Genomic DNA, 57,671 nt, shown 5'->3' with positions numbered 1-57,671 from the left:
TATTGCAGTTCGAAATATCTTTTAAAACAATTTACCCGGTAGCTAGTACGGCAGCATCGAAGACCCGGAGCGCTCGATGGTAGGAAGTCCGTCACGCTCGAAGGGAATTCGTAGTCCTCGGCAAACAATGCCGATTACAAAATGCATTGGGAAGAACTTGAGTGAGCGACTTCCACTAATGGCCGCAGATGTTATTCCGCGCACAAATACCCGGGGAACAGGCGGATTAAATAGCGAAATTTTTGTGTTGCGGAGTAGAGTCTCATTTTTCCCTTGCGGCTCCCCTCACGGTTTTGCGAGCCCGTCTTGGGTCGAAAGTCGAGGGGAACTGAGAGTCCACCAACTGGCGTAAGAAGAGAAAAGGAGACGGTCGCAATGACGTCGTCAAGCGAAGTAACAACCCACAACGACGACCACAAACCGCGTGCGCGTCGTGCGGGAGCGTTTAGCTCGCATCGCCGTCCTGTTCCGGTGCAGGACGACATCTCTGATCTACGCCGAATCTTGGTGATTGTGGCTCTGTCGGTCGGTGCATTCGGCATCGGCGTTACCGAGTTTGTGGCCATGGGCCTGCTGCCTTACATCGCTGATGCCTTCGGACGTGATGAGGATGCCGCAGGGCGCATGATTTCGATGTACGCACTCGGTGTTGTCGTGGGCGCACCCCTAATTACCGTGCTGACCGGCTCGATTCCGCGCAGGCGCATGCTCCTGCTGCTGATGGCGGCATTTACCATCGGCAATGGTGCCACGGTTTGGGCAGGCACACTGGGCTCTTTCGAAGCAGTCATGGTCTCGCGCTTCATTGCCGGTCTGCCGCACGGCGCGTATTTCTCGGTGGCGGCGCTGGTGGCGGCCTCCCTGGCTAAGCCGGGACAGCGCGGCAAGATGGTGGCTCTGTCGGGCGTGGGGTTGTCGGTGGCGACTGTGATTGGTGTGCCGGCCGCGCAGGTGCTGGGACAGATTTACGGTTGGCGCAGCGCCTTCGCGTTTGTCGCGGTCATCGGGCTGATTGCATTTGTTTCGCTGTGGTTCGCCGTGCCGCATATGAACCGCATGCCGAAGACACGTCCGATGGATGAGCTCTCGGCTCTGGTGACACCGCAGGTGCTGCTGACCGTCGCGATTGGCACCGTTGGTTTCGGCGGCATGTTCGCGGTTTACACCTACATCACCTGGACTATGACTCGCGAAGCGGGCATGAGCGAAAACCACATCTGGATTGTGCTGATGGCCTACGGCATCGGCATGGTTGTCGGTACTTACATCGGTGGCTGGCTCTCCGACCGCATCGGGGAGTGGGGCATCATGGTTGCGCTGGTGCTGATGGTAATCATGCTCAGCGTCTTCTACTTCACCTCACAGAATGCTGTGCTGGGCACGATCAACTTCCTCCTTATCGGTCTGCTGGGATCGGTATTGGTGCCTAATCTGCAGACCCGTCTGATGGATGTCGCCGGTCGCGCACAGACGCTGGCGGCAGCTCTCAACCAGGCCGCATTGAACATGGCCAACGCATTCGGAGCGGCGCTCGGTGGTTGGGTCATTGCGTCCGGTTATGGCTACCGCGCACCGGCTTTGGGCGGCGCGACGTTGGCGATGTTGGCTATCTTCATCGCTCTGCCGACCATTGTTCTTTACCGCCGCTCACAGGCGAAGAAGGCCGAGCGCATCGAACTGCGCTAGGGGTCTTCAAGGCGTAGTGCACGCATAGGTAACGTATGAGGGCATGAGCCTTACAATCGCGACAATCAATGTCAACGGCATCCGCGCCGCCGTCAAGGAGCGCAGCGAAACCAATCTGGGATTGCTGGAGTGGCTGAAGCACACCAGTTCCGATGTCGTTTTGCTGCAGGAAGTCCGCGCCACCGACGACCAGGCACGCAAGGCCCTCGCGCCCGCTTTCGATGCCGGATGGCATTGGGTCGGTGCTGAAAACCTGGGTGCCAAGGGGCGCGCCGGCGTGGGCATTCTCTCGCGCTTTCCGCTTAACGACGTCCAGGTGGGCATCGGCTCCGAGGAGTTCGAAGAATCCGGTCGGTTTATCAGTGGTGTTGCCCCGGCAGCGGACACCGGCCTGGATGTGGATGTCCAGATTGCCAGCCTCTACCTGCCCTCTGGTGCCGCCCTGAGCGAGAAGCAGGATGAGAAGTACCGCTTCCTCGATGCCTTCTCCGACTACCTGGCCGAACTGGGTGCCAAGGGGCGCGACGGTCACCACGCAGTCATCGGCGGCGACTGGAACATCTGCCACCGCGAACAGGATTTGAAGAACTGGAAGACCAACCGCCGCAAGAGCGGTTTCCTACCGCAGGAGCGTGCCTGGATGGACTCGGTCTTCGGCTGCTGGCCCGATGAGGTTCCCCAGGATTCGCAGGTACAGGCCAGCGACAAGGAGCTGGAATCCGGTGCCTTCTCCGATGGTTCTGTGTGGGAGGCCCCGAAGCTCAATGCAGATCCGGTGTGGTTTGATGTCACTCGCCGTCTGCACCCAGAGGCCGACGGTCCCTGGTCCTGGTGGACCTACCGCGGTAAGGCGTTCGATACCGATGCCGGCTGGCGGATCGACTACCAGGCGGTAACCGAACCAATGCTCAAGCGTGCTGTCAGCTCGGTAGTGGATAAGCCTGCCGCCTACGACCTTCGCTGGACGGACCACGCGCCGGTGATCGTGGAGTACGCCTAAACCCGGCATACGCCTAACCCCGAGCGGACTAGTGTGCTCCGACGTCAGCGAACTCTGGGATTATCTCAGGCTCGGGAGCAGTTACGAGATGCCGGTTCTGCCGCAACATGGAGGCGATGCCGTCAACGATGGCGTCGGCCCATTTGTCCTGCATAGCGGGGTCGGCCAAATCGCGGGTGAGTTTTTCAGCGCCCACCGCTCCCAGCGATAGCGCAATTGTCGGCGCATGCGGCCGCGAACTCTGGTGCACCGCCACTGCCGGCGCCAGGCCGGTGCGAAACTCGGTTGGCACCCCGTTTGTGCTGTAACTGCTGTGCGGATTGAAACCTCGGTACACCATTCCGTCGCGCACACCCGCCGGCAACTGCCAATCGGCAGGAGCATCGTCCTCAGGTTCGAGAGACTTCACCACAGCGGATACCGAAAAGCCACGATCGCCGATGTTATCCCCAGAAAGAGTCTGGCCCTCTGATGAGCGACCGACGATTACGGTGGCTGCGCTCGCCGTGTCGTCGGCAAGCGAATGTGCGCCAACGATTGCGCCGCGCTGACGGAGCTTGTCGCTGGCGCGTTGCACGATGCTGTCGATGTGAGCGGAAGTATCCCCACTCAAACGCAGCGCGCGAGGCAGGTCGGCGTTGATAGCCTCGATGGCCTCGCGGCGGGAGTCGACGGTGATGTGCGCGCCGGCGAGCGGATCGACAGCCTCGTCGGGGGAGGGGACGATTGGCTGGCGCGGAGGCATCCACAGCGGATTGGGGCGCGCCGGGCGGTGTGGGGAACTGTTGACAACAGCGTGCAACTCTTCCGGTGAAAACATCTTGTTGACCGCGAAAATCATCACCGAACTGTCGTGATACACAGGCGTGAGCCCCGGCGCGTGCCATGCCCAGGAACGCATCGACAGCGCCTCCGTGCCATCCGTGTTCACACCCGGCGGGGAACTAATGATGTAGTGCACTCCCAATTTCTTCGCCATGGCATCGAATTCCGGATGTGAGCCCAGCAGGTCAACGTTTATCGGCAGCTTGTTGCTCGCCTCGGCAGTTTTGTCAGAGAAGGAGAAATGGCGGAACAGGGTCGGCAGTCCGGCGATGGCATACATCCACGCAGAACCGTCACGACGGTCATTGAGAATATGCCCCTCAAACGCATGCGGCTGTGCGGACAGCCAATCAATAGCTTCCATGTCCGCAGCGGTCACAAACGTGCTTCCGAAACTCTGGCGAATTGCCTCGCGCTGAGCAGGCCCACTCGCCCAGGTCGCAGGCACAATCGCCAGTGCCGCTACGAGCCCCATCGCCAGCGCAGGATTCCACGACTTGGTCGGCTGATCTCGCTTTGCGACGATCCACTGCGCCGCAGCCACAATCCCGACAACGGCAGCCGCGACTGCGTAGCCGACCAGCACTGCGCGCAGAATTCCCATAACCGCCTGCATGCGGTACGGCATGTCGTAGAAGAAAGTGCCAATAAACTTCAGATAGGTGCCGAACGGCTCAGACCAACGGGACTGCGCACTATCGGACACCACAAAGAGCAGCCCGAAAACCAGTGCCGGCCACGGAGCCCATGGGCTGTCTGGCAGGCGAGAGACAAGCGCCACCACCAGGCCGATGAGCACAAGAACCAGAACAGTCCGGGAAAAGATGGGCTCGTCAGCATAGCGGGAAAACCCAATCAGAGTTCGCCACAGTGATTCGGAGCGGGAAATCTCAATTTGGCCGGTAAAACCCGCAACGGATTCGCCTTGCCCCCTCGCGGACAAAGCTGCCGGGAGAGTCATCACCAGGGCGAGCGCGCCGATAATTAGCGTGCGAACTAGGCCACTGACGCTCGGTTGGGTAATCAACCACAAGCCAACAAAGAGCACGGCAGCAATTGCGCCGGCCGGGTGGGTGATAAACGTGCCGACCAGGGCAAGCGCAGCGGGGACAATATAGCCCCGCATGGTCAAAGCCGCAGCAATCGGCAAAGCGGCCACCGCGAGCAGATACGGCATGGAGGAGGTGCGCCAAAGGGCCACCCAAATCTCCGGAAGCATCAGCGTCGCGACGGCAGCTGCGGGACCGGCATAGGCCGCCCACTTAGGACCAACTGCGGTGCGGGCTAGCACCGCAGTTGCTGCGGGAACAAGCAGCGCCGGGGCCAAGAACGCAAACACGTTGGAATCGAGGAAGACCGAGCCGGGCAGCAGCCCCGCCATGGCATGCCAGCCGGTGGGGTAGAACATTTCGGCCCCGGTCTCCTGATTCATCAGGTCACCGGCCGCGGTGGGCGAGGCTATTGCATGCTCGTCAATGAACCGGAGGAAGTTGGTATGCCAGAGCATGTCCCAGGCTTCGCGGATAGCGCCGGGGCCGCCAGGGACGTCGTTAAGCACGAGCATGGCGCGCATCGAGCCGACTACCGTAACTCCGACGACAATCATCGCGGTGACAACGCCGGAATCGAAGCCGTCTTCGGGCGTTGCTCGGGGGACGAATCTGCGCACCAGATAGCCAATAGCACAGAACCATGCCCACATGCCGGCCACGAAGAGCCAGGTGTAATCCAGCCCGAGCGCGTGAGACAACCATGCGGAAAAACCGGTCACACCCAGCATTAATGGGCCGGCAGATGCCAACGCGAGCGTGGGACGTAGCCCACTGGCCCAACCGAGAACTGCGCCTGGGACCAGCAGGATGAAGACGGCAACCGCAATGGCAGCGAGCATGGGACTCCTGACGGATAAGAGAATTGAATTAGTCCAATAATACCTGTGGGTTAGTTCGGCACTTGGGACGCGAGCGCCTAAGATTTGAAGAAGGACTGATGGGACTTCAGCCGCTGTAAAACCCAAGCGCGAATCTGCGCGGGACTTGAAGCGAGCTCGGTGCGGACCAGGAAAGGAGAGGACATCCCCAGTGAAAAACGGCGAGAGCGATAACAAGCGGCACCAGATGGCCGATTTGGAAGCCATCGCACGGAGTCTGCAGAACGACCCTGGCACTGCTGTCAATGTCCCAGTGGTCGTGACTTCCGGTGTCATTGTTGCGTTTATCGTGCTGTCTTTTGCCTACGCGTGGCCACTGTGGATTTCCCTCGGACTCATTGTTCTGCTGGGAGCCGTGATGGTCGTGTCCTACACCCGTAGGCCACCCGTAGCCCCGCTCGAGTTGACCCAGGGGGAGCGTGAGCGTGTTCGCCGTGTTCTCTCTGAACACGGCATTCGCCCAGCGATCACGTTGGTGCGCGCACTGTACCCCGAGGAATCGCCAGCCGCTGCGGCGCGCACCGTCAAATTGCTATCCGATCGAATGCTTGTGGAGCAGGGGGACGAGGGGCGTCGGGGCTAGCTTTTGGCAGTCGGTTTCCTGCAAAAGCCCGTGGTGTTGTCGAAACGGGTACGTCGTCGACTCTCAACTGCGGGCCTCGCGCTAGACTTATTGGCTATGAGTGAAAGCAAGGGTCCTGAGGCAACTAATCCTGCACCGAGTGCTCGTAAGCAGCGCGTTCTGTCCGGCATTCAGCCGACCGCAGATTCCTACCACCTGGGCAACTACCTGGGTGCATTGAAGAACTGGATTAATCTGCAGGATGACTTCGACGCTTACTACTTCATTCCAGACCTGCACGCCATCACTGTCGAGCAGAATCCGAAGGAGCTGCGTCAGCGCACTATCGCAGGTGCCGCACAGCTGATTGCACTCGGTATTGATCCGGAGAAGTCGGTGCTCTTCGTGCAGTCGCATGTGCCCGAGCACGCGGAGCTCGGATGGGTGTTGACCTGCTTGACTGGCTTTGGTGAAGCCAGCCGTATGACGCAGTTCAAGGACAAGTCCTCTCGTCAGGGCGCGGAACATACCTCCGCTGGTTTGTTCGCGTACCCCATGTTGATGGCTGCCGACATCTTGCTCTACCGCCCACAGCTGGTGCCGGTGGGGGAGGATCAGCGCCAGCACCTCGAACTGACGCGTAACCTGGCGCAGCGCTTCAACTCCCGCTACAAGAAGACCTTCGTGGTGCCGGATCCACACATCATGGAAGGCTCCGCGAAAATTTACGACTTGCAGGATCCGACCTCGAAGATGAGCAAGTCGGGTGCAAATCCGAAGGGCATTATTAACCTCTTGGACGACCCGAAGGTCTCCGCCAAGCGCATTCGCTCGGCCGTTACCGACAATGACGGAGAGATCCGCTTCGACCGTGAGAACAAGCCGGGCGTTTCCAACCTGCTGGTCATTCAGTCGGCGTTGACCGACAAGCCTGTCGACGAGCTCGTTGCCGGCTACGAAGGCGCTGGCTACGGCCAGCTGAAGGCTGATACCGCAGATGCGCTGGAGGCATTCACCACGCCACTGCGTGCACGCTATGAGGAGCTCATGGCCGATCGTGGTGAGTTGGAACGGATCCTGGCCGAAGGCGCTGACCGTGCCCGTGAAGTTGCCGCCAAGACACTTGCAGATGTGTACGAGCGAGTCGGGTTCCTGAAGGCCGCCAACCGTTAATTCAGCTGTAGACTCTGCGCTTCAGTCTCCGTACCGAAAGCTGGCACGTTAAGGTAGGGGACATGGCAACCTCTACTCAAAAAGATCCGAAGAGAACGGACCGCTATGGCATCGAGCGTGTACACGCCGATGAACCGAGCGCAATCGACCGCCTCCGCGAAAAGTGGGCGTGGTTCGATCACGTTATGCGGATGCAGGAGCGCTACTCCGAGCAGGGCGGTAACTTTTTTGCCGCCGCTGTCACGTACTTCTCCGTGCTGTCGATTTTCCCCCTAATCATGACGGCATTTGCCATCCTCGCGCTTGTGCTGCGTGGCAATGAGCAGCTGCTTGAGCAAATCCAGTCCGCTATCACCGACTCCATCGATGGGTCGATGGGCGACACCATCAACGCAATTATCGAAGGCGCGATCGATCAGGCAGGTGGCGTCTTCACCGTCGGTTTCATTGCCACCCTGTGGTCGGGTCTTGGTTGGATGGGCAACCTCTCCAACGCAGTGACACAGCTGTGGAAGCGCCCGCTGGGCGCTAGCAACTTCGTGGTGGGAAAGGTTCGCGACCTGCTGCGTCTGCTGGGCATGCTGGTTATGATCCTGCTGACCTTCGCTGTCACCGCAGCCGGCTCTTCCGGACTGACCCAGTCCCTGCTGGACAAGATTGGTCTGGCTCATGTCCCGGGAATCACAATTATTGCGGGATTGATTGCCATCGCCATTGGTCTCGTTGCCAACTGGCTGCTGTTCTTCTGGATGCTCGCTTTCCTGCCGCGCGGGGGCGCCCCGTTCCGCTCTGCGGCAAAGGGTGCGATTATCGGTGCGATTGGCCTTGAGGTTGTCAAGCAGCTCGGTAGCGTTTTCTTCTCCAACGCCCTGTCGAACCCGGCCGGTGCAGTTTTCGGTCCGGTCATCGGTTTGATGGTCGTTTTCTACCTCATCTGGCGCATAACTATGTATGCCACTGCCTGGACCGCGACGACCGAAGAAGCGCTTGCCGACGAGGAGCTGGATGCACCTGCTCCTGCTGTCATTAACGTCCGTGCGGAAGCGGCCAACCCGTCCGGATTGAACCGCCTGCTCGGTTCGAAATAATTAGCCGCGATCGCGTCTGCCGAAGCGGTAGGTGACCATCGCAATCAATGCGATGACACCTACGATGGCAGCGCTGACAGTAATTTTTAGCCCGGTTCCTGTTGACTCGTTGTCCAGGATATCGGGCAATTTTTCTACCAACTTATCCTCAGTCGCTTCCGCTTCGAGGACACCGACAGAGCTGTCCTGCGGTGCCGCGAAGCCGGCGTCGAGAAGCGATGCCGCCTGCTCCCAGGGGCGCGGTGAATCCTCCACAGTGACGTCGAGAACGATGACGCCGAGACGACGGCCATCGCGCTCAGCCACCCCAGCGAAGGTATGACGGGCATCGTCGGTAAAACCGGTCTTGCCTCCAAGGGCGCCGGGGTAGTCCTGGGCAATCAGCTGATTGTCGTTGGCGATTTCGAAGTCATCGACCTCGAGAGCCTTGTCTCCGGGGATGGTGGCCAGGCGGGTGGCCGAGAGCTTGCGATAAATCTCATTGTTGAATGCGTGCTGGAAGAACAGTGACATGTCGTATGCCGACGTCATCTGTCCCGGAGCATCGAGACCAGTCGGGTTGACCACTCGCGTATCCGTCGCCCCCAACTTCTTTGCCAGGGCATTGACCTTCTCTGTGGTCTTATCCATGCCACCAAGTTCGCGAGCCAAGGCGTGGCCGGTGTCGTTGCCGGAGTTAAGCAACAGACCAGTCAGGAGCGTTTCTACCGAGTAGTTCACGTCCTCGACGATGCCGACACGAGAGCCCTCCATGTTCGCGTCCTCGAAGGTCGCCTTGACTGGGGTGTCGAGCTTCAAATTCTCGATTGCCTCCATCGCCAGCAGCACCTTAATAATTGATGCCGGACGGTAGCGGCCGTGCGGGTCCTTCGCCGCAAGGACATCGCCGGATTTCAAATCGAACACCGTCCATGCAGAGGCGGAGAGGTCCTTCGGAACGTCAAACCCCTCACCGCTGACAATGCCGCAGGCGGACATCTTGCTACCTCCAGCCGGCTTTTGAGGAACCGGAAGTGGAGCGGGAGATGTTTCGCCGGGAGCCGGAACCTCAGAGGAATCCACTGGTGCTGGTGGAAAGGTCTTGTAGGGGCAGCCCTCCGTGTCACGGATATCAGGTGTGGGACCGACAATCGGGGCGTCGTCGGTAAGCGAGGTGCTCTGCGCCATGGCTGCGGGGGCGGTGCTCGGCAGAAGCAGAGCGCTGGTAGCTAGCAGCGTAACGGCAGATGAGAAGCGGCGAGAGGGAAACATGATGAGATAAGGGTAGTAAAACGTCACCCGAAATGACGTATTCGTCGTGTGTGGATGGGGGAAAACGGGGGAGCGGAAGCCTTTGTACAAAGCAGAATTACGATTCACCGGCAGTGAAGTAGAAGCGGAGGGCACAGTACCGATAGTCTGGCCATTATGACTAATTCTTTGCACAGTGATGCTCAGTCTCTGGACACACAGTCTTCGGCATCGAATCTCGATGAGATGCGCAAGGTTGTCGCCAGCCTGCCCAAGGTACTGCTTCACGATCACCTCGATGGCGGCCTGCGCCCGCAGACCGTTATCGACCTGGCCGCGGACTGCGGTTACACCGATCAGTTGCCCACCACCGACGTGGATGAACTGGAGAAGTGGTTCATTGATACCGGCAACTCTGGCTCGTTGCCGAGCTACCTGACCGCCTTCGCGCACACCTGCGCCGTCATGCAGACCGCTGAGTCGCTGACGCGCGTGGCGCGTGAGGCCGTCGAGGATCTGGCCGCCGACAACGTCGTCTACGCTGAGCTGCGCCTGGCTCCGGAAAACCATTTGGAAAAGGGCCTGGATATGCAGGCTGTCATCGACGCGCTGGTCGAAGGCCTGGCGCAGGGTGAAGCCCATGCCGCCGCTGAGGGAAAGCACATCACCGCACGTCTGCTGGTCTGTGCGATGCGCCAGAATGACAATTCCAAGGAAGTCGCACAGCTGGTCATCGACAACTACGGGAAGAACTCCGACGGGTACGTTGTCGGTTTTGACATCGCTGGACCGGAAAACGGCTTCCCACCGGCTAACCATGCCGAAGCATTCACCATGCTGCGGGAAAACCTCATTCCGGTCACCATTCACGCAGGTGAAGACGCCGGTGTGGATTCGTTGCAGGACGCTGTCGTGCAAGGTGCTCGCCGCCTGGGTCACGGCGTGCGCATCTACGAGGACTTCGGTGCTTCCCTCGAGGGCATCGAATGCCAGGAGGTTGCCTCCGCTATTCGTGACCGCCAGATTCCGCTGGAAATCTGCCCGACCTCCAACGTTCAGACTGGTGTCTGTGACAGTGTTGCGGATCACCCGTTCTCGCTTCTCGACGATATGAGTTTCGCCTGCACGGTCAACACGGATAACCGTCTGATTGGTGCGACTTCCATGACCCGGGAGTGCATGGAGTTGGTGGAGAACTTCGGTTACGGCTACAGCGAGCTGTTCGAACTGACCTCGAATGCGCTAAACAATGCATTCGTGGATCTGCCGACCCGCGAGCACATCATGGACACCATTATTTACCCCGCTTACCTGCAGCTTATCGACAACAGCGACGAGGACATCGAAACTGATGTCAACGGTGCGGGTTTCGGTGCCGAAGATGAGCTGAACCTGACGCTGGACTAGCCAGCGCCGGCCAGCTTTGCTGGGAGGAGCTAGATCTTGGTCGTGAACCGAGCGGCCAAGTCCTTCTCCAGCTGCCTCCAGCCCTCGGCCTCATCGTCGTAAGGCGGAACTGGCTCGGACATTTCTCCGGTGTCCAGCAGGAAGTTCAGCAGCCACTGCAGCTGCTGGTTGCCCGCCAGTACCTCGTTCACGGCATCATCTCCAGCCCAGTCAGCGGCGTCTGCGAGTAGCTCGTACGCGCGGGCGAGCTGGGCGGTGTCCACGGCGTTCGGGCCCTTTTCAATGTCCTCGGCCAGACCGGTAAACGAGTACTCATTGTCCTCGTGCACTACGGCCTCCAGTTCACCTGCGTTGGCCGCGGTGATGATTTCATCCCACGTCGTCAGCGCCGACATGTCGTGATGCTTGTGCTCCAGCAGCCAACGCACCATCGTGCGGGGCTGTGAGAACGTGTGAATCTCACCGGCGCTGCCCAGGAATAGCGGGCGACGCCCCATGTAACAACGCAAGGTGTAGAGCGTGCGGCCAGCGATGGAGATCTTGATCGGGTCGATGCCAGCGTTGGCCCACACCGTCTGGTCGTACGGATCGCCGGCGGTCTCCTCTGCGGACTTCTTTTCCTCTTCGCGCTTCTTCTCCGCTGCTTCACGACGCTCACGCTCCGCGGCCTCCGCTTCCTTTAATGCGGCTGCAGCAGCGGTTTCAGACTCTTCATCGATGCTCGGAGTATTTGCGCCGATGGCGTCGATAGCGTCAATGCAATTGTCCCAGTTGGTCAAGATGACATTGCCGATAGCCGACCACTGAGCGGCGCCACTGCCCTGGAAGTGATCAGCACCATTTTGTGTGGCAGCCAGGACAGAGTGAGAGGCGAACATCTGGTTGATTGGAGTGAGATCCGCGATTGCACCAATCGAGCGAGTGATGGCAAGAATGCGATCTGCGCGCGAAACATGGTCGTAGTCGGCCCGGCCGGCCAGAATCTCTGGCAGCCCAATCAGGTCATAGCGGTGGCGTGGCGCCGCGATGGCAGCTCCCGGTAGCTGCTGGTTGAAGTTGCGCCAGCTGGGGTGCTGCGTGAAGTCGTGAGGAGCATCCGACTGTAGGAAAGCCAGGAGCTTTGCCGCCGATGAGAACAAATAGATGTCATCACCGCGGCCGAGCAGAGCCTGCCACTCGGAGCCACCCTCACGCCAGCTTGGAGCCCACAACGTGTAAAAGGTGCCCGAGGTCAGCTCGAGTTCGATAGGAACGATGCCTTTCCTGGCCATAGTTTTCGTCGCAGCCCTTCTGCTTGTCGGTGATTATTAAAACTCAAAAATTGTCATACCTGCAGCGCCCCCACGGGTGGCAAGTTTGCGTATTCCTATCTTAGAAGTTTTACGACGCAGATACCCACCGCACTATCCGGTCGGACGGTAGAACCCCTTAAACGGCATGCCGATGTTGGTCGTACGCACGGGGTTTACCTGCACCGGATCGCCCGCTTCGACCATCTTTCCGTCACCGATAACCATGGCGACATGGCCGTCCCACACTGCAAGATCGCCAGGTAGCAGTTCATCCTGGCTCACCTGTCTGCCGACGGCCTGTGCTTCTGCCGTGCGGGGAATATCAACACCAGCTTGCCCGTAGGCCCAGTGCGTTAAGCCTGAACAATCGAGCGCCTGCCCCGGAGTATTTCCGCCCCAACCATAGGGCGTTCCGACGGCACTGAGTGCAGCCTTCACCGCAGCTTGGGCCTCTGGTGTGGGCGCGCCAGCTCCAGCATCCGCAGGTACCGGCGCGCTGCCCGAATCGGACGACGCCTCCGAACCATCTGCAGCGTCGGTAGCGCTAGCCGATCCTGGGGTGTTCGTAGACGTAGAAGCGAGGGCGGCTTGAGTGATACCTGGGGCCTCCAACTGTGCCGAGTGAGGTGGGGTAGGGGTGTCCACCGCGGTACTCGCTTGCTGTATCAGCGACTGCACCAGAGGTCGCAGTTCTTGCTCTAGTTTCATGAGCCGCGCAATGGCCTGGGAGATCGCGGAACTGGCCGCTGAGGCTAGGCTGGCGCCGGTCGCGGCGAGACCAGCGGGCCCCGCAGCCGTCGCAGTCAACGAGCCCATGGCGGAAGTGACAAAATCCATGGCAATCCGGGCCAAATCAGTGGCCGCTGACATTACTGCGGCCAGCCCCTTGGCAATGTCACTGTCAATGGTTCCGGCGCGAGTTTCCAAGTCGGCTGCCGCATTTGCAGCCCGTTTGAGACTTGTTCCCGCGGCCCCTGCTCCGGAACCAGCACCATCGCCCCAGTTGCGGTCAACGGAATCTGCCACTGAGCGCCAGGCGGTACTCGCGGCGGGTATTGCGGCCCCAGCAAGTCCTGCCAGTGCGGGTGCGATGGCAGGACTTAGCTGTTGTGCAATCGCGGTGGGGACCTCCGTAAGTAGATTGGTGGGAAGCATCACGCACCGCCCATTCCGCGAGTTGCAACGGCTCCCATTTTCGGTGAGATGGACTGCAGCGCATATGCGCCGGCATCTTCAGCAGTGGACACCGCAGAGACAAGAGCGTTCAGTGCACGAGCAGCGCTGGTGCCGTACTCATTCAGCTCAGCTACATGCTCATGCTGGCGCTGTAGAGCAGTGGCTGCAGCGTGACAGAAGGGCCCAGCAAACGGGACGTCGCCAAGCGAGAGCAGTGCGCTGATGCCCAAGTCAGCGCCGCTGACCTGCTGCGACAACGCGTCAAGGCGCGTGGCATCGGCAGAAATAAGCTCTGGCGCCAGCGTAAAGACTGAGTCATTCCCGCTAGTGGTCGGAGAGAGAAACGATTGGCTGTGGGAACTGTGTGGTGATGGACGGGACAATGTTGACGGCCTCTCTAGGAAATTCGCGTGTGGTTCAACACTCAGTGCTGTGGCTGAACGGCTAGCGGGGTTCGGACGGCGGCTGAGCGGCAAGTGGTTTGGTAGTAAGCGGGCTTACGCAAATGGGGCGCAGTAAAAAGCCCTCGTATTGTTAGGCGCGAAAAAGGCCGATTCGGTTCCATCTTTTTTGGGAACGCGTTTTCAGAAACTTGCGATGCCGGCACCAGAGCGGCAAAAGCAAAGCAATGTATTTTGGAAGGCATGGAGATTACCGTTGTCAACCATCCCTTGGCACAGTCACGTTTGACCATTCTGCGCGACGCGCGCACTGATAACGCGGGCTTCCGTGCGGCACTCGCCGATCTGGGCGCAATGCTGATTTACGAGGCAAGCCGGGAGCTGCCCGTCGATAACTTCGATGTTCAGACCCCAATCACTACCGCGCCGGGTTACCGTCTGCAGGATCCGCCGATTATTGTTCCCGTCATTCGTGCGGGGCTTGGCATGATCGATCCGTCGCTGTCGATGATTCCGGATGCGCAGGTGGGCTTTATTGGCTTGGCTCGTAATGAGGAAACTCATGAGCCGGTGCCGTACCTCGAGGCGCTGCCGGAGGATCTGTCCGGGCGCACTGTCTTCCTGGTCGACCCGATGCTGGCAACCGGCGGTTCACTGCTGCATGCCCTGAAGCTGTTGGCGGATCGCGGAGCGGACAACATCACGGCCGTGTGCATCATTTCTGCACAGCAGGGTGTCGACGCCTTGAAGGAATCCGGTTTCCCGGTGCGTCTTGTCACCACTGTGGTGGACCCGGATCTTAACGAGGATGCCTACATTGTGCCGGGGTTGGGAGATGCGGGCGACCGTCTCTACGGTCCCCGCAACATTGATCTTTAAATTAATCTCTTAGGCAGTTCCCCAGGCTTCTGCCGCGTACTTCTTGACGACCTCGTTGTCCTTGGTCACAAGAACTCCGTCGGGGGACATCTGGTACTTGTACGAGCCGTTTTGTGCAACAACGCGGTCGCCCTCATCGACGATGATGTCCATCGATCCGGAACCCTGTGGTGTATCCGAGCGGTAGTACTTCTCGCCGGAGCGCGTCTCACAAGCAGCAGCCTTAATTCCCTGTTCAGCGGCGATAACAGCAAAGGCGCGGTCACCGTTGTCGCAGCGTGCGGAGCTGCCCACGAAGCCCAGGCCGTCCAAGTCGGAGCGGCCAGTGCCGAAGTCCTGTCCCTCCGGAGCTGTTGTCGGCTCAGAGCTCGTCGTCGTGGATGGCGAAGACGTGGTGCTCGGCGTCGACGACGAGGACGATGTCGAAGTGCTCGGCGTGCTTGACGACGTCTCGGAGGACTTCGACGTAGTTGTGGTCGTGGTGGTCGTCTTGCTCGTAGAAGTCGAACTCGTCGAGGACGGCGGTGTCGAACTGGGCGACGTCGGCTGCGAGGAGGAGGGGACCTCCGGACGCTGGGGCTCATCACTATTGTTCAGCGACAGGCCGATGGCGATGCCGATGACGACCACGAGTGCGGTGGCCACGATGATGATGGGGATGCTGAGAGACTTAGGTGTGCCATTGCCGGACATGCCTATTATCATCGCAGACTTCCTCAAAATGTGAAACATCTGATAATTGAAGAGGTCAAAGTTAAAGAAGTGACTCCTGGTCATGCGTACGTCTGGCGCCGACATTCAAGCGCTTGCCGGCCACTGCTGTCGCTGGCGCAGTCGTCGGTAGGCCTCTTGTTACGGCCTGCCGGTGGAGCGCTTACACTGGAGAGTTGTGATTGAGGAGTTTATTAAGCACTGGTGGGCCGAGCACGCGAACGAGATTCTCGAGTGGCGGCGGCATCTTCATGCGCACCCAGAGCTATCTCACATGGAGCACGCCACCACGGCTTTTGTGGAGGAGAAGCTGCGTGCTGCAGGGCTGAAACCAGTGCTGTTTCCCAACACCGGCCTGATGGTCGACATTGGTGAAGACGAACTCGCCGGTAGCGAAGCCGGAGGTGAACTCCCGGGACGTCTCGCTTTCCGCGGTGATATCGACGCGCTTCCAATTACAGAGAGCACGGGGCTGGAGTTTGCCAGCACCAATGACGGCGTCATGCATGCCTGCGGGCATGATTTCCACACCGCGATCACGCTCGCGACGGCACTGGCTATGGCTGAGTACCACGAAAAGCACACGTTGCCGACGCCGCTGCGTTTCATTTTCCAACCCGCCGAGGAGGTCATGGTTGGCGGTGCACCCGAGGTTATCGCTGCCGGTGCGCTCAATGGCGTTGAGCGTATTTTTGCCGTCCATTGTGAGCCGAAGCTGCGCGTAGGTCACGTCGGCGTTCGAACAGGTGCCATCACCTCTGCGGCCGACACGCTGGAGATTCAGGTGCATGGCCCGGGCGGGCATACCTCCCGTCCGCAGATGACAGCCGATGTTGTCTATGCACTGGGCAAATTGATTGTCGATTTGCCCGGATTACTGTCGCGACGCGTCGACCCGCGCACCGGCACCGTGCTCACGTTCGGTTCCGTGCACTCCGGGTATGCGCACAACGCGATTCCGTCGGAAGGCAGCGTCAGCGGCACCCTGCGCACCGCGGACATCAAGACCTGGCGCGACATCGATCCACTGGTCCGCGAACTCATTGAACAAGTCCTCGCTCCGACCGGCGCCGAGTGCACCATCAATTACGAGCGTGGCGTGCCGCCTGTGCTTAACGACGAATACTGCACCGCCCTGATTGCGGAAGCAGTGCGACGAGTGGACGAGAATGCTGTCATTCAGGCCCCACAGTCGTCCGGTGGCGAGGACTTCGGTTGGTATCTCGAGCACGTCCCGGGCGCGATGGCCCGCTTGGGCTGCTGGTCCGGCCGCGGCGACAAGCACGATTTGCACCGAGATGACCTAATCGTGGACGAGCGTTGCCTGGGCGTTGGTGTGAAACTCTTCGCTGGCATTGTTGCTCGCTATGAGGACGGCGCGCAGTCAACCATGACTGTCCGTTAGACTATGGGGGCAAAGCGGGGAAAATGCCTCCCGCGGTAGTTACATTGTGATATCCACGGCAACTTTGGAGGATTTGTGGCACAGAGGATCGTAATCATTGGCGGCGGCCCAGCCGGCTACGAAGCAGCGCTGGTTGGCGCCAAGTACGGTGCTGAAGTCACTGTGGTTGAGGATGCCGGGATGGGCGGTTCTTCCGTCCTGTGGGATTGCGTTCCCTCTAAGGCCTTCATCGCGGCGACGGGCGTTCGTACCGATATGCGTCGTGCGGACGAGATGGGTCTGCGTCCGGACTTTTCCCAGCGCAAAATCGACTTCACTGCGGTCAACGAGCGCGTTAAGCGCCTGGCTCAGCAGCAGTCCGACGATGTTCGCGCGCAGATGGAGCGTGAGGGCATCAAGATGCTGCAGGGCCGCGGTCGCCTCGATGACCACGACCCGGGCCGTGTAACTCACTACGTCACCGTCGACTTGCTCGAGGGCGGCGAGGTCACTCTTGAAGCCGACCTGGTGCTGGTCAGCACCGGTGCGTCCCCGCGCATTCTGCCGGGTGCGATTCCTGATGGTGACCGTATTCTGACCTGGCGTCAGGTCTACGAACTGGAGGAGCTGCCGGAGCACCTCATTGTGGTCGGTTCCGGTGTGACTGGTGCTGAGTTCGTATCCTCGTTCACCGAGCTGGGTGTGAAGGTCACCATGGTCGCCTCGCGTGATCGCATCCTGCCGCACGAGGATGCCGACGCTGCAGATGCCCTGGAGGAAGTCCTACTGGAGCGCGGTGTGGACGTTGTTAAGAACGCCCGCTGTGATCTTGTCGAACGCACGGAGGACGGCGGCGTTCGCGTCGTCACTTCCGACGGCCGTGAGGTCTTCGGTTCCCACGCGTTGATGACCGTCGGTTCGATTCCTAACACCGCGGATATGGGACTGGAAGCCAGCGGCGTAAAACTGACTCCGTCTGGCCATATTCACGTTGACCGTGTTTCCCGTACCAACGTGCCGGGTATCTACGCTGCCGGTGACTGCACTGACTTGTTCCCGCTGGCTTCGGTTGCAGCTATGCAGGGCCGTATTGCGATGTACCACGCCCTCGGTGAAGGCGTATCTCCGATTCGCCTGCGCACTGTTTCATCGGCAGTGTTCACCCGCCCGGAGATTGCGACTGTCGGTGTTTCCCAGGCTCAGATTGAGTCCGGTGAGGTCTCCGCTCGCGTTGAGGTTTTCCCACTGGCAGGTAACCCGCGTGCGAAGATGCGCTCGCTGCGCCACGGTTTTGTCAAGCTGTTCTGCCGTAAGAACTCCGGCATGATTATCGGTGGTGTGGTGGTCGCTCCGACCGCCTCGGAGCTGATTCTGCCAATTGCGGTATGTGTTTCCAACCAGCTCACCGTCGATGACCTGGCAAGCTCCTTCTCTGTCTACCCGTCACTGTCTGGCTCGATTACTGAGGCTGCTCGTCAGCTGATGGCACACGACGATCTGGACTAATGCTGGTATCGCGACTGGCAACATGACCGGTCGTATTCATACATAAAAAGCCGAACCCCGGAAGTGGGGCTCGGCTTTTTAATTACTTAGCTTTTTAATTACTTGCTGGAGAGTTCAGCGTACTTAGCGGTGACTTCCTCAACCGACGGATTCGTGGCGTGCACGCCATCGGAGTACAGCACGGTCGGAACAACGCGGTTGCCATCATTGACGGACTCAACCCACTTCGAAATGTCGTCGTGCTTTTCGACATCCCAGGCCTCAAACGGAGTGCCGTTTTCCTTCAGGCCAGCAATAAGGTTCTGGCAGAAAGGACACCAGGCTGCAGCGTAAATGGTCACGTGTTCGGTGGTCTGTGGAGTCTTCACATCAGTCATACTTAGGTCAACGCGCGGACCAAGGCCGATATTCCATTGCGCAATACGTTCGCCGGGCAGTAGTCCCGCCTCAGAGCCTTGCGAGACAGGCTTCCAAGCGCTAATCCTCTAGTCGCCGCCACGTGCAGAAGCGGTAGCGTAGGCCGGTTGTTGACGTCTGCCACGGGCCATCCTCGACGCGAACCCAGTCGTAGAGGTCGGGAGCCATGACCGGTACTGGGACGTTGACATCAGTATCAATGTCAGTGACCACGCATTCGTCGGCAAGCGAAAGTGCATCGCGATAGACACGCCCGCCTCCGATAATCCAAGCCGCGGGCGCGTCGGCGACGGCGGCGAGCGCGGCTTCGAGGCTGGTTGCGGACTCGGCGCCGGGGAAATCGGACACGGAGCGTGAAAGGACGATGTTTCGACGACCGGGGAGTGGTCGGAACTTGGGATTCAGCGAGTCCCACGTGCGACGCCCCATGATGACCGGTGCGCCCATCGTTGTTGTTTTGAAATGCTGAAGATCTTCAGGCAGATGCCAGGGCATAGTCGCACCGTCGCCGATAATGCCGGCCCGAGACTGCGCCCAAATCATCCCTACAAATGGGGGCCTTGCGCTGGTGGAAGCGGTGGACTCGTTCATGTCGACACTCACCTTTCGCTGACTTAGACAGCCACCTGACCGCGAATCAGAGGATGCGGGTCGTAGCCGATGACCTCAATGTCCTCGTAAGCGTAGTCGAAAATGCTGTCGGCCTTCTGAAGCTTCAGCGTGGGGTAGGGGCGTGGCTCACGGGAGACCTGCAGTTCGCACTGTTCAATGTGGTTGTCGTAGATGTGGCAATCGCCACCGGTCCAGATGAACTCACCAACATCCAAGCCCGCCTGCTGCGCCATCATGTGCGTCAACAGTGCATAGGAAGCGATGTTAAACGGCACGCCTAGGAACATGTCCGCGCTGCGCTGGTAGAGCTGGCAGCTGAGCTTGCCATCTGCGACGTAGAACTGGAACAGCAGATGGCACGGCGGCAGCGCCATATTGGAAATCTCGGAGACATTCCAGGCGCTGACAATGTTGCGGCGGCTATCCGGGTTGGACTTCAGAGTCTCCAGCGCTTGTGCGATCTGATCGATGTGGTGCCCATCTGGAGTGGGCCAAGAGCGCCACTGCACGCCATAGACCGGACCGAGGTCGCCGTTGTCGTCTGCCCACTCGTCCCAAATAGTCACCCCATGATCCTGGAGCCACCGGACGTTTGAATCGCCGCGGAGGAACCACAACAGCTCGTACACGATGGACTTCAGGTGCACCTTCTTAGTGGTGATCAGTGGGAAGCCCTCGCTCAGATCAAAGCGCAGCTGGCGGCCGAACACTGAGCGAGTGCCCGTGCCAGTGCGGTCTGATTTAGCTGCTCCGTCAGCGAGAATTTCGCGTAGCAAATCCTCGTACGGAGTCTTAATGCCCTGATGAGCCTGTGTCGTGATGTCAGTGGAGTCGGTCATAGCCGCCCTAGCTTACCTACTTCTGCTCTTGATCCTTGAATTCCTTCACCAGTGCCAGAATCTCCTCCGACAGGTCCGGTCGGCAGAACAGCATATCCGGCAGGAAAGTATCGACATTATTGTAGGTCGGCGCGGAGCCGTCTAGGCGGCTGACAAAAAGCCCTGCGGACTTAGCGACACCAACCGGCGCTGCCGAGTCCCACTCGTACTGACCACCGTCGTGGATGTAGGCGTCGTAGTCACCGAGCAGCACGTGCATTGCCTTCGCACCAGCGGAGCCCATCTCCACCAGCTCCATGCCTAGCTTGTCAGCGACGTACTTCGCCACAGCCGGTGGGCGAGTACGCGATACGACAATCTTGCCCGCACGCGGCCCCTGCACAGCCTTGGCCTCACCCGTGTGGAAAACCTGGCCGTGATCCGGCAGACCAACAGCAGCGTGGGTCGGCTGACCGTCCTCTACTAGAGCGACATGAACTGCCCAGTCCTGGCGCCCCGAAGCGAACTCACGCGTGCCATCGAGTGGGTCAATAATCCACACCCGCTTTGAGTCCAGGCGCTCACGGTTATCCGCGGCTTCCTCCGACAGCAGTCCGTCGTCCGGACGGTGCTGCTCTAGTACGCGGGCAATCCACTCCTGTGCCAGTGCGTCGCCGGCATCTCCCAGAATGCGGCCACGCAGCAGGCCTACGTTGCGGACACCCTTGAGAATTTCACTGGCGCCCACGGCAAGTCGATAGGCAAGAACATCATCTTCAATGTAGGCAGACATGACTTAGATACTATTCGCTTTTTCCCGACCCCGCTTTACGACGGGATGCCGCGCCCCATCCTCACCGCAACCGAGTGGCCATATAAATAACAAAAGTCCGCCCGCAGCGAGAATCAGTTCAAGCCGAAGGCGGACTCTTAGCTATCTAGGCCAATTGGCTAAAAGACGTTAGCGCTTGTCGCGGTACCACGTCAGCAGCGCATCGGTAGAAGCGTCGCCAGAATTAGGCGCCACTTCACCGGTAACTGCAGGCAACAGGTCGCCAGCCTGCTGCTTGCCCAGCTCGACGCCCCACTGGTCGAAGGAGTTCAGGCCCCAAACAATGCCCTCGACGAAGGTGATGTGCTCGTAGAGTGCAATCAGCGCACCGACAGCGTCCGGGGTCAGTTCCTCGGCCATGATGGTCGTGGTCGGACGGTTACCTGGCATGACCTTGTGCTCTACGAGTTCCTCGGCAACGCCCTCTGCGCGAATTTCTTCTGCGGTCTTACCGAAGGCCAGCACCTTGGTCTGTGCGAAGAAGTTACTCATCAGTAGGTCGTGCATAGAACCTTCGCCGGAAGCCGTCGGCAGATCCTGGCGTGGACGGGCAAAGCCGATGAAGTCAGCCGGAACTAGGCGAGTTCCCTGGTGAAGGAGCTGGAAGAAAGCGTGCTGGCCGTTCGTTCCCGGCTCACCCCAGAAGATTTCTCCGGTGTTGTAGTCCACCCTCTTGCCGTCGGTACGCACGGACTTACCGTTCGATTCCATGGTGAGCTGCTGAAGGTACGCCGGGAAGCGAGAGAGATCTTCAGAGTAGGGCAGCACGGCATGCGACTGAGCGTCGAGGAAGTTTGAGTACCAGACATTCAGCATGCCCATCAGTACCGGCACGTTCTGCTCCAGCGGAGCGTTGAGGAAGTGCTCATCCATTGCGCGGAAGCCCTGCAGGAAGCGCATGAAGTCCATCGGACCAACGACGGCCATGATGGACAGGCCGATGGCGGAGTCGACGGAGTAGCGGCCGCCGACCCAGTCCCAGAAGCCAAACATGTTCTCAGTGTCGATGCCGAATTCGGCGACCTTTTCGGCATTCGTGGAAACGGCGACGAAGTGCTTGGCGACGGCATCTTCGCTACCCAGCTGCTGGATAAGCCAGCGGCGAGCTGCGTGAGCGTTGGAGAGCGTCTCCTGCGTGGTGAAGGTCTTGGAAGCGACGATAAACAGCGTGGACTCCGGATCGACCTCATCCAGAACCGCATGTAGATCAGATGGGTCAACGTTAGAGACAAAGCGGGCATCAATGCCGGCAGTGGCGTAGGTGCGCAGCGCCTTGGTCACCATTGCCGGGCCCAAGTCGGAGCCACCGATGCCGATGTTGACCACAGTCTTAATAGTGTGACCCGTGTATCCCAGCCAGTCTCCACTGCGGAGGCTGCGAGCAAAGTCGCGCATGCGGCCGAGCACCTCATGCACGTCGGCAGCAACATCCTGGTCGCCGACGGTCAGATTTTCCTCTGCTGGCAGGCGCAGCGCTGTGTGCAGCACGGAGCGGTTTTCAGTGGTGTTGATCTTGTCACCGCGGAACATCTTCTCGCGTGCTTCTTCGATGCCAGCGGCGCGAGCGAGCTCAACCAGCTCGGCAAAACCGTCGAGGCACATCAAGTTCTTGGAAAGGTCAACGTGGAGAGTGCCCGCATCGAAAGTCAGCTTCTCAGTGCGGCCATCTTCATTGGCGAAAAGCTCACGCAGCGAGGTGGCGCGAACATTGTCCACGCGCTTAGCCAGCTGAGCCCACTGTTCGGTTGCGGTGATATCTACAGTCATTCCTGCTCCCAGGTGAGTTTTGACGAAATGCACTTTATACCTCCCCAGACTAGTTGCGTTTTGGCGCTCTCGCCGGGCGACAGTATTCGATCAGGCGTGACCACAATCTGCTGGCAGCTCGATTCCGCGGTGCCTATGCTCCGCCTATGCGCCGACCATCCGTCGACTATCCGCCACCTACGAGTCCCTAGCCCGCTTCAGCAAAGGCACCTACCCTGGAAAATATGACTGATTTCACCCCTGATTACGACAACATCCTCAAAGATGTCCCCACAGGCCTTCTCCTCGGCGGCGAGTTCCGTCCCGCGTCGAATGGTGAGACCTTCGATGTCGTTAACCCCGCGACAGATAAGCCGCTGGTCCAGGTCGCCTCCGCCACAGAGGAGGACGCCAGGCAGGCGCTTGACGACGCCGTCGCAGCCCAGAAGGAGTGGAAGGTAACCCCGCCCCGCAAGCGCAGCGAGATTCTTTACCGCGCTTTTGAACTCATCCGTCGGGATGCAGACAAGTTGGCCCAGCTGCAGTCCCTGGAGATGGGCCGTGCGTTGCCGGATTCCAAGGCTGAGGTCGGCTACGGTGGCGAGTTTTTTCGTTGGTTCGCTGAGGAGGCCGTGCGTATCTCCGGCGATTACCGAATTTCTCCGAGCGGAACCTCGCGCGTCGCGGTGATTAAGCAGCCGGTCGGCCCGGCTTTGGCTATTACGCCGTGGAATTTCCCGCTGGCTATGGGTACCCGCAAGATCGCCCCGGCACTCGCCGCCGGCTGCCCGGTCATTATTAAGCCGGCGTCCAAAACTCCGCTGACCATGCTCTACCTGGGCAAACTGCTTATCGAAGCCGGTGTCCCCGCAGGCGTAATCTCCGTGCTGCCAACAGGACACTCAGCCAACGTTTCGGCCCTGCTTTCCGATGACCGCCTGCGCAAGTTCACCTTCACCGGTTCCACCGAAGTTGGCCAGATGCTCGCTGCGAAGGCCGCGGAAACTTCGATGAAAGTTTCCCTTGAGCTCGGCGGGAATGCTCCGTTTGTCATTCTCTCTGATGGTGATGTTGATAAGGCTGTGCAGGCAGTCAGTGACGCCAAGCTCCGCAATGGCGGCCAGGTGTGTATCGCCCCGAATCGCTTTATTGTTCATGAATCCAAGAAGGATGCGTTCGTAGAAGGCGTCGTCAAGCGTTTTGCGGAGCTGAAGTTGGGCGAGGGTACCGATCCGGCGACGGACCTTGGGCCACTCGCGCTGCGTGATCAACAGGAAAAGGTTCGTGATCTGGTTGACGATGCGGTCAAGCGCGGTGCGAAAGTAGAGTGCGGCGGCAAGATCCCAGATCTCGGCGGCGCGCTTTCCGACGGCTACTTCTTCGAGCCCACAGTTCTGACCGATGTGCCCGAGGATGCGGATATTGTCCGCGAAGAGATTTTCGGTCCGGTGGTTGCAGTGACAACCTTCACGGACGATGAGCACGCGATTGAGCAGGCAAATGACACGATCTTTGGTCTGGCGGCGTATGTGTTCAGTGAGAACCTGACCAAGGCACTTGGTGCGGCAGAGGCATTGGAGTCCGGCATGGTTGCGGTCAATAAGGGCTCGCTGTCGGACCCGTCGGCGCCGTTCGGTGGTGTCAAGCAGTCCGGTCTTGGCCGTGAGGGCGGCTTCACCGGTATCAATGAGTTCCTAGAGGAAAAGCTGATTTCCCTGGAAGGCTAGCAGGACAGGTAGCTGGCGAGGGTTAGCCCAGGCGACCGCGTCCCATGCGCAGCAGCGCCGACGCGATTGCCGGGCCCTCTGGGCCAAGTGCGTCGCGGAACTCGTTGATGATCTGCACCTCTCGGCCGTGCACGAGACGCGTGCCGCCAGATCCCAGGCGGGTTTTGCCGACGGCCTTACTGATTGCGGTGCGGCGTTGAATGGCATCGATAATCAGCCCGTCAAGGCGGTTGATTTCCTTGCGGTACTGTTCGATCTCCGCGGAGCTCAACGGGTCATCGGTACCGGTGGGGGTGCGGACTTCAAAAGGGGATACTGCCGCCGCCTGCTGGCTGTGCTCGGCGCCGTCGGTGTTGTCGGTGTGTGCGGCGCGAGTGTCCGCAGGGTTTTCGCTCATAGTTCTTATTGTGCCAAAGGATTCGAACAGTCCAATCCGGGGGCTCGGCTACTGTAGTAGCCATCATGGGAAATGAAACTGGAATGCTGTTCGGGTCCTTCAATGCTGACGATGGACGTAGTGGCGATAGCCATGCTGGTTCGAACCACGGTGAGGCGGGCGGTGCTACGCCTGGCCGTGGTGGGTTCGGCCACTTCGCCAGCGCTGGTAGCAATAGCGCACCGAGTGACGCTGCCAGCTTTGGCGGCGGTTTTGGCGGTGGCTTCGAGCCCAGTTTTGATTCAGAGTCGCTGCTAGAGGGGCTTAATCCGCAGCAGCGCCAAGCAGTGGAGCACATTGGTTCACCACTGTTGATTGTGGCTGGAGCGGGTTCAGGAAAGACATCTGTGCTGACGCGCAGGATTGCATACCTGATCGGTGCGCGTGGGGTCCTGCCAAGCCAAATTTTGGCTATTACCTTTACCAATAAGGCCGCAGCCGAGATGCGCGAGCGTGTGGCGGGACTGGTCGGTGACCAGGCGCGGCGTATGTGGGTGTCCACGTTCCACTCCATGTGTGTGCGCATACTGCGCATGCAGCATGCGCTAGTACCGGGGCTTAATTCCAATTTCTCTATTTATGATTCGGACGACTCCCGGCGTTTGCTGTCCATTATCGCTAAGGACATGGACCTAGATGCCAAGAAGTTCACCGGCCGCGTGCTCTCGTCGCGTATCTCCAATCTCAAGAATGAGTTGATTGACCCGGAGAAGGCCCTCGCGGACGCGTCGACGACGCGCAATCCTTTTGATGACGTCGTTGCACGGGTTTACCTGGAGTACCAGACCAGGCTACGGGCGGCTAATGCCGTGGACTTTGACGATCTAATCGGTGAGGTCGTTCGGATTTTCACCAATCACCCGCAGGTTGCAGAGTATTACCGTCGCCGTTTCCGGCATGTGTTGGTGGACGAATACCAGGACACCAACCATGCGCAGTATGTTTTGGTCTCGACGCTCGTCGGCAAGCCCGGTGGAGATGTGCCTCCGAGTGAGCTGTGTGTGGTGGGCGATTCGGACCAGTCCATTTATGCCTTCCGTGGTGCGACTATTCGCAATATTGAGGAGTTTGAGAAGGACTATCCGGAGGCCACGTCGATTCTGCTGGAGCAAAACTATCGCTCGACGCAGACGATTCTGTCGGCGGCCAATGCGTTGATCGCGCGCAATGAGAATCGCCGGGAGAAGAAGCTGTGGACCGATCTCGGTGAGGGCGGCAAGATCAAGGGCTACGTAGCGGACAATGAGCACGATGAGGCCCGGTTTATTGCTAACGAGATTGAGCAATTGGTCGATTACGGGCCGCACTCGTACTCGGATGTGGCGATTTTCTACCGCACCAATAATTCCTCCCGTGCTCTAGAGGATGTCTTCATTCGTATGGGCGTGCCGTACACGGTGGTTGGTGGCACCAGGTTTTATGAGCGTAAGGAAGTACGCGATATTGTCGCCTACCTGCGCGTTATTGAGAACTTCGACGATGATGTTTCGCTGCGTCGCATTATCAATACGCCGCGGCGTGGAATCGGTGACCGTGCGGTGGCGCATGTGTCGCTCTATGCCGAAGACGAGCGGTGCTCGTTTGGCACGGCGCTGCGTGCCGTAGCTGAGGGCAAGGTTCCGGCGGTGGCGGCGCGGAGTCGAAACGCGATGGCGGCGTTCGTCGAGATGATTGATGCTCTGGCGGCGGATATGGCATCCGGTGAACTGGCCGATATCGGTGACTTGGTCAACGCGATTATTGACCGCAGTGGATACAAGTCGGAGCTCGAGCGCTCCAATGATCCGCAAGATGCCACGCGCCTGGACAACCTCAATGAGCTCGTCAGCGTTGCGCGGGAGTTCTCTGCAGAGGCGCGGATGATGTCGTCGGTGGATATTAGCGCTGATGTAAATGAAGGCTCTGGCGCTGCAGCTGATGCTGAAAGCGGTGCTGATACCAGTGGCGAGTCCGAGGTGGAATCTGAGATCGCGAATGACCTCGCGCGTGATTTCGCGGCCGACTTCGACAACGATGGGGAAGCGGAACCGGGAAGTCTGCAGGCATTCCTCGAGCGAGTTTCTCTGGTGGCCGATGCGGATCAGATTCCGGATGATGACACCGGTGTAGTGACGTTGATGACGCTACATACGGCTAAGGGCCTGGAGTTTCCGGTGGTATTTCTCATTGGCTGGGAAGACGGACTGTTCCCGCACCTGCGCGCCCTGGGCGATCCGAAGGAGCTGGCTGAAGAGCGACGTCTGGCCTATGTGGGTATTACCCGAGCTCGCAAGCAGCTGTATCTCACGCGCGCTGTGACTCGGTCCTCGTGGGGTTCGCCGCAGAATAATCCGCCTTCACGTTTCCTGGGGGAAGTCCCAAGCGACCTGATCGATTGGCTGCGCGAGGCTCCGGCTCGCAGCTGGGGCGCCGGTTCTGGTGGTTTTGGTTCTGGTGGCTACGGCGCGGGCAGCGCGTTTGGTCGTGGCCATGGTGCCTCGTCGGGCTTCGGTTCCAGCTCGGGCTTCGGCTCTGGTGGATCCTCTAACTCTGGTGCGTCATCCCGAAAGAAGAATCAGGTCTTGCACCTAGAGCCCGGTGACAAGGTTGTTCACGACAAGTACGGCTTAGGCACTGTGCTTGAGGTCCAAGGGGCCGCGCCCCGGGCAACTGCGATGATTGACTTTGGATCCGCAGGTAAGGTCCGCATGATGCTTATCGGCGGCGTGCCCATGGAGAAGTTGTAAAAGAACAACCACCGCCCGACTGGCCGTCCCTACCCGCGGCCGTGCACGTGCCACTATCGCGTGGAGGCTACTTAGGCTTCTTCGCTGTCACCCAGCAGTTGATGGTGGCATCTTGTACTTCGGTGCCGTTGGCATCGGTCAGCACGATGTGGACGGGAAAATCTACCCCACCAGTCTCCGGTGTGATGGTGGAGAAGTCCGGCAACTCAGCCTTGGCCACAGCCGTCAGGCCACCAACGGAGATGCGCTTGTAGTTCGTCGTCATGCCCTTTGGAACCCAGCGATGCGTTGTCGGTACGCTGGCCTCACAGAGCATGCCCATCGCGAATTCAGCGAGGTTACACGCAGCAATCGCATGCACGGACTTAATGTGATTACGCACGCCCCACCAAGCGGGCATGCGCGCTACCGCCAGTCCAGGCTGCATCGTCTCTAGCTTGGGACAGATTGTGCGGAAATATGGCGCCGTCAATGCGGCGGTTAAGGAAAATAGACGCTTGCCGACGACTGGAGTCGCAGCCAACTTCTTCCACATGCGGAATGTTTGAGTCTCTGCCATGTGTCAAGAGTAAAGCCCCAGTACCGGCGGCGATGCCGGTTTCTGAAAAATTTAATCAGGGGAGGCTTGCAGCCGCGGTCAAACAGGGGCCGGTGCACAGGTAGGGCCTTCGCAGAGCGGCCAGGCTTGCTCGTACCTGTGCCGATACCTGATTAGTTCAGGTTCAGACCACGCTGGATGAACCAGGTCACCGGGTCGACCGGAGCGGTGCCATCCGGGTGGATCTCGAAGTGGAGGTGCGTACCGGTGGAGAAGCCGCGGTTGCCCATACCGGCGATGACCTGACCAGCTCGGACAGCTTCTCCGACAGCAACGTAGATGGACTCGATGTGGCCGTAGACGGAAACAGAGCCGTCGTCATGGCGAACGCGAATCCACTGGCCGTAGCCCTGAGCCGGGCCTGCATCGATAACAGTGCCGTCCATGACGGACATGATTGGGGTGTTGGTGACGTTAGCCAGGTCGACACCGTAGTGGAAGGTTCCCCAGCGTGAGCCGAACGGTGAGGTCAGCAGCCCCACGGTCGGGATGGAGAGTTTCGGAGCGCGGGCAGCCTGGTCGCGAGCAACGCGCTCCTGGTTGTACTGCAACGCCGTAGCGAGGTGGTCGCTGAGGTTAGTGCTCGGATTGAAGGAGCTGGAGGCCAGCACCATCGGAGCGTTGTTCTTCGGCTGAGCAGCGCGGGTCTGAGTCGAAGCTGAGTTCTCCGGAGCCTTATTCTCGGTCTCAGCTGCGTGGGCGACCGCGTTGGAGGAAGCGATCGTCGATGCGGACAGTGCGACCAGTGCTGCGCGAGAAGTTGCGGAAACCTCTACCTTGCGGTGCTTTCCGCCTCCGCGACGAGCATTGAAAAACGTCACTTCAATCTCCCTGCCAACGAAACTCTTTGTAACCCAACTGTTATCTAACTTCTGCGATAATAACGGTTCGATATAGGGCAAGCAACTTGTTTTTAGAGAACTTGTTCGCTGATTCGTCAGTTTCAGTTCAATAGGGCCGTGCTGTGGCCGTGGGGCTGTTGTCTTGTATCACGGATCCGGTGAAGCGCAACCGGTGTGTTGCCAGGGGATTTATGGCGGATGCCCCTTAATCGAGGGGCTGGGTAGGGGGATCGGCAAGTAGTTTCCGGGTGAACTAAGGGTGTGGTCGCGGGGGTGGCAAAAAGTAACCCATCGGCGTTGACAAATGGAAACCAAAGGTGAAGCCACTTTGGGGGGGGAGGGGGCAAAAGGAGATCGGACTCAACGGATACCGTCCGTCCTGGGATCCGTACCTTCAAATTAGACTCTGCAATGCCTAAACAAAGAGGCGTTGTATGTATGGCACTATATGGCCATGGCTGTGACGCACCCTTGCGTGGCACCCTATCTATATAGGTGGGCAATCAGCTGTCAATGATTAGACGCGGGAAGGACGATGTCACTGTGAAAGGCGCGGATTCGCGGAGAGGTTCCTCCGGTAGCGATCGAAATCGGCGAAGCCGCACCGGTGCCGGTGGCAGCGGCGGGGGTTCCCGTAGCGTCCGCAGCGAGCGCACTGCCCGCGCATGGCAGAATACGCAGGCCGGTCAGGCTGGCGGTGCGCGCAGCGTCGGTGCCGACAGCAATCGAGCCGCCACGACGAAGATGAAAGCGGGGGGCTCCGGAACGTCGTCACGCAAGGGGCGTCCCTCGGGGTTCCGTCGTTTCATTAACTCGCCTCGTACACGCCGGTTTGGGCTGTCTGTTGCCGGTTCTTACGGCGTCGTATTGCTGTTCATCATCTCGGTAGCTCTGATTGGCGTCATCGTCAGTGGCGCTGGAATGTCTCCGCTTCCAGCGAGTATCGCGTCGATGTGGATGATCTTTAACCTCGCGCCGTTCCGTTTTAACGGCACGACGCTGGGGCTCACACCAGCACTGCCCGCGGTGCTGATGGTGTTGTTCATCGCCTGGCGTGTACGCCGCGAAGTCGCTGACCGCATCAGCATCAAGGATGTCCGCGCGTTGGTCGGCGCGTATCTGGGCACGCCCATTGTTCTCACCATCATCGCGTGGCTCATGCTTTACGACGCGTCGAAGGTGTTTCCCCGCGTTCAGACCCCTAGTTTCGGCCTTGCGATTGCAGCCGCGCTGCTTGTAAATCTCGTGGCCTTGGTGCTGGGAATGGGGCAGCGGTTGCTGCGTGCACTACTGCTGCGCCGGAAGCTGCCGGAGTGGTTGCTCGGGTCGGCCCGTCTGGCGGGCAGCTACGTGGCATGGCTGTGGCTGGCCGGTGTTGTGGTGACACTCGTTTCGCTGATTTGGCATCGAGAGTTGCTGGCAGAGACATTTGCAATCACGGATACCGTCGGTGAAAGTGTTGCGGTCAGCGGCCTCTCGCTGCTGTACCTGCCAAATGTGGCCTTCGGTGCTGTCGGTGTGCTGGTGGGCGGAAAATCGACGTTTGGGCCAGCGGAGGCTGGGCTGTTCGCAGTGCACCCGGCTCAGCTGCCACCGCTGCCGATTTTGGCTGCCATGCCTCAGTCGCTGGTGCACTGGGCTTTCGGAGTGCTGATTGTGCTACCGCCAGCCGTTGCGGCTTGGCGCGTCGTGGCATTCCTGAAGAAATCTGCACCGAAGCAGCCCTACCTGGTCGTCGTTCTCGCTGCCGTGTGGTCGATCATCTTCCTCATGGGGCTGGCTTGGCTGCTCGGCGGTGAGGTTGGCATCTTTGGGTGGGCCGGTGCCTCCTGGTGGCTGACTGGACTGCTCGGCTCGATGTGGCTGGTTGTTCCGGGGGCCATCGTGGTTGTTGCGATGACCGGTGTGCCGTCACTTGGTAGGGACAAGGGAGTCTCGGAAGTGGCCGCCGAGAAGTTCCCGCCGAAGCCTGCGGGAGATGGAAACGGTCATGCTGAGGCTGAGGATGCCGGCGACGCCGATAAGTCCGACAATGACGGGAGCGGTTCGGAGGAGTCGGAGGAGATTGTCGACGGGGAAGTCGTAGCGACCTCCGAAGATGAAGCGACCTCCGAAGACGAAGCCGAGTCCGACACAGAGGAGGAATCAGAGTCCGGTGCTGAGTCTGAAGACACTTCAGAAGACGCTGAGGAATCGGACGACTCTGAAGAGGATTCAGAAAGCGCCGCAGGCGGAGAAGCATCGGGCGAAGTAGATGCGACCGACGAGGACGAATCCGATGAGGACACCGAAGACTCGGAGGAAGGCGGCGACGGGGAACCGTCGTCAAGCCAAAAGAGCTAAGCCAACTTAGGGGGAGCGGAATTTGGGGTCTCTGCCGGGCTGGGTAAGCTAAACGCCGTGACTGAAGCACAGCCCGTCGCAGAAATTTCGCACAATAATTCCTCCAGCAAGCAGCTCCGCATCGTAGTCCTGGCCTCTGGCCTGGGCTCCCTTTTGCAGTCGATGCTGGAACTGCTGGACGCTGAAAAGGTTCAGATTGTCGCGGTTGGTTCGGACAAGGATTGTCCGGCGCTGGAGAGGGCTCAAAACCTCAATATCCCAACTTTTCGGGTGCCTTTCGATGCTGAGGCAAAGAAGGACCGAGAAGGTTGGGATATTCGTGTTTTAGAGGCCGTGAACAGTTTTTCGCCGGATATCGTTGTCTCGGCGGGTTTCATGCGCATTCTGGGGCCATCATTTGTGGAGGCCTACAGCAATCGCATCATTAATACGCACCCAGCGCTGCTGCCGTCCTTCCCAGGGGCGCGTGCGGTACCGGATGCACTTGACTACGGGGTGAAGGTCACCGGCACGACCGTGCATATCGTTGATAATGGAGTGGACACCGGGCCGATTCTGGCGCAACAGCCAGTGGCCGTCGAGGACGACGACACGGTGGAGACCCTGCACGAACGAATCAAGGTTGTCGAACGCCGACTCCTGGTTGATGTATTGCACTCGATTGCCGATCACGGAATTGAGCGTGACGGACGAAAGGCTTATCTGAAATGACCAACGACAACACGCAGCGTAAACCGATCAAGCGCGCTCTGATTAGCGTCTACGACAAGACTGGGCTCGAGGAGCTGGCTCGCGACCTGCACGAGGCTGGCGTGGAAATCGTTTCCACCGGTTCCACGGCTGGCAAGATTGCTGCAGCTGGCGTGCCTGTGACCCCGGTTGAGGATCTCACTGGTTTCCCGGAGTGCCTCGAGGGCCGCGTGAAGACGCTGCACCCGCGTGTTCACGCCGGCATTCTGGCTGATACCCGCAAGGAAGACCACCTGGCTCAGCTGAAGGAGCTCGGTGTGGAGGCTTTCCAGCTCGTTGTCGTTAACCTGTACCCGTTCCGGGAGACCGTTGCCTCGGGCGCTTCCTACGACGAATGCGTGGAGCAGATCGACATTGGAGGCCCGTCGATGGTTCGCGCTGCGGCGAAGAACCACCCGTCGGTTGCCATCGTCGTCGACCCGGCTCGTTACGGCGATGTCGCTACCGCCGTGAAGGAAGGCGGCTTCACCCTCGAGCAGCGCCGTGAGTTCGCTCGCGACGCATTCCTGCACACCGCTGATTACGACGCAGCTGTGTCCAACTGGTTTGTTGAGCAGCTCGGTGGCGCTGAGGGATCCACTCCGACTCCGCTGCGCTACGGCGAGAACTCTCACCAGTCGGCAACTCTGACCCGCATTGGTACCAAGGGGCTGGCAAACGCCAAGCAGCTGAACGGCAAGGAGATGTCGTACAACAACTACCAGGATGCCGACGCCGCATGGCGTGCCGCCTGGGATCACGAGCGCCCGTGTGTGGCAATCATCAAGCACGCTAACCCGTGCGGCATCGCAGTCTCGGATGAGTCCATCGCCGCAGCTCACCGCGCAGCTCACGCATGTGACCCGATGTCCGCATTCGGCGGTGTCATTGCCGTCAACCGCGAGGTCTCCGTTGAGATGGCCGAACAGGTCAAGGACATCTTCACCGAGGTCATCGTCGCTCCGTCCTACGAAGACGGTGCCGTTGAGGTGCTGAAGGCCAAGAAGAATCTGCGTATTCTCGTCGCCGAGTACGAAGCACCGACCACCGAGAACAAGTTTATCTCGGGTGGTCTGCTCACCCAGGATCCGGATACTTACCAGGCAGAGGGTGATAAGCCGGAGAACTGGGAGCTGGCCACCGGCGAGGCATTGAATGCTGAAGAGCTGGCTGAGCTCGAGTTTGCATGGCGCTCCGTCCGCGCTGTGAAGTCCAACGCCATCCTGCTGTCCAAGAACAACGCCACCGTCGGCGTCGGCATGGGCCAGGTCAACCGCGTGGACTCCGCAAAGCTCGCCGTTGAGCGCGCAAATACGCTTGCCGACGGAGAAAACCGTACTCAGGGGGCCTACGCTGCGTCCGATGCCTTCTTCCCGTTCGCTGACGGTCTGCAGGTCCTGATTGATGCCGGTGTGAAGGCAGTTGTCCAGCCAGGTGGTTCCATCCGTGACGAAGAGGTCATAGCTGCTGCCAAGGAAGCTGGCGTCACCATGTACATGACAGGCACTCGTCACTTCTTCCACTAATTCCTTACTGGATTAGGGGCTAACCGCCGCGGTGCTAACTGTCACCTCGGCGGTTTTTCTCTACCCGGACGTGTGGGGACCTGTGGGCGAGGATGTGTGTCTGTTGTCGAGCCGTGGTCTATGTGAACACACGCTGAGGGCAGGCGCTGGTGATAATTATGCAGACGAAATGGCTCCAATGCGTTTAACATAAGGGCTTATGTCACGTAGAACCGAAGCGCGACGGCGTCGAGAAGCAGAGATTCTCTCCGCTGCTGCTGCGATCCTGGCCGACCGAGGGTTTCATCAGACTCGGTTGGAGGATGTTGGCTCCGCTGTCGGCATTTCTGGCCCAGCTCTTTACCGTTACTTCAGCGGCAAGGAAGAGCTGTTGGCGCAGATCCTCATCGATATTTCTATCCGACTTGTCGATGGTGCGCGAGCAGTTCTCGATCGAGCAAAGAGCAATGATTGGGAGCCAGAGGAGACTCTTCGGGGCCTCCTTGCGCATCACGTGCATTTTGCAGTCACGGAGCCCGATCGCATTCGTGTCCAAGAGCGCGAAGGGGGAAATCTGGCGCCAGAGCAGAGCGCAAAAGTGCGTTCCTTGCAGCGTCTTTACATGGTCTTATGGGTGGACGCTCTGCGTGAACTACAGCCCGAACTCACCTCCGACGAGGCGCAGCTTAAAGTCCAGCTCACCGCTGGGTTGATTAACTCTTCCAGGCATGTGCTCAAATGGGCGGGCCCCGAGGCGACAAGGGAAAATGCCTTTGAGATGGCCCTCGCTGCGCTGGGCATTAACAACCAATAATCCGTATTCATTCTTCTGCCGTCTGGCCTCACTGTGCTCAGCAGTGTGGGGGTCAGGCGGTTTTATTGTGTGGCGCGATCGGTCTTATCCGAGTGAATTTACCCCCGAAACAGATTTCTAGGAGAAACTTACATCTCTGTTGGAAACATGCTGTGACCTCGGGGAGGTGTGCGTACTTCAAGCCGCCTAAAAGGCTCTCGGGGGTGGAAGTGTGGTCTAGGAAACAAAATTTGTTGTGAGGTGACTGGAGTCACATTAATCTTTCCGTCAAGAAAGTTAATAGTCATTAACGGAAAGTATTTCGCCCATGACTCACGCCTCAGCATTGACCAACCGACAGCGCCACGAAGAACTCGTTGCAGAGCTCAAAGAGCTGCTCAGCACAACAGCACGCGGTGGTTCCGAACGTGCCCGTGCTCGCCATATTTCCCGCGGTAAGCTGCTGCCACGTCAGCGCATCAACCAACTGCTTGACCCCGGCAGCCCTTTCCTTGAGGTCGCACCTCTAGCGGCTCACGAAATGTATGGCGGCAAGGTTCCGGCTGCTGGCGTCATCGCCGGCATTGGCATCATCGAAGGTCGTCGCTGCCTGGTCGTTGCTAATGACGCAACCGTTTCCGGCGGTACGTACTACCCGTTGACTGTCAAGAAGCATCTGCGCGCACAGGAGATCGCCAGCCTTAACCACCTGCCGTGCATTTACTTGGTCGACTCCGGTGGGGCCATGCTTCTCAACCAGGATGAAGTTTTCCCTGATCGCGACCACTTCGGTCGCATTTTCTACAACCAGGCCAACCTCTCTGCCCGCGGCATTCCGCAGATTGCCGCCGTGATGGGATCCTGTACCGCCGGCGGCGCATACGTGCCGGCAATGAGCGATGAAGCAGTCATTGTGAAAAACCAGGGCACCATCTTCCTGGCAGGTCCGCCACTTGTTAAGGCTGCAACTGGTGAAGATGTCACACCAGAGGAACTCGGTGGCGGCGAACTGCACTCCAAGACCTCCGGAGTTACCGACCACCTTGCGGTTAACGATGCCGATGCACTGCGTCGTGTCCGCGATATCGTCGCAACGCTCCCCAAGGACCCGGAAGTTCCGTGGGACACAGAACCCACCGTCGCGCCGACTCGCAACCAGACCGATCTTTACGATGTCGTCCCCGTCGATGCCAAAGTGCCTTACGACGTCCACGAGGTCATCGAAATCATCGTGGATGGCGGTCAGTACCAGGAGTTCAAGGCCGAATTCGGTACGACCTTGGTCACTGCTTTCGCCCGCATCCACGGTCACCGCGTCGGCATTATCGCCAACAACGGCATTCTCTTCGCGGAATCTGCGCAGAAGGGCGCGCACTTCATCGAGTTGTGTGACCAGCGCGGCATCCCACTGGTATTCCTGCAGAACACCACGGGCTTCATGGTTGGTCGCGAATACGAGGCCGGCGGTATTGCAAAGCACGGCGCCAAGATGGTCAACGCCGTGGCTACCACCCGCGTGCCCAAGTTCACTGTAGTCATCGGTGGCGCCTTCGGCGCCGGCAACTACTCCATGTGCGGTCGCGCATATTCGCCGCGCTTCCTTTGGATGTGGCCGAATGCTCGCATTTCCGTCATGGGCGGTCCACAGGCGGCGATGACGCTTTCGACGGTTCGTCGCAACCAGATTGAACGCTCAGGTGAGAGCTGGTCGCAGGAAGAGCAGGAGGAGTTTGAAACTCCGATTCGCGAGCAGTTTGAGCGTCAGTCGCACTGCTATTACTCATCGGCTCGCCTGTGGGATGACGGTGTCATCGACCCCGCAGATACCCGCCGAATTCTTGGCATGGCCCTCGACGTGGCAAGTGGTGCACCCCTGGATGAACGGGGCTTCGGCGTCTTCCGCATGTAGTAACCAGCTAAAAACTCTCGACACCGCATTTTCTGAAAGGAAACACAGGGCACATGACAGCGCACAACACGCAGCCCCACGCAGCTGGCGGCAGCCTGAGTACCGTATTGGTCGCAAACCGTGGGGAGATTGCCTGCCGCATTATCCGAACCCTTCGTGACAACGGAATTCGCTCCGTCGCGGTCTACTCGGATGCCGATGCCGACGCCCCTCACGTACGCATGGCGGATATGGCCATCCACATTGGCCCATCTCCGGCACGCGAGTCCTACCTAGTTATCGACAAGATCATCGATGCCGCTCGCCGCTGCGACGCGGACGGAATCCACCCCGGTTACGGCTTTCTCTCTGAAAACGCTGACTTCGCGACCGCCTGTGAGGAAGCAGGTATTGAATTCATCGGCCCACCGGCCAGCGCCATCAACACCATGGGTGACAAAATCTCCGCCCGCGCTGCCGTCGAAGCCCGCGATGTTCCCACCGTGCCGGGTCTATCTCGCCCAGGGCTTAGCGACGAGGACCTCATTGAGGCAGCCCCATCGATCGGCTTCCCAGTCCTGATTAAGCCATCGGCAGGCGGTGGCGGTAAGGGTATGCACCGCGTGGAAAACGCTGCTGACCTGCCGGCAGCGCTCGCAACGGCTCGTCGTGAAGCGGCGGGTGCCTTCGGCGATGACTCCCTGTTCATCGAGCACTTCGTCGACACCCCGCGGCATATCGAGGTACAGATCCTCGCAGACAAACACGGCAATGTGATCCACCTGGGCGAGCGTGAGTGCTCGCTGCAACGACGCCATCAGAAGGTCATCGAGGAAGCGCCGAGCCCCCTGCTGGATGAGGAAACGCGCAGCGCAATCGGTGAAGCGGCCTGTGACGCGGCCCGCTCGGTTGGTTATGTCGGTGCGGGCACGGTGGAGTTTATTGTGCCGGCGAAGGACCCGTCGTCGTTCTTCTTCATGGAGATGAATACGCGTCTGCAGGTTGAACACCCGGTAACTGAGCAGGTCACCGGCCTGGATCTGGTGGCACTGCAGGTTGACATTGCCTCGGGACGCCCACTGCCGGTTGCTCAGGAAGATGTAACTCTCACCGGTCACTCGATTGAAGCTCGCGTGTATGCCGAAGACCCAGCGGCGGGATTCCTGCCCACCGGTGGCACGGTCACACGTGTCGTCGAGCCGAGCGGGGCGGGAATCCGGGTGGATTCCGGCATTGTCGACGGTTCCGAGGTCTCATCCCTCTATGACCCGATGTTGATGAAGATCATCTCCCATGGGGAAAACCGTGAGCAGGCGCTCGAGCGGCTGGACCGGGCGCTCGGAGACACCGTTGTCGCAGGTGTCGGTGTCAATATCGACTTTTGTCGCTACCTGCTGAACGTCCCCGAGGTTCGCGTCGGCGATCTTGATACCGGTCTGCTCGACCGTGTGGCGGAAGGCTTCGCCACCTCCGAAACACCGGACGATGTCTACCTCGCCGCTGCGATGGACTGGCTGACTTCTCGCTTTGAAGAGGCCACCGACTCGCCGTGGCTGACCCCGGACGGCTGGCGCGCCAGTACCCCTGCCGCGCAGCGCATCCGCTTCGGAACGGGGGAGGACTCGCGTCTGATCTCGATTGTGGGCACGCCGTCGAGCGCCGACGTCATCGTTGGTGATGTGGTCGCGGGCCTGTCCGCCGAGGCGGAGAACGAAGAGATCGACGTTCCAGAACCGCGAAACTACAAGGTTTCGGTCTACCGCGACGGGGAGCGCTTGCGCATCGTCCGCGACGGTGTCGCACAGCACTTCCTGGTCGAGACCATCGACAATGCGGGGGCAGCGAACCATGAAGAATACGTCGTCACCGGTGCTCACGGCACCTGGGTGCTGCCTCGCACCGAGGTAGTCACCACCGGAGCCGAAGCCGATGCCGGAGGCTCGGGAGTCATCCAAGCTCCGATGCCCGGCGCGATTATCGCGTTGGCGGTGGAGGAGGGAACCCGCGTCGAAGTTGGTGATGCTCTGTTGGTCATGGAGGCCATGAAGATGGAGCACACTCTCACCGCTGAAATTGCGGGTGAGGTCAGCTTCACCGTCGCGCCGGGCGATCAGGTCACCGGTGACCAGCAACTGGCGGTCATCACTGTGGCCGAAGCCGAGGAATAAAAACCCACACGAAACGCACCAACCAGGTCTAACGCCAATCAAGTCCCACACCTACAAAATCTTTTAAGGAGCACTCATCATGTCCGAAAGCACCAAGATTGCAACCGCCATCCTCGACGACGAATACGTGGAACTGCAGAAAGTAGTTCGCGAATTTGCCAACGAAGTTGTCGACCCGGTTTCCGCCGAGCACGACCGCAACCACACTTTCCCGTACGAGGTTGTCTCGCAGATGGGCGAAATGGGCCTGTTCGGTCTGCCATTCCCCGAGGAAGTCGGTGGCATGGGCGGTGACTACCTGTCCTTCGGTATCGCCCTGGAGGAGCTGGCTAAAGTCGATCAGTCGGTCGCTATCACCCTGGAAGCCGGCGTTGGTTTGGGCGCCATGCCAATCTTCCACTTCGGCAATGACAAGCAGAAGGAGACCTACCTGCCCGAGCTGACTGCTGGTAAGAAGCTCGCTGGCTTTGGTCTCACCGAGCCGGATGCAGGTTCCGACGCCGGCGCCACCCGCACCACAGCCCGTGAAGACGGCGATGATTTCGTCATCAACGGCGCCAAGCAGTTCATCACCAACTCCGGCACGGATATTACTTCGCTGGTTACTGTCACCGCAGTCACCGGCCAGAAGGAAGATGGCAAGAAGGAGATTTCTACCATCATCGTGCCGAGTGGCACGGAGGGCTTTGTCGCGGAACCGGCTTACGACAAGGTCGGTTGGAATGCCTCCGACACCCACCCACTGACCTTCACCGATGTTCGCGTCCCGCAGGAGAACCTGCTGGGCACCCGTGGTCGCGGCTTCGCTAACTTCCTGTCCATCTTGGCCGAGGGGCGTGTCGCAATCGCAGCGCTTGCCACCGGTGCTGCGCAGGGTTGTGTTGATGAGTCGGTCCGCCACGCCAAGGAGCGCCACTCCATGGGCCGTGCGATTGGTGAGTACCAGGCCGTTTCCTTCAAGATCGCACGAATGGAAGCGCGTGCGCATGCCGCACGTATGGCGTGGTACGACGCAGCCGCAAAGATGGCCGCGGGCGCAGAGTTCCGTCGTGAAGCGTACATCGCCAAGATGATTGCCTCGGAGGCTGCGATGGACAACGCGCGCGACGCGACGCAGATTTTCGGCGGCTACGGGTTCATGAACGAGTACCGCGTGGCACGCCACTACCGCGACTCCAAGATCCTGGAGATCGGCGAGGGCACCACAGAAGTGCAGCTCATGCTGATCGCGCGCGGATTGGGGCTGTAAAAATGGCTGACAACAACGCAACCGAAGTCACCCACGACGTCGTCCAGCGCGGACTGTGGTTCGAAGAGTACGAGGTTGGCGCGCGTTACCTGCACCGTCCGGGGCGAACCGTCACTGAAACCGATGACGTCCTCTTCACGACGCTGACCATGAACACCCAGCCACTGCATCTGGATGCGCACTGGTCGAGCCAGCAGCCGGGATTCGGAGGCGAGCGCCTGGTCAATTCGATGTGGACGCTGTCGACGGTTGTCGGGCTGTCTGTCGGGCAGCTGACGCTCGGCACCATCGTCGCCAACCTCGGCTTCACCGAAGTGGCGTTTCCCGCACCGATGTTCCACGGCGACACCCTGTACGCAGAGACCGTCTGCCGTAACAAGCGCCTGTCCAAGTCCCGCCCCAACCAGGGCATCGTCGAGCTCGAGCACATCGGACGCAACCAGGACGGCACCGTCGTCTGCCGCGCAGTCCGTTCCACGCTCGTCCAATGCGCACCGACTTCGCTTGACGACGGCTCCGAGAACGCAGCTTCAGCGGGGAAGTGAGTGGCTCATGTCTACGCATAACTCCTGGCAGCCGCTGGGCCCTGCAATTCTGTTTGCGCCGGCCGATCGGCCAGAGCGATTCGGCAAAGCTGCTGACCGCGCCGACATGGTGATTCTGGATCTGGAGGACGGCTGTCGCGCAGAAAACCGTGAGGCTGCCCGCGAGGCTATCGTCTCCTGTGACCTCGATCCGGCCCGCACCATTGTGCGTGTCAATCCACCGGAGGTTGAGGACTACGCAGCGGATATTGACATGCTGCGTGGCACCGCTTTCCGCCAGGTGATGCTGCCCAAGGCCTCCTCGGCGCAGCAAGTGGATCAGTTGGTAGCGGCACTGGGGGAGAAGACCCAGGTCATTGCCCTTATCGAAACTCCGCTTGGGGTCATGCGCGCCGAAGAGCTGGCGCAGGCCGATGGCGTCGTTGCGCTGTTCTGGGGCGCAGAGGACCTGGTGGCGGGCTTGGCGGGAACGTCATCACGCTTTAGCGAAGCAGAGGCTGCACTCGCGCCGGGCCGTATCCATGCGGGCAGCTACCGCAGTGTGGCGGTGCATACCCGCAGCCACGTTCACCTGGCGGCAGCGGCGCACGGTAAGGCCAGTCTGGATTCCATCTACGTCAATATCTCCGACGCGGATGGGCTAGCTGCGGAGGCAGCCGATGCCGCTGCGTTGGGATTCGCTGCCACCGTCTGTATTCACCCAGGTCAGGTCCCGACAATCCGCCAGGCTTATCGCCCTAGCGACGAGGAGATTGACTGGGCGCGTCGGCTCTTGGCGGAAGCGGAAAAGAACACCGGTGCCTTCAGTTTTGACGGCCAGATGGTGGATGCGCCGCTCTTCCGTCAAGCAGAAGCCATTGCTCGGCGAGCCGCTGTAACCGGTTAGTCCCACAGCCGGTAACTACCACTGATTTATCCCCCCTAAAGAACACAATTCCCTCTCACACTCCGCACTATGCGGAGTCACTTAAACCAAGGAGATCTCCCCATGACCGCGACATTGAAGAACCACGCAGAACAGCGCACTGCTGATCCTTCGAAGCTGCCGGAGGGCTTCACCACTGTGCCGGCACCATACGGCAAGGATGTTGTCGATGCTGATGGCAACAAGATGAGCCACGTGTTCGGCGCCGGTGTCGAGCAAGGTGCCGCTCCACTTCGCGATGAGACTCTCGGTGAGAACCTGCGTGCGATTGTGGAGAAATTCCCGTCCCGCGACGCCGTCGTTGACGTCTACGCGGATGTCTCCTTTACCTTTGAGCGTTTCTACAACCGAGTTCTGCGTCTGGCCAGCGCTTTCATCCGTGAGGGCTACCGTCCAGGAGATCGTATCGGCATTTGGTCCACCAACCGCTGGGAGTGGACCGTGGTGCAGTACGCCTGCCACCACATCGGCCTGGTGCTGGTCAACATCAACCCGGCTTACCGCCAGCACGAGCTGAACTACGTGTTGGAAAAGGCAGGTGTGCGTATGGTGTTTGCCGCCCGCCGCTACAAGGACTCCGATTACCGAACCATGCTGATCGAGGCCTCCAAGCAGCGCGGTGTGCGCCTGGACAAGGTCATCTACTTCGGCTCCTCCGAGTGGTACGAGCACATGCACAGCGAAATCGATGACCTGAGCGAGTACACCTCCCAGCTGAAGCCGGATGATCCGATCAACATCCAGTTCACCTCGGGCACGACAGGCTTTCCCAAGGGCGCTACGCTGACGCACCGCAACCTGCTGAACAATGGTTACTTCATCGGTGAGCTGTTGGGCTACACCGAGGCCGACCGCATCTGTGTGCCGGTGCCGTTCTTCCACACCTTCGGCATGGTGATCGGCACCTTCGCCGCCTTCACCCACGGTGCCGCCATTGTCATTCCAGCGCCGTCGTTTAAGGCGCGCGAAACTCTCAAGGCTGTGCACTCGGCTAAGGCCACTAGCCTCTACGGCGTGCCGACGATGTTCATCAATGAGCTTGAAGAAGCCCACGACCAGGAGGAATACGGCTCCCCTTACGACCTGTCGCTGCTGCGCACAGGTGTGATGGCAGGTACCTCGTGCCCGTCGAAGACCATGCGTGATGTGATGGACAAGCTCAATATGCGTGAGATTGCCATCTGTTACGGCATGACCGAGACTTCGCCGGTGTCCTTCCAGACCCGCGCGGATTCCCCGCTGGAAAAGCGCGTCAACACCGTCGGGCAGATCATGCCGCACCTGGAAGCCCGCATCATCTGTGAAGAAACCGGCGAGACCCTACCACGAGGTGAACAGGGCGAGGTCGTCGTCCGTGGATACTCCGTGATGAAGGAGTACTGGGAGCACCCGGAAAAGACTGCCGAGGCCATCGACGCCGACGGCTGGATGCACACCGGCGACTTGGGTGTGCTTGACGACGAGGGCTACCTGTCCATCACCGGACGTATCAAGGACATGCTCATCCGCGGTGGTGAGAACATCTACCCGCGCGAGATTGAAGAGTTCCTGTTCACTCACCCGGCTGTTGTCGATGCACAGGTCATCGGCGTGCCGGATGACAAGTATGGCGAAGAAATCATGGCATGGGTAATTCTGCACGACGATGTGGAAGACCTCACCGCTGAGGACGTGGCGGCCTTTGCCCACGGCAAGCTGTCGCGTCACAAGATTCCGCGCTACGTCCACGTCGTCGAGGAGTTTCCGATGACCGCGTCGGGCAAGGTTCGCAAGGTTGAGATGCGTGAGATGGCTCCGCGAATCCTGGGCTGGGTGTAGAACAATGTCAAAAACAACTGATCAGACCGGTCGCGAGCTTGTCGCAGGCCTCGTCACTGATGGAATGACCCTGGCAGTCGGCGGTTTCGGCCTTTGCGGTGTGCCATATACCCTCATCGAGGGCGTGCGCGACTCCGGGGCAAAAGACCTCACCATCGTGTCCAACAACATGGGCATTGACGGTACTGGGCTCGGCATTCTGCTGGAGAACAAGCAGGTGGCAAAGGTAGTGGCCTCCTACGTCGGCGAGAACAAGGAGTTTGCTCGCCAGTACCTCGAAGGAGAAATCGAGGTGGAGTTCACCCCTCAGGGAACGCTGGCTGAGCGGCTTCGCGCAGGAGGCGCAGGTATTCCGGCGTTCTACACCGCAACCGGCGTCGGCACGCTCGTTGCAGAGGGCAAGCCCCACGCCGACTTCGACGGGCAGACCTACGTGCAGGAGCGTGGCATCGTTGCCGACATTGGCCTGGTGCACGCCTACCACGGCGATATCGACGGCAACCTTGTCTATCGCCGGACCGCGCAGAACTTCAACCCACTGTGTGCAGCATCCGGCAGGGTGACCGTTGCGGAGGTGGAGCACTTGCTTGGCCGCGGTGAGATCGACCCGGATCTGGTGATGACTCCGGGTGTGCATATCCAGCACATCGTCCGCGGTGACGGCCGCGAGAAGCTCATTGAAAAGCGCACAACTCGGCCACGCAATACCGATTCCAGCCACGATGCCGGTGACGCGGCAGCAGGGGAGGAGATTTAAATGGCACCTGCGAAGACAATTATGGACAAGGGCTGGAGCCGTGATGAGATGGCACAGCAGGCCGCCGAAGAGCTGCGCGATGGCGACTATGTGAATCTGGGTATCGGCATTCCGACACTGGTGGCAAACCATATTCCCGAAGGTGTGCGTGTTCTGCTGCAGAGTGAAAACGGAATTTTGGGAATGGGCGCCTTCCCATATGAAGGTGAAGAGGACGCCGACCTTATCAATGCGGGTAAGCAGACCGTGACATTGGTGCCGGGCGCGGCAATCTTCGACTCCGCCACCAGCTTCGGCATGATTCGCGGCGGTGCTGTGAAAATGGCCGTGTTGGGTGCAATGGAGGTTAGCCAGTGCGGTGACCTGGCCAACTGGATGATTCCGGGAAAGATGGTAAAGGGCATGGGCGGCGCGATGGACTTAGTCGCTGGTACCCCTCGAGTGGTGGTTTTGACCGATCACGTTTCCAAAGATGGCAAACCAAAATTGGTAAAAACCTGCGAACTGCCCCTCACAGGTGCAAAAGTAGTGAAAAGGATTATTAGCAACCTGGGAAGCTTCGATGTCGCTGATGATCACCTGGTGCTACGCAGGCTGGCACCTGGGGTGACGCTAGCCGATATCGAGGCCAACACCGAAGCCGCATACGTGGTTGACCTCGAGAATTAAATACGCAGCAATCATGGTCAGTCCACACTCATCAGATTTGACTTAGGAGAATCCATCCATGAGTAACCTTCCAGCTCCCAGCCCGAATGATGTCGTTATCCTCGCCGGTGCCCGCACCCCGCAGGGCAAGCTGCTCGGCCAGCTGGCACCGCTTACTTCCGTCGAACTCGGCGCACATGCTGTCAAGCACGCTGTCCAGCGTTCCGGCGTTGCCCCGGAAGAGGTTCAGCACGTCGTTCTGGGCCAGGTGATTCTCGCAGGTGCTGGCCAGAACCCGGCCCGACAGGTCGCCATTAAGGCAGGTCTGCCATGGAATACGACCGCTGAGATCGTTAACAAAGTCTGCCTCTCGGGCCTAAACGCGGTCATTCACGCCGCTCGCCTGATTCGTCTCGGTGACGCAGACGTCGTTGTTGCAGGTGGTCAGGAGTCCATGACGCACGCTCCGCACGTTGCACGCGGTGTTCGTCAGGGGAAGTCCTTCGGTGCGCTGAAGCTGGAGGACACCTTGGAGCGCGACGGTCTGGTCGACTCCTTCGATGGTGTGTCCATGGGTACGCTTACCGACGGTCCGAACAGCGACCTCGGCATTAGCCGCGAGCAGCAGGACGAGGTTGCGGCCGCTTCTCACCAGCGTGCGGCTAAGGCGCAGGAAGACGGTATTTTCGCGCAGGAAATCGCTCCAATCGAGATTCCGCAGCGCAAGGGTGACCCGGTAGTTGTCGACACCGACCAGGGCATTCGCCCGGAGACCACGGTGGAGACCCTGGCTAAGCTGCGCCCGGTCTTCCTGAAGGAAAACGGCACCATCACTGCCGGTAACTCCTCGCCGATTTCCGACGGTGCCGCAGCAGTTGTGCTGGCATCGCGTGCTTACGCAGAAAAGCACGGACTGGACTACCTCGCAGTTGTGGGCAAGGCTGGCCAGACCGCAGGTCCGGATAACTCCCTGCACGCTCAGCCTGCGGACTCTTTGAAGGAGGCCCTGCGTCGCGCTGAGTGGGACGCGCAGGAGCTCGACTTCATCGAGATCAACGAGGCATTTGGTGCGGTGGCCGTCAAGTCCCTGCGTGAGCTGGACTACCCGCTGGAGAAGACCAACATCCACGGTGGCGCGATTGCCCTCGGCCATCCGATTGGCTGCTCTGGTGCCCGCCTGACTCTGACCGCTGCGATGGAGCTGAACCGTCGCGGTTCGGGTCGCGCTGGTGTGTCCCTGTGCGGTGGCGGCGGTCAGGGCGATGCGCTGCTGCTGTACCGCGACTAATCGCGAAAGGCTGAAAAACTCAGCAAGCCCGCGTTGTGGTTTCCACTCTATGGATGCCACAACGCGGGTTTTGTTGTCTCCTGGGGGAGCCCCTGCGCGAAGGTGATTCGAGTTTTCAATTAGGTTAGGAGCTATGACAGGCTTTAGCTCCCTCGATGGTGAACAGACCTTCCCTTGGCTTCCCTCTGGCCCGGCGCTACTCTTCGCCCCGGCTGACCGTCCGGAACGTTTCCAGAAAGCTGCTGAACGATCGGACATGGTCATCATTGACCTGGAAGACGGCGCTGCCGTTGACAATCACGAGCAGGCACGTGCGAACATCATCAACAATCCGCTCGACCCGGAGACGACTATTCTTCGGATCACCGGTCCCGGGACTCCGACCTTCGCGGAGGATGTCGCCTTTGCCCGTGCATGTGATTACGACATCGTCATGGTGCCCAAGATTCGAGACTCCATCCCCGCAGAGCTCGAGGGGTTGAAGATCATCGCGATGATTGAAACCCCGCAGGCCATGATTAATATCCAGCAGATTGCCACGCACCCGGACGTTGTGGGTCTGTTCTGGGGTGCCGAAGACCTGACCGCCGAACTCGGCGGGGTGTCCTCGCGGCAGAGTGTGGATGAAAACCCACGTCGCCACTACCGAGACCCGCAGCGTCTGGCGCGAGCACTTGTTCAGGTCCATGCAGCTGCAGCGGGCATTGCCGCCATTGATGCCATTCACGCTGATTTCCGGGATGAGCGTGGCCAGTATCTCGAGGCACTCGACGCAGTGGGGTGCGGATTCCTGGCTACTGCCTGTATTCACCCGGCGATGGTGCCACCGGTGCGTAAGGCATACAAGCCGTCGGACGCAACGCTGGCCCGCGCCCGGGAGATTGTCAAGCACGCTGGAACGCATACCGGCGCCTTCCAGCTCGATGGTGAAATGATTGACGCGCCCGTCGTAAAGCAAGCCGTGGCAGCGCTCGCGCGAGCGGGAATTACGGAGTAACTAGCGGCGAGATTTCGCCAGGTTCTCGGTGACCTTCCGATCGATGCGGCCGAAGTTGTAGTACGCCGCACAAGCGCCTTCGGGGGAGACCATGCAGGTGCCGATGGGGGTCGCCGGGGTGCAGGCAGTGCCGAAGACCGCGCACTGCCAGGGCTTGATGTGGCCGGTGAGCACAGAACCGCATTCGCAGGTCACGGGATCTGGGATACGGCGCCCCGGCACCTGGAAACGACGCTCGGCGTCGAATGCCGCGTATTCCTCAGAGATGCCGAGGCCGGAGTTTTCAATCCAGCCGAGGCCACGCCACTCGAAGGTGTCGCGGAGAGAAAAGACGCGGTCCATAAGTTTCTGCGCGGTGGTGTTGCCGGAGGAGCGAACGACGCGCGCGTACTGGTTGTCCACCCGCGACTTACCGGCAGCAACGTCGCCGCTGACGAATTGATCCAGCAGCATGACGACGGCCTGGAGCACATCCAATGGCTCAAAACCGGTGACCGCCACTGGCAGATTAAACTCGCGCGGCAGGAACTCAAAGGCGTCCGTGCCGGTGGTTGTAGCCACGTGACCTGGGCCGATGAAACCATCGACCTTGGTTTCGCCGCCGTTGACGATGGCGCGCAGTGGCGGCTCGATGAGTACGTGGTTGGAAAATACGGAGAAGTTTTCCACCCCCTGCCGGCGCGCGGCCTCAACGGTCACGGCAGTCGACGGGGCGGTTGTCTCAAACCCGACGGCGAAGAAAACGACCTGCTTATCGGGGTTATCGGTGGCAATCTTCAGCGCGTCGAGAGGCGAGTAGACAAAGCGCACATTGGCGCCGCGCGCACGTGCCTGCATCAGCGACGTTTCGGACCCCGGAACACGCATCATGTCGCCGAAGGTCGTGAAAATGACGTCTTCCTGCTGTGCCAGCCAGATGGCATCGTCGACGCGCCCCATGGGGATGACACAGACGGGGCAGCCGGGTCCGTGAATCAGCTCGATGCTCTCCGGTAGGAGGTTTTCCAAGCCGTAGCGGTAAATGGTGTGCGTGTGCCCGCCACAGACTTCCATCAGTGCGATGGGCTTTTCCAGCTTGGTGGCCTCGCGTTCGATGCGTGCGAGCAGCTTCTTCGCAGCGGCGGGATCGCGGAATTCGTCAACGTATTTCATGGTGCCGTCCAGCCCCCTTAGTTGATCTGTGACGATGAGAAGGATTCCAGCTCATCCTCGTAAGCGTCGCCACCTAGCTGTTTGATTTGCTGGAGCGAGAGCCTGGCCTCTTCCTCGTCGATCTTGCTCATGGCGAAACCGACATGTACGAGAACCCAATCACCGGCGGTGAGGCTCTCGTCAATAAGTAAATCGGTGGAAATCATGCGTGCGACGCCACCAATTTCCACTGTTGCACGGGCAGCATCGTGGACTTCCGTGATGACGGCGGGGACACCAAGACACATACGCTTCTCCTCGTTTGCAATACTTATCGAGACTACCATCAGGAGCAGCGAGCCTCGTTTTCGAAGGACGAGTGACGCAAGCAGTTTTGTCCGCCAGCAGCTGTGAAGTTAGGGATAGTGAGCATGCAGCCGAAGAATCGTCTGAACACCAACGAAGCCAAGGTAAACACCAATATTGGTCGCGTTCGGGCACGTCCGTTCAGGCTTCTCGACGACTACGTCACCCTGCAACACGGCTCCGGCGGAAAGGCATCCGCAGCTCTGGTTGAACAGGTCTTTTTCGATGCCTATGGCAATGAAATTTTAGGGCAGGGTGGCGACTCCGGGCTCTTCGCTGCCGATGCCGTCGTCAAGGCTGCGACAGCTTCTGCACATGGCGGGGCGCGTTTGGCAATGTCCACTGACTCCTACGTGGTCAATCCCATCGAGTTCCCGGGCGGCAACATCGGCGATTTGGCCGTCAACGGCACGATCAACGATCTGGCGGTAGCCGGAGCCAGGCCGCTGGCGCTGACCGCATCGTTCATCCTGGAAGAGGGGCTGGAGATCGCGACTCTCCGTCGCATCGTGGCGAGTATGCGCACCGCTGCCGATGCCGCAGGGGTGAGCATCGTCGCCGGCGACACCAAGGTTGTGCCGAAGGGCGCAGGTGACCAGGTCTACATCACCACGGCCGGGGTGGGCGCGGTCCGCGGCGACTACGCAGGTGCCGCTACGGAAGGATCTGTCTACGCAAACATCGAGGCCGGAGACCGCATCCTCGTCTCCGGGCCAATCGCCGATCACGGCATGGCCGTCATGCTCGCCCGCGGCGACTTGGCTCTGGCCGCGCCTATCGAGACCGATACCCGCGCAGTCAACGGTCTGGTCGAAGCGCTACTTGAAGCTGCACCCGGCACTCGCTGGATGCGCGATGCCACCCGCGGCGGCCTCGGCACGGTCGCCAACGAGCTCGCCCGTGGCACCGGTTTTGGTGTCGTGCTTGACGACGAATCCATTGCGGTTCGTGAAATGACCCGTGGCGCCTGTGACATGCTCGGCATCGATCCGCTCTACGTCGCCAATGAAGGCACCTTCGTCGCCGTTGTCCCGGCTGAGCAATCCGAGGCAGCGCTCAGTGCGCTCCACGCAGCCGGGGCTTCCGAGGCTCGTGATATCGGCTCCATCGAGGACGAGCCCGCCGCTTCCGTGGTGCTGGTCACCGGATTCGGTGGCACCCGCATGGTGGACATGTTGGTCGGCGACCCGCTGCCGCGCATCTGCTAGACATCCATGCCGGTTGCCGCCAGCAGGCGACCGGCCACCGCCTGGCCAAGACTCAAGCCGCCATCGCCCGGCGGCACGATTTGATGCTGCAACAGAGTAAAGCCCTCAGCTGTAACTTCGCGCTGCAGCAACTCCATCAACAGCGCATTGTTCGCGCAACCCCCGCTGACACCGACAACATCGGTTCCAGCTTCCTCCGCCGCCTGCACCAATCGCTTGCCGACGACGCCCGCAACCCCACTGTGAAACAAGAATGCGGCCTGCTCAGCGTCAGGCGATGCTGCCGCCTCTCGAATGACGTCCTGGAGGGGCACCGGCTTCGTCTCTGAACTGATCGCTCCGAGCGCTTCCGCATGTGACCTCACGTAGCGAGTCGCCACTGCCTCCAACTCCATGGCCGCTTGCGCCTCGTAGCTGATGGCCGCGCCACCGCGCCAGCGAGGCAGCAGCAGAGCTGCGGCGGCATCGAATATGCGGCCTAGAGACGAAGTTTGCACGGTGCCAATTCCCGTCGCCAGCTGGCTTTTGACCAGGGCTACTTCGTGTTCGTTGGAGAGGTTGCGTAGGAGACGGTCGTCGTCAAGCTCCCACTCGTGCGCGAGACCGAGGGCTAGCCGCCACGGATGCGTGACGGCACGATCGCCGCCTACCAATGGGAAAGAGGGGCAGTGCCAGGTGCGTTCCCAGCCTGCGGAATCTCGACTGAGCGTGAGGATCTCGCCGCCCCAGATGGAACCATCAGTGCCATAGCCGGTGCCGTCGAGGGTAGCGACGACTGCGTGACCGGCACTGGGGGAAAGGAGGCGGTGTTCGGCGAGTAGGGAGAGCGCGTGGGCGAAGTGGTGTTGAACCGAGAGCAGCTCGATGTCGTGCTCGGCAGCGAAGCATTCGGCGAAGGCGGTAGTGGCGGAGCCCGGGTGAAGGTCGCAGACGACAAAATCCGGGGTCGCGTCACGCATGGAAAGGAGCTGATCAACTGCTCTCTGGTAGGCCTTCTGACTGGCCCACGAACCCATGTCACCAATGTGTGCGGAGACGTGAACGAGGTCCCCATGCGCGATCGCGAAAGTGTTCTTCAGCTCCCCGCCAGTCGCGAAAATGGTGGGTTGCGACGTACTACGGGCGCTGGTGCCGGTGCTAGTGCCCGTGTGGCTACGAGAATCGGTGGCCGTGATTGAAACGGGGATGGGAGCGAAGCCACGGGACCGGCGCGATGGGGCGGTGCCGATGAAAACCGAATCTTCAACGGGGACGTGGATTTCGCGGTCGTGGAGGATGAAAGCGTCGGCGATGTGACCGAGCTTCTTCAGCGCGTCGGCATTGTCGGTGCACACGGGCTCGCCACTGAGGTTGCCGCTGGTGACCACGAGCGGGCGATCGCAAAGCAACAGGTGAATGCCTGAGTATGGAAGCATAATGCCGAAGCTGTCGAGGCCAGGGGCGATGAGATCGGAAAGCGGCCCCGACCGCTGCTTCGGTGCAATCACAATCGGTGCCTCAGAGGAGTCGAGGAAACGCTTCTCCTGCTCAGTTAACTCAACCAGTTGGGCAGCGGTGTCAACAGTGGGAGCCATTACCGCCAGCGGTTTGTCGGGTCGACGCTTGCGCATCCGTAGTTTCTCGCAGGCAGCGTCGTTGGCGGCATCGCAGACCAGGTGAAAACCACCAATACCTTTGACGGCGAGCAGGGCGCCGTCGTCAAGCAGCGCGTGTGCGCGACGAAAGAGTGCGAGAACCTCCTCGCGGGAGGTAGCGGTGATGGTGCCGCCTGCATCGTGCCAGCTCAGATGCGGTCCGCAGTCGAAACAGCTGATTGGCTGGGCGTGATAGCGGCGATCGGTCGGGTCGGTGTATTCGCGCTCACACGGGGTGCACATCGGAAAGGCCGCCATAGTGGTGCGCGGGCGGTCGTAGGGCAGTTCAGTGATGATGGACAGACGCGGCCCGCAGTTGGTGCAAGAAATGAAAGGGTAGAGGTAGCGCGGGTTGGTAGGGTCGAAAAACTCACGGCGGCAGTCCGGGCACAGTGCGGTGTCGGGCGGAAGCAGCGCGCGGCCGGGGTAGCTGTGGCGAGAGGACACGATGGTGAACTCGCGCTCATGGCCCAGCGCAGCGATGTGCTCGGCGGAGTGATTGATGATGCGGGCAAGCGCCGGCAGTTCGGTGAAAAGCTGGCTGCGGAAGGCAGCGAGGGCGTCCGACGCGCCTTCTACCTCGATGAATACGCCTTGCTCATCATTGCCGCAGAAGCCGACGAGACCCGCGCGCCGGGCGATGGTGGCCACAAAAGGGCGGAATCCGACCCCCTGGACGATTCCTTCGATACGCCAGCGAATGCGTTGAATGCCCGTGCCCATCCCCGCCCCGGTCGTGCCTGCCTTTTCCATGCGTTCAACTTTACGTAAGCGACTCGGGTCCGTTCGCACTGCTACTTTGGAGATTGTGCACGAAGTAGCGTTGAGCATGCAGTTGGCGAAGGTTGTCACGAGAGCAGCCGAAGGTCGAACTGTACGCACTGTGCACCTGCGGATAGGCGCTCTGCGTCAGGTTGTTCCAGAAACCCTTTCATACGCGTGGGATTTCGTCAGTCGCGATACCGGTTTGGGGCACGCGGAGTTGGAGATCGACTGGGTGCCTGCCGTTGTCGAATGCGCGCACGGCCATCGCGAACAGGTCGGGCCACTCGACGGTCTGCTGTGCCCCACGTGCGGAGAGCCCGGACGCGTAATCTCGGGGGAAGAGTTCACAATCGTCGACATCGACGTCGACGCGCACAAGTAGGAAAGACGGTTTAATCATGGGACGTTTCCACCGGCACGATGGCGATGATGCACACCACCACCATCATCATGACCACGACCATGACCACCACCACGGCCATGACCACGTTCATCTCGCCGACCCCAATGACACCAGCCACGGCGACCACTCGGGTTATGAAACTGGTGTGGAACGCGTGACCATCCTCGAGGACATCTTCAGCGAGAACGACCACCGCGCGGAGCATAATCGCGAGCTGCTTGCCGAACATGGTGTTGAGGCCATCAATCTGATGAGCTCCCCGGGTTCAGGCAAGACCGCGCTGTTGGAGAAGACACTGGTGGCTGCGCAGGGCAAGCTGCGCGTCGGCATTATCGAGGGCGATATTGAGACGGCCCTCGATGCCGATCGCCTGGAGGGCTACGGGGCACAGATTTCGCTGCTGAACACGGGCAACGGATTCGGTGGCGAATGCCACTTGGACGCCCCCATGGTTTCCCGCGCACTCGAGGGGCTGGATCTGGACACGCTTGACCTGGTCATGATTGAAAATGTGGGAAACCTCGTCTGTCCGGCTGAGTTTGAGGTCGGTGAGACTCGCAAGGCAATGGTCTACTCCATTACTGAAGGTGAGGATAAGCCGGTCAAGTATCCGGTGATGTTCCGCTCTGTGCAGGTAGTGGTTATCAACAAGATGGATCTTGCCCCGTACCTTGACTTCGACAGGGAGCTCTTCCGCGCCAACCTGGAAAAGGTCAATCCAGGGGTGAAGGTGATTGAGGTCTCCGCTAAGACCGGGGAGGGCATCGACGAATGGCTCCGTTGGGTCAACCCTGCGCTGGTTGATTAAGCGCGCGCCGGGGGCATGAAGCAATGGGGGGCATTACGGCATGCTTGACGACGGTCCCGCTCCCCCCCTCGTTTCGCTCCACCTTAGTGGGGGATAGGTGATATCCCGCTGTAATCTGCGGCGGTTTTTCACGTTCATTCCCTGTACCTGGAGCTATATTTACGCAACAGTTATCTTGCATATTATTTTGTTATAACCGCAGCGCAGCGCCATTATTCAGGTTGTTCTTAGGTCGCTATACTTGGCCATGTATAGGCAATGGGCCTGGGTAGTTGTAAAACCTCGAAACCAATATTCCTAATAACTAAGCAGAAGGCGCAGCGAAAAAAAATGATTAGTGGCGCGAATTGGCAGGAAGGCACCCTCGGCGACAACCTCGCTAGAGCTGGTGTCTCACGGCGCAGTTTCATGAAGTTTTGTGGCACCATGGCGGCAATTTTTGCCGCGGGAACTCCGAATGTCGGTGAGGCCGCGGCGCAGTCGCTGACTCCCTCGGCGGAGGAAATCGCAGACAAGCTCTCAGCTGTAAAGAAGCCGAAGGTGGCTTGGTTGCAATTGCAGGAGTGCACCGGATGTATGGAATCCGTATTGCGTTCCGGAGGCACTACTGCTGAAGACGTGGTGCTGAACTTAGTTTCGATGGACTATAACGAGCTGCTCATGGCGCCGTCCGGGCATGCGGCCGAAAAGGCTTTGGATGACATGAATGCCGAGGACCACATTCTGGTGGTCAATGGCTCGATCCCGACCGGCGAGCACGGTGCGTATTGCACCATCGGCGGTAAGTCGGCAGAACAGGTGCTGCTCGAGGCTGCTGAGAAGGCCACGGCAATCCTGGCCGTTGGTGCCTGTGCTGTCTGGGGTTCTGTTCAGGCCGCTAAGCCGAATCCGACCGGCGCTAAGGGCGTCGATGAGATTATCAAGGACAAGCCGGTGATTAACGTCTCTGGTTGCCCGCCGATTGGTGAGGTTATTACGGCCACTCTGACGTACGTGCTCACTTATGGCAAGACTCCGGAGGTTGACGCTGAGGGGCGGCCAAAGTTTGCCTACGACCAGCGTATTCACGACTCCTGTCCGCGCCGCGCACATTATGATGCCGGTCAGTTCGTGAAAACCTTCGATGACGAGGGTGCACGCAACGGCTGGTGCCTTTACGAGGTCGGCTGTAAGGGGCCATCCACGTTTAGCCCATGTCCAATCGTGCAGTGGAACCTCAAGTCTGGCTGGCCAATCGGTGCTGGTCACCCATGTATTGGCTGTACTGAGAAGGACTTCTTCGACCAGTTCACTCCGTTCTATGACAAGCTGCCGGGTATCCCGGGTATTGGAGTGGAGTCCAGTGTGAACAAGGTCGGCGTTGGACTGCTGGCTGCTACTGCTGCGGGTACCGCGGTCCATGGCGGACTCACATTGGTGAAGGAACTGAAGATAAGGCGCTCCAACGGCGAAGAAAAGGTGTTGGCTGCGTTTGGTGGTGTGGAAGGCCGGAAGCCTCCGACGGTCGACCTTCCTTCAAACTCACCGGGCACGCAGAGTGAGACAGCATCCGATTCGAAGGACAACTAAGGGCATAGGACATGGCTACGGAAAAAGTTGTAATTGACCCGATTACCCGAATCGAGGGACACCTTCGCATTGAGCTGGAACGCGAGGGAGAGCAGATTAAAACCGCGTGGAGTGAGACCACTCAGTTCCGCGGCATCGAAACCATTGTGAAAAACCGCGATCCTCGCGATGTCTGGGCGTTCGTTGGTCGTATCTGTGGTGTGTGCACGGGTACCCACTCGGTGGCATCTATTGCTGCGGTCGAAGATGCCATTGGCTCGACACCGCCCCCGCAGGCACGTCGTATTCGCGACCTGGTGATTGGCTCGCAGGAGATTCACGACCACGTCGTGCACTTCTACCATCTTCACGGGTTGGACTGGATTGATGTCACGAAGGCTCTCGAGGCAGATCCGAAGAAGACCGTTGAGTTCGCGCAGTCGATCGGCTCGACGTGGAAGGGCAATAACGAAGAAACCTTCGCCCGAGTCAAGGACACTGTGCAGGGCATTGTGGACTCCGGCCAGCTGTCCATCTTCACCGGCGGCTACTGGGGGCATGAGGACTACCGCTTGCCGCCCGAGGCCAACCTGATGGCAGTGTCGCACTACCTCGACGCCTTGGCTTTCCAGCGCTCTATCATCCGCATTAACACCGTATTTGGCGGTAAGAATCCCCACCCGAACTTCCTGGTCGGAGGTATGGCGTGCTCCATAGACCCGGAACGCTCGGAGACGGTCAACCAAGTCGGCATTGACCAGATCAAGTCCTGGATCGATGAGATCGTGGAGTTCGTCAATGACTGCTTCTACCCAGATGCAGTCGCCATCATGAGCGTTTACAAGGATTACTTCGACATCGGTCGCTCCTCCGACAGCTTCCTGGCGGTCGGCATGGCTGGCGCCACTTACTCCGGCGACCCGGCTAAGTCCCGTGTCCAGACCGTGCATCCAAATATCAAGCCCGGTGTCATTCTCGACGGTGATTACACCAAGCTCCACCCATTCCAGCCGGAGAAGATTGAGGAATTCATTAACTCCGCCTGGTACAAGCAGGAAGCGGGCGACGATGTCGGCCTCAAGCCGTACGACGGTGAAACCACAGTGAACTACACCGGACCGAAACCGCCGTACGAGTGGCTGTCCGACAATGAAAAGTACACCTGGTCGAAGGCGCCGCGTTACGACGGTCGCGCTGTTCAAGTTGGCCCGGTTGCACGTGTGCTGTTGGCGTACCTGCAGAAGGAGTCGGAGACGGTGCGCCTGGTCGACGAGGTTATGGACAAGCTCGACCTGCGCATTGAGCAGATGAACTCCACTGCGGGACGCACCTACGCTCGTGCCGTGGAATCTGTGACTACCGCCAATTACTTGGCAGATCACATTTTCCCAGAGTTCGTTGCGGCCTTGAAGAATGGCGATATTGATGTCTTCGACAACAGCCGTTGGGAGCCGTCCTCGTGGCCGGAAAAGTGCCAGGGCGTGGGCTTTCTCGAGGTCGCTCGTGGCATGCTCAGCCACTGGGTCAAAATCGAAAATGGCAAGGTGACCAACTACCAAGCCGTGGTTCCTACCACGTGGCTGGCCGGTGGCCGTGACCCCAAGGGGCAGCTTGGCCCGTACGAGCACGCGCTGGCTGGCGATGGCACACATCCGCTGGTCGATCCTGAGCAGCCGCTTGAGCCACTTCGCACGATTCATTCCTTCGACCCATGTATGGCCTGCGCAGTCCATGTTTTGGATCCGTCTGGTCAGGAGGTGTTTAAGGTGACGACGGCATGACATCCGATGGCATAACCCCCTCAGTGAGTGAAAATCCGGAACTGCGACTAAAGGATTCCAAGGGCAACCCCCTGGTTATTGCGGTTATTGACGCCCACACCAGCCACTGGTTGTCGCCATCTGAGGTCATTCAGGCCGCAGCAATTGTCCCGGACGAGTCCCGCGATCCTGTCGACCTTGCGCTGAAGGTCAGCTTGCGTCGTCGTCGCGACGATCTTTTCCACCTCGACGGCACGCCACTGATGAAACTAACTCCGGATTCCTACGACCCGGCCACTCCGGATCGCCGTTACTCCATCGCCAAGGTGCACGGTCTCAACATTGCGGATCAAACGGTCGATGTCGCCATCATGCGCGGTGAATTGAATGCGGTCGTTGAGGCTTCCACAATGTCCCGTGAGGAAGGCGTTCTACTTCGGCGTAACGCGAACATGCACCATGGCCGCGGTCATCGCAGCATGGGTGTCGCACTTGCTCCCATTGACAAAGACGGAAATATCATCGGAGAGTTCATCTTCGAAGGATTCGTGGCAATGGGGCTGCGGAAACTTGACGAGGCCATTGCGGAGAACAAGAAGGGCTCCGGTTCGTGGGTTGAGGTTCACCTGTGGGGATGGGCGCTGCGCGTTCAACATTGGTTGAACCTGGCGCTGATGCTGGTGATGACCTTTACCGGCTGGTACATCATGCAGCCCTATTTGACCGAGCGTACTTATGACGGTTCGGCGGCGGGATTCGCGATGGGATATGTCCGTTTCGCGCACTTCTTAGCAGGATTCCTATGGATTGCGGTGGGGCTGTGGCGTGTCATTCTGTTGTTTGTTACCCACGACCGACAAACCCGATGGCGTGCGCTATGGCCGATTTATAACAAGCAGGATGTTAAAGACCTCTGGCACACGATGCAGTACTACCTCTTCCTGCGCAAGGAAGGGCCGTTCTACTTCGCTCACAATCCGCTGCAGCAGCTGGCGTACACCGGCATTTATGCGATGTGTTTCATCCAGATGCTCACAGGTTTGTCGCTATACGCGATGATGGATCAGTCCAACTGGTTCTTCCAGCTGTTGGCTATGCCCACGCACTGGATTGGCATCGGTTACTTCCGCCTGATTCACACAATCATCATGTACTTGATTTGGCTCTTCGCCGTCATTCACGTTTACCTGGTCATCCGCTCCGATGCGGTGCACAATCACGGTGGTCTGTCCTCGATGATTGGTGGCTCTGTCTGGCTACCGCGCGGCACGCAACCGGTTGACTCTCCACGCATTGGATAGGAGATCATTGGGTAACGATAAGGCGTCCGACGCAGTCACCGGCGCCGATACTGGAACCCCGTTGGTGACGGTTCTTGGCATCGGCAACCC

49 protein-coding genes (1 of these 49 running past the window's edge) are annotated in these 57,671 nt (G+C 59.6%); 32 read left to right on the top strand and 17 right to left on the bottom strand.

Going from position 1 to position 57,671, the window contains the following annotated elements:
* The first annotated feature begins 375 nt into the window (after nucleotides 1-375).
* Nucleotides 376-1,686 carry an MFS transporter gene (locus HMPREF3130_RS09340; protein WP_016422141.1) on the top strand — a complete coding sequence of 437 codons (1,311 nt, stop codon included), beginning with the start codon at nucleotides 376-378 and terminating at the stop codon, nucleotides 1,684-1,686.
* A 43-nt stretch (nucleotides 1,687-1,729) separates the two neighbouring features.
* A complete protein-coding gene (locus tag HMPREF3130_RS09335) occupies nucleotides 1,730-2,686 on the top strand; it encodes an exodeoxyribonuclease III (protein ID WP_016422142.1) in 957 nt (318 codons plus the stop codon).
* Nucleotides 2,687-2,714: 28 nt separating this feature from the next.
* Here HMPREF3130_RS09335 and HMPREF3130_RS09330 read toward each other — a convergent pair whose 3' ends face one another.
* Nucleotides 2,715-5,402: a DUF6541 family protein gene (locus HMPREF3130_RS09330; RefSeq protein ID WP_070429821.1), complete on the bottom strand. Its 2,688-nt coding sequence runs from the start codon at nucleotides 5,400-5,402 to the stop codon at nucleotides 2,715-2,717.
* A 190-nt stretch (nucleotides 5,403-5,592) separates the two neighbouring features.
* On the opposite strand from HMPREF3130_RS09330, the gene HMPREF3130_RS09325 reads away from it, so the two are divergent.
* From HMPREF3130_RS09325 to HMPREF3130_RS09315, 3 genes are all read left to right on the top strand, one after another.
* Nucleotides 5,593-6,024: a hypothetical protein gene (locus HMPREF3130_RS09325; protein ID WP_016422144.1), complete on the top strand. Its 432-nt coding sequence runs from the start codon at nucleotides 5,593-5,595 to the stop codon at nucleotides 6,022-6,024.
* A 96-nt stretch (nucleotides 6,025-6,120) separates the two neighbouring features.
* Nucleotides 6,121-7,176 carry a tryptophan--tRNA ligase gene (trpS, locus tag HMPREF3130_RS09320; RefSeq protein WP_049171954.1) on the top strand — a complete coding sequence of 352 codons (1,056 nt, stop codon included), beginning with the start codon at nucleotides 6,121-6,123 and terminating at the stop codon, nucleotides 7,174-7,176.
* A 62-nt stretch (nucleotides 7,177-7,238) separates the two neighbouring features.
* Entirely contained in the window at nucleotides 7,239-8,264 is a 1,026-nt protein-coding gene (locus HMPREF3130_RS09315; RefSeq protein ID WP_016422146.1) for a YhjD/YihY/BrkB family envelope integrity protein, read from the top strand.
* Here HMPREF3130_RS09315 and HMPREF3130_RS09310 read toward each other — a convergent pair whose 3' ends face one another.
* Entirely contained in the window at nucleotides 8,265-9,515 is a 1,251-nt protein-coding gene (locus HMPREF3130_RS09310) for a D-alanyl-D-alanine carboxypeptidase family protein (protein ID WP_210387128.1), read from the bottom strand.
* A gap of 156 nt (nucleotides 9,516-9,671) precedes the next feature.
* Between HMPREF3130_RS09310 and HMPREF3130_RS09305 the strand changes: the two genes are divergently transcribed.
* A complete protein-coding gene (locus HMPREF3130_RS09305; RefSeq protein WP_016422148.1) occupies nucleotides 9,672-10,901 on the top strand; it encodes an adenosine deaminase in 1,230 nt (409 codons plus the stop codon).
* Between the two features lie 29 nt (nucleotides 10,902-10,930).
* Here the strand turns inward: HMPREF3130_RS09305 and HMPREF3130_RS09300 are convergent, their stop codons facing one another.
* The 3 genes from HMPREF3130_RS09300 to HMPREF3130_RS09290 form a co-directional block, all read right to left on the bottom strand.
* The gene (locus tag HMPREF3130_RS09300; protein WP_016422149.1) at nucleotides 10,931-12,172 is read right to left on the bottom strand and encodes a hypothetical protein; all 1,242 of its coding nucleotides are present in this window, start codon (nucleotides 12,170-12,172) and stop codon (nucleotides 10,931-10,933) included.
* Between the two features lie 132 nt (nucleotides 12,173-12,304).
* A complete protein-coding gene (locus tag HMPREF3130_RS09295) occupies nucleotides 12,305-13,348 on the bottom strand; it encodes a C40 family peptidase (protein ID WP_070429887.1) in 1,044 nt (347 codons plus the stop codon).
* Complete coding sequence (locus tag HMPREF3130_RS09290; protein WP_070429820.1) at nucleotides 13,348-13,752, bottom strand: hypothetical protein; 405 nt, start codon at nucleotides 13,750-13,752, stop codon at nucleotides 13,348-13,350. Before HMPREF3130_RS09290 ends, HMPREF3130_RS09295 begins: the two co-directional genes overlap by 1 nt.
* Before the next feature lie 261 nt (nucleotides 13,753-14,013).
* Here HMPREF3130_RS09290 and upp point away from each other — a divergent pair, with 261 nt between their 5' ends.
* On the top strand, nucleotides 14,014-14,649 hold the full coding sequence (gene upp, locus HMPREF3130_RS09285; RefSeq protein WP_049171962.1) for a uracil phosphoribosyltransferase: 636 nt from the start codon (nucleotides 14,014-14,016) through the stop codon (nucleotides 14,647-14,649).
* A 9-nt stretch (nucleotides 14,650-14,658) separates the two neighbouring features.
* On the opposite strand, the gene HMPREF3130_RS11280 is transcribed toward upp, so the two are convergent.
* Entirely contained in the window at nucleotides 14,659-15,342 is a 684-nt protein-coding gene (locus tag HMPREF3130_RS11280; protein ID WP_141698028.1) for a hypothetical protein, read from the bottom strand.
* 196 nt (nucleotides 15,343-15,538) lie between these two features.
* Between HMPREF3130_RS11280 and HMPREF3130_RS09270 the strand changes: the two genes are divergently transcribed.
* Complete coding sequence (locus HMPREF3130_RS09270) at nucleotides 15,539-16,765, top strand: M20 family metallopeptidase (protein WP_016422154.1); 1,227 nt, start codon at nucleotides 15,539-15,541, stop codon at nucleotides 16,763-16,765.
* Nucleotides 16,766-16,840: 75 nt separating this feature from the next.
* Nucleotides 16,841-18,250 (top strand): NAD(P)H-quinone dehydrogenase, encoded by a 1,410-nt coding sequence (locus HMPREF3130_RS09265; RefSeq protein ID WP_016422155.1) that lies wholly within the window; start codon nucleotides 16,841-16,843, stop codon nucleotides 18,248-18,250.
* A 98-nt stretch (nucleotides 18,251-18,348) separates the two neighbouring features.
* Here HMPREF3130_RS09265 and HMPREF3130_RS09260 read toward each other — a convergent pair whose 3' ends face one another.
* The 5 genes from HMPREF3130_RS09260 to pgi all read right to left on the bottom strand — a co-directional run bounded on the left by HMPREF3130_RS09260 (nucleotide 18,349) and on the right by pgi (nucleotide 22,696).
* The gene (locus tag HMPREF3130_RS09260) at nucleotides 18,349-18,627 is read right to left on the bottom strand and encodes a mycoredoxin (protein WP_049190305.1); all 279 of its coding nucleotides are present in this window, start codon (nucleotides 18,625-18,627) and stop codon (nucleotides 18,349-18,351) included.
* 100 nt (nucleotides 18,628-18,727) lie between these two features.
* Nucleotides 18,728-19,258, bottom strand: a complete 531-nt coding sequence (locus HMPREF3130_RS09255) for a dihydrofolate reductase (RefSeq protein WP_070429818.1) — start codon at nucleotides 19,256-19,258, stop codon at nucleotides 18,728-18,730.
* 23 nt (nucleotides 19,259-19,281) lie between these two features.
* On the bottom strand, nucleotides 19,282-20,118 hold the full coding sequence (locus HMPREF3130_RS09250) for a thymidylate synthase (protein ID WP_016422158.1): 837 nt from the start codon (nucleotides 20,116-20,118) through the stop codon (nucleotides 19,282-19,284).
* 16 nt (nucleotides 20,119-20,134) lie between these two features.
* Nucleotides 20,135-20,890 (bottom strand): 3'(2'),5'-bisphosphate nucleotidase CysQ, encoded by a 756-nt coding sequence (locus HMPREF3130_RS09245; RefSeq protein WP_049190299.1) that lies wholly within the window; start codon nucleotides 20,888-20,890, stop codon nucleotides 20,135-20,137.
* Nucleotides 20,891-21,058: 168 nt separating this feature from the next.
* Nucleotides 21,059-22,696: a glucose-6-phosphate isomerase gene (gene pgi / locus HMPREF3130_RS09240; RefSeq protein WP_016422160.1), complete on the bottom strand. Its 1,638-nt coding sequence runs from the start codon at nucleotides 22,694-22,696 to the stop codon at nucleotides 21,059-21,061.
* Nucleotides 22,697-22,920: 224 nt separating this feature from the next.
* On the opposite strand from pgi, the gene HMPREF3130_RS09235 reads away from it, so the two are divergent.
* A complete protein-coding gene (locus tag HMPREF3130_RS09235; RefSeq protein WP_070429817.1) occupies nucleotides 22,921-24,402 on the top strand; it encodes an NAD-dependent succinate-semialdehyde dehydrogenase in 1,482 nt (493 codons plus the stop codon).
* Nucleotides 24,403-24,424: 22 nt separating this feature from the next.
* Here the strand turns inward: HMPREF3130_RS09235 and HMPREF3130_RS09230 are convergent, their stop codons facing one another.
* Complete coding sequence (locus HMPREF3130_RS09230) at nucleotides 24,425-24,799, bottom strand: chorismate mutase (RefSeq protein WP_049171980.1); 375 nt, start codon at nucleotides 24,797-24,799, stop codon at nucleotides 24,425-24,427.
* A 65-nt stretch (nucleotides 24,800-24,864) separates the two neighbouring features.
* Here HMPREF3130_RS09230 and HMPREF3130_RS09225 point away from each other — a divergent pair, with 65 nt between their 5' ends.
* Nucleotides 24,865-27,564: a UvrD-helicase domain-containing protein gene (locus tag HMPREF3130_RS09225; RefSeq protein ID WP_070429816.1), complete on the top strand. Its 2,700-nt coding sequence runs from the start codon at nucleotides 24,865-24,867 to the stop codon at nucleotides 27,562-27,564.
* A gap of 67 nt (nucleotides 27,565-27,631) precedes the next feature.
* On the opposite strand, the gene HMPREF3130_RS09220 is transcribed toward HMPREF3130_RS09225, so the two are convergent.
* Together HMPREF3130_RS09220 and HMPREF3130_RS09215 are read right to left on the bottom strand one after the other, a co-directional pair.
* The gene (locus HMPREF3130_RS09220) at nucleotides 27,632-28,123 is read right to left on the bottom strand and encodes a hotdog fold domain-containing protein (RefSeq protein ID WP_038627827.1); all 492 of its coding nucleotides are present in this window, start codon (nucleotides 28,121-28,123) and stop codon (nucleotides 27,632-27,634) included.
* A gap of 152 nt (nucleotides 28,124-28,275) precedes the next feature.
* Complete coding sequence (locus HMPREF3130_RS09215; protein WP_070429815.1) at nucleotides 28,276-28,983, bottom strand: M23 family metallopeptidase; 708 nt, start codon at nucleotides 28,981-28,983, stop codon at nucleotides 28,276-28,278.
* 534 nt (nucleotides 28,984-29,517) lie between these two features.
* Between HMPREF3130_RS09215 and HMPREF3130_RS09210 the strand changes: the two genes are divergently transcribed.
* From HMPREF3130_RS09210 to HMPREF3130_RS09145, 14 genes are all read left to right on the top strand, one after another.
* The gene (locus HMPREF3130_RS09210) at nucleotides 29,518-31,347 is read left to right on the top strand and encodes a cell division protein PerM (RefSeq protein WP_070429814.1); all 1,830 of its coding nucleotides are present in this window, start codon (nucleotides 29,518-29,520) and stop codon (nucleotides 31,345-31,347) included.
* 57 nt (nucleotides 31,348-31,404) lie between these two features.
* A complete protein-coding gene (gene purN, locus HMPREF3130_RS09205) occupies nucleotides 31,405-32,058 on the top strand; it encodes a phosphoribosylglycinamide formyltransferase (RefSeq protein ID WP_016422166.1) in 654 nt (217 codons plus the stop codon).
* Nucleotides 32,055-33,602: a bifunctional phosphoribosylaminoimidazolecarboxamide formyltransferase/IMP cyclohydrolase gene (gene purH / locus HMPREF3130_RS09200; RefSeq protein WP_016422167.1), complete on the top strand. Its 1,548-nt coding sequence runs from the start codon at nucleotides 32,055-32,057 to the stop codon at nucleotides 33,600-33,602. The genes purN and purH overlap by 4 nt, the downstream gene beginning before the upstream one ends.
* Before the next feature lie 199 nt (nucleotides 33,603-33,801).
* On the top strand, nucleotides 33,802-34,395 hold the full coding sequence (locus HMPREF3130_RS09195; protein WP_016422168.1) for a TetR/AcrR family transcriptional regulator: 594 nt from the start codon (nucleotides 33,802-33,804) through the stop codon (nucleotides 34,393-34,395).
* Nucleotides 34,396-34,702: 307 nt separating this feature from the next.
* Nucleotides 34,703-36,283: a carboxyl transferase domain-containing protein gene (locus tag HMPREF3130_RS09190; RefSeq protein WP_070429813.1), complete on the top strand. Its 1,581-nt coding sequence runs from the start codon at nucleotides 34,703-34,705 to the stop codon at nucleotides 36,281-36,283.
* A gap of 53 nt (nucleotides 36,284-36,336) precedes the next feature.
* Nucleotides 36,337-38,430, top strand: a complete 2,094-nt coding sequence (locus HMPREF3130_RS09185; protein WP_070429812.1) for an acetyl-CoA carboxylase biotin carboxylase subunit — start codon at nucleotides 36,337-36,339, stop codon at nucleotides 38,428-38,430.
* 79 nt (nucleotides 38,431-38,509) lie between these two features.
* Nucleotides 38,510-39,679, top strand: a complete 1,170-nt coding sequence (locus HMPREF3130_RS09180; RefSeq protein WP_070429811.1) for an acyl-CoA dehydrogenase family protein — start codon at nucleotides 38,510-38,512, stop codon at nucleotides 39,677-39,679.
* 2 nt (nucleotides 39,680-39,681) lie between these two features.
* Nucleotides 39,682-40,224 carry a MaoC family dehydratase gene (locus HMPREF3130_RS09175; protein WP_069359443.1) on the top strand — a complete coding sequence of 181 codons (543 nt, stop codon included), beginning with the start codon at nucleotides 39,682-39,684 and terminating at the stop codon, nucleotides 40,222-40,224.
* A 7-nt stretch (nucleotides 40,225-40,231) separates the two neighbouring features.
* Nucleotides 40,232-41,110 carry an HpcH/HpaI aldolase/citrate lyase family protein gene (locus HMPREF3130_RS09170; RefSeq protein WP_070429810.1) on the top strand — a complete coding sequence of 293 codons (879 nt, stop codon included), beginning with the start codon at nucleotides 40,232-40,234 and terminating at the stop codon, nucleotides 41,108-41,110.
* Nucleotides 41,111-41,212: 102 nt separating this feature from the next.
* Nucleotides 41,213-42,967, top strand: coding sequence for an AMP-binding protein (locus tag HMPREF3130_RS09165; protein ID WP_016422174.1), 1,755 nt, complete (start codon nucleotides 41,213-41,215; stop codon nucleotides 42,965-42,967).
* A 4-nt stretch (nucleotides 42,968-42,971) separates the two neighbouring features.
* Nucleotides 42,972-43,724, top strand: a complete 753-nt coding sequence (locus HMPREF3130_RS09160; RefSeq protein WP_048731622.1) for a CoA transferase subunit A — start codon at nucleotides 42,972-42,974, stop codon at nucleotides 43,722-43,724.
* Nucleotides 43,725-44,393: a CoA transferase subunit B gene (locus HMPREF3130_RS09155; RefSeq protein WP_070429809.1), complete on the top strand. Its 669-nt coding sequence runs from the start codon at nucleotides 43,725-43,727 to the stop codon at nucleotides 44,391-44,393.
* 58 nt (nucleotides 44,394-44,451) lie between these two features.
* Complete coding sequence (locus HMPREF3130_RS09150) at nucleotides 44,452-45,660, top strand: acetyl-CoA C-acetyltransferase (protein ID WP_038627863.1); 1,209 nt, start codon at nucleotides 44,452-44,454, stop codon at nucleotides 45,658-45,660.
* Nucleotides 45,661-45,793: 133 nt separating this feature from the next.
* Nucleotides 45,794-46,657, top strand: coding sequence for an HpcH/HpaI aldolase/citrate lyase family protein (locus tag HMPREF3130_RS09145; RefSeq protein ID WP_016422177.1), 864 nt, complete (start codon nucleotides 45,794-45,796; stop codon nucleotides 46,655-46,657).
* On the opposite strand, the gene hypD is transcribed toward HMPREF3130_RS09145, so the two are convergent.
* Nucleotides 46,658-47,809 carry a hydrogenase formation protein HypD gene (gene hypD, locus HMPREF3130_RS09140; RefSeq protein ID WP_070429808.1) on the bottom strand — a complete coding sequence of 384 codons (1,152 nt, stop codon included), beginning with the start codon at nucleotides 47,807-47,809 and terminating at the stop codon, nucleotides 46,658-46,660. It abuts the gene before it with no gap.
* Nucleotides 47,810-47,826: 17 nt separating this feature from the next.
* On the bottom strand, nucleotides 47,827-48,096 hold the full coding sequence (locus tag HMPREF3130_RS09135) for a HypC/HybG/HupF family hydrogenase formation chaperone (RefSeq protein WP_016422179.1): 270 nt from the start codon (nucleotides 48,094-48,096) through the stop codon (nucleotides 47,827-47,829).
* A gap of 123 nt (nucleotides 48,097-48,219) precedes the next feature.
* Between HMPREF3130_RS09135 and hypE the strand changes: the two genes are divergently transcribed.
* Nucleotides 48,220-49,362 (top strand): hydrogenase expression/formation protein HypE, encoded by a 1,143-nt coding sequence (gene hypE, locus HMPREF3130_RS09130; RefSeq protein WP_070429807.1) that lies wholly within the window; start codon nucleotides 48,220-48,222, stop codon nucleotides 49,360-49,362.
* Here the strand turns inward: hypE and hypF are convergent.
* Entirely contained in the window at nucleotides 49,359-51,749 is a 2,391-nt protein-coding gene (gene hypF / locus HMPREF3130_RS09125; RefSeq protein ID WP_083276373.1) for a carbamoyltransferase HypF, read from the bottom strand. The two genes, hypE and hypF, sit on opposite strands and share 4 nt — an antisense overlap.
* Nucleotides 51,750-51,825: 76 nt before the next feature.
* On the opposite strand from hypF, the gene HMPREF3130_RS09120 reads away from it, so the two are divergent.
* From HMPREF3130_RS09120 to HMPREF3130_RS09095, 6 genes are all read left to right on the top strand, one after another.
* The gene (locus HMPREF3130_RS09120) at nucleotides 51,826-52,143 is read left to right on the top strand and encodes a hydrogenase maturation nickel metallochaperone HypA (RefSeq protein WP_239272405.1); all 318 of its coding nucleotides are present in this window, start codon (nucleotides 51,826-51,828) and stop codon (nucleotides 52,141-52,143) included.
* 16 nt (nucleotides 52,144-52,159) lie between these two features.
* A complete protein-coding gene (gene hypB, locus HMPREF3130_RS09115; RefSeq protein ID WP_070429805.1) occupies nucleotides 52,160-52,972 on the top strand; it encodes a hydrogenase nickel incorporation protein HypB in 813 nt (270 codons plus the stop codon).
* A 330-nt stretch (nucleotides 52,973-53,302) separates the two neighbouring features.
* Nucleotides 53,303-54,541: a hydrogenase small subunit gene (locus tag HMPREF3130_RS09110; RefSeq protein ID WP_070429804.1), complete on the top strand. Its 1,239-nt coding sequence runs from the start codon at nucleotides 53,303-53,305 to the stop codon at nucleotides 54,539-54,541.
* Between the two features lie 11 nt (nucleotides 54,542-54,552).
* Nucleotides 54,553-56,301, top strand: a complete 1,749-nt coding sequence (locus HMPREF3130_RS09105) for a nickel-dependent hydrogenase large subunit (protein WP_070429803.1) — start codon at nucleotides 54,553-54,555, stop codon at nucleotides 56,299-56,301.
* Nucleotides 56,302-56,324: 23 nt separating this feature from the next.
* Nucleotides 56,325-57,581 carry a Ni/Fe-hydrogenase, b-type cytochrome subunit gene (gene cybH, locus HMPREF3130_RS09100; RefSeq protein ID WP_246815142.1) on the top strand — a complete coding sequence of 419 codons (1,257 nt, stop codon included), beginning with the start codon at nucleotides 56,325-56,327 and terminating at the stop codon, nucleotides 57,579-57,581.
* 61 nt (nucleotides 57,582-57,642) lie between these two features.
* Nucleotides 57,643-57,671, top strand: partial view of a hydrogenase maturation protease gene (locus tag HMPREF3130_RS09095; RefSeq protein ID WP_049193329.1) — the 5' end (the start) only. It continues 556 nt past the right edge of the window; the window shows 29 of its 585 coding nt (coding positions 1-29); it begins with the start codon at nucleotides 57,643-57,645; the stop codon falls past the right edge of the window.

The sequence above is a fragment of the Corynebacterium sp. HMSC14B06 genome, from assembly GCF_001807075.1.
Taxonomy (GTDB): domain Bacteria; phylum Actinomycetota; class Actinomycetes; order Mycobacteriales; family Mycobacteriaceae; genus Corynebacterium; species Corynebacterium jeikeium_D.
The sequence above is the reverse complement of the archived record's forward strand: the minus strand, read 5'-3'. Positions and strand labels throughout refer to the sequence as shown.

Coding starts and splice junctions, on each gene's coding strand:
- HMPREF3130_RS09340 (WP_016422141.1), top strand. CDS start 376: ATGACGTCGTCAAGCGAAGTAACAACCCACAACGACGACCACAAACCG.
- HMPREF3130_RS09335 (WP_016422142.1), top strand. CDS start 1,730: ATGAGCCTTACAATCGCGACAATCAATGTCAACGGCATCCGCGCCGCC.
- HMPREF3130_RS09330 (WP_070429821.1), bottom strand. CDS start 5,402: ATGCTCGCTGCCATTGCGGTTGCCGTCTTCATCCTGCTGGTCCCAGGC.
- trpS (WP_049171954.1), top strand. CDS start 6,121: ATGAGTGAAAGCAAGGGTCCTGAGGCAACTAATCCTGCACCGAGTGCT.
- HMPREF3130_RS09315 (WP_016422146.1), top strand. CDS start 7,239: ATGGCAACCTCTACTCAAAAAGATCCGAAGAGAACGGACCGCTATGGC.
- HMPREF3130_RS09310 (WP_210387128.1), bottom strand. CDS start 9,515: ATGTTTCCCTCTCGCCGCTTCTCATCTGCCGTTACGCTGCTAGCTACC.
- HMPREF3130_RS09305 (WP_016422148.1), top strand. CDS start 9,672: ATGACTAATTCTTTGCACAGTGATGCTCAGTCTCTGGACACACAGTCT.
- HMPREF3130_RS09300 (WP_016422149.1), bottom strand. CDS start 12,172: ATGGCCAGGAAAGGCATCGTTCCTATCGAACTCGAGCTGACCTCGGGC.
- HMPREF3130_RS09295 (WP_070429887.1), bottom strand. CDS start 13,348: ATGCTTCCCACCAATCTACTTACGGAGGTCCCCACCGCGATTGCACAA.
- upp (WP_049171962.1), top strand. CDS start 14,014: ATGGAGATTACCGTTGTCAACCATCCCTTGGCACAGTCACGTTTGACC.
- HMPREF3130_RS11280 (WP_141698028.1), bottom strand. CDS start 15,342: ATGTCCGGCAATGGCACACCTAAGTCTCTCAGCATCCCCATCATCATC.
- HMPREF3130_RS09260 (WP_049190305.1), bottom strand. CDS start 18,627: ATGACTGATGTGAAGACTCCACAGACCACCGAACACGTGACCATTTAC.
- HMPREF3130_RS09255 (WP_070429818.1), bottom strand. CDS start 19,258: ATGAACGAGTCCACCGCTTCCACCAGCGCAAGGCCCCCATTTGTAGGG.
- HMPREF3130_RS09250 (WP_016422158.1), bottom strand. CDS start 20,118: ATGACCGACTCCACTGACATCACGACACAGGCTCATCAGGGCATTAAG.
- HMPREF3130_RS09245 (WP_049190299.1), bottom strand. CDS start 20,890: ATGTCTGCCTACATTGAAGATGATGTTCTTGCCTATCGACTTGCCGTG.
- pgi (WP_016422160.1), bottom strand. CDS start 22,696: ATGACTGTAGATATCACCGCAACCGAACAGTGGGCTCAGCTGGCTAAG.
- HMPREF3130_RS09235 (WP_070429817.1), top strand. CDS start 22,921: ATGACTGATTTCACCCCTGATTACGACAACATCCTCAAAGATGTCCCC.
- HMPREF3130_RS09230 (WP_049171980.1), bottom strand. CDS start 24,799: ATGAGCGAAAACCCTGCGGACACTCGCGCCGCACACACCGACAACACC.
- HMPREF3130_RS09225 (WP_070429816.1), top strand. CDS start 24,865: ATGGGAAATGAAACTGGAATGCTGTTCGGGTCCTTCAATGCTGACGAT.
- HMPREF3130_RS09220 (WP_038627827.1), bottom strand. CDS start 28,123: ATGGCAGAGACTCAAACATTCCGCATGTGGAAGAAGTTGGCTGCGACT.
- HMPREF3130_RS09210 (WP_070429814.1), top strand. CDS start 29,518: ATGATTAGACGCGGGAAGGACGATGTCACTGTGAAAGGCGCGGATTCG.
- purH (WP_016422167.1), top strand. CDS start 32,055: ATGACCAACGACAACACGCAGCGTAAACCGATCAAGCGCGCTCTGATT.
- HMPREF3130_RS09195 (WP_016422168.1), top strand. CDS start 33,802: ATGTCACGTAGAACCGAAGCGCGACGGCGTCGAGAAGCAGAGATTCTC.
- HMPREF3130_RS09190 (WP_070429813.1), top strand. CDS start 34,703: ATGACTCACGCCTCAGCATTGACCAACCGACAGCGCCACGAAGAACTC.
- HMPREF3130_RS09185 (WP_070429812.1), top strand. CDS start 36,337: ATGACAGCGCACAACACGCAGCCCCACGCAGCTGGCGGCAGCCTGAGT.
- HMPREF3130_RS09180 (WP_070429811.1), top strand. CDS start 38,510: ATGTCCGAAAGCACCAAGATTGCAACCGCCATCCTCGACGACGAATAC.
- HMPREF3130_RS09175 (WP_069359443.1), top strand. CDS start 39,682: ATGGCTGACAACAACGCAACCGAAGTCACCCACGACGTCGTCCAGCGC.
- HMPREF3130_RS09170 (WP_070429810.1), top strand. CDS start 40,232: ATGTCTACGCATAACTCCTGGCAGCCGCTGGGCCCTGCAATTCTGTTT.
- HMPREF3130_RS09165 (WP_016422174.1), top strand. CDS start 41,213: ATGACCGCGACATTGAAGAACCACGCAGAACAGCGCACTGCTGATCCT.
- HMPREF3130_RS09160 (WP_048731622.1), top strand. CDS start 42,972: ATGTCAAAAACAACTGATCAGACCGGTCGCGAGCTTGTCGCAGGCCTC.
- HMPREF3130_RS09155 (WP_070429809.1), top strand. CDS start 43,725: ATGGCACCTGCGAAGACAATTATGGACAAGGGCTGGAGCCGTGATGAG.
- HMPREF3130_RS09150 (WP_038627863.1), top strand. CDS start 44,452: ATGAGTAACCTTCCAGCTCCCAGCCCGAATGATGTCGTTATCCTCGCC.
- HMPREF3130_RS09145 (WP_016422177.1), top strand. CDS start 45,794: ATGACAGGCTTTAGCTCCCTCGATGGTGAACAGACCTTCCCTTGGCTT.
- hypD (WP_070429808.1), bottom strand. CDS start 47,809: ATGAAATACGTTGACGAATTCCGCGATCCCGCCGCTGCGAAGAAGCTG.
- HMPREF3130_RS09135 (WP_016422179.1), bottom strand. CDS start 48,096: ATGTGTCTTGGTGTCCCCGCCGTCATCACGGAAGTCCACGATGCTGCC.
- hypE (WP_070429807.1), top strand. CDS start 48,220: ATGCAGCCGAAGAATCGTCTGAACACCAACGAAGCCAAGGTAAACACC.
- hypF (WP_083276373.1), bottom strand. CDS start 51,749: ATGGAAAAGGCAGGCACGACCGGGGCGGGGATGGGCACGGGCATTCAA.
- HMPREF3130_RS09120 (WP_239272405.1), top strand. CDS start 51,826: ATGCAGTTGGCGAAGGTTGTCACGAGAGCAGCCGAAGGTCGAACTGTA.
- hypB (WP_070429805.1), top strand. CDS start 52,160: ATGGGACGTTTCCACCGGCACGATGGCGATGATGCACACCACCACCAT.
- HMPREF3130_RS09110 (WP_070429804.1), top strand. CDS start 53,303: ATGATTAGTGGCGCGAATTGGCAGGAAGGCACCCTCGGCGACAACCTC.
- HMPREF3130_RS09105 (WP_070429803.1), top strand. CDS start 54,553: ATGGCTACGGAAAAAGTTGTAATTGACCCGATTACCCGAATCGAGGGA.